Below are 41533 nucleotides of genomic sequence, written 5' to 3'. Positions count from 1 at the left end.
GCCGGCCGGTCAGGACGCGGCGACGCCGACCCGCTTCGGCACGCCCGTCACGATCGCCGCGACCGCGACGGCCAGCACGACGGCCGCGCCCACGAACACGCCAGCCGCGCCGTTCGCGTCGAACACGACGCCGCCGGCCGCCGCCCCCGTCGCGATGGCGAGCTGGATCGCCGCGACGATCAGCCCGCCCGCGCTTTCGGCTTCATCGGGCACGGTACGCGTGACCCAGGTCGACCACGCGACCGGCACGCCGCCGAAGGCCATCCCCCACAACGCGACGAGCACCGCATCGATCATCGGTGCGCGGCCGAGCGCGACGAGCGCGACGGCGAGCACGACCATCAGCGCGGGCATCGCGATCAGCATCGGCCGCAGCCGGTGTTCGAGCACGCGGCCCGCGAGCGACGTACCGACGAAGTTGGCGATACCGTAGCCGAGCAGGATCGCCGACAGGCCGTTCACGCCGACGCCCGCGACCTGTTCGAGGAACGGCCGCAGATACGTGAAGAACGCGAAGTGTCCGGTGAACACGAGGATCGTCGCGAACATCCCGAGGCCGACGGTCGGCCGGCGCAGCACGTCGATCAGCGTCCGCAGCCGCGTCGTGCCGCTCGGCGGCAGCGACGGCAGCGTGACGAGCTGCGACACGAACGCGATGCCGCCGAGCGCGCCCGCGATCAGGAACACGTTGCGCCAGCCGATCAGGTGACCGAAGTAGCTGCCCATCGGGGCGGACGCGATCGTCGCGACCGCCACGCCGCTGAAGATGATCGACAGCGCACGCGGCACCATCGCCGTCGGCACGAGCCGCATCGTGGTGGCCGTCGCCATCGTCCAGAAGCCGCCCAGCGCGACGCCGAGCACGACGCGGCCGATCAGCAGCATCGTCAGGCTGGTCGCGAACGCGACCGCGAGATTCGACGCGACGAGCAACACCGAAAACGCGAGCAGCACGCGCCGCCGGTCGATCGTACGCGTCACCGCGGAGATCAGGAGGCTCGTGACGAGCGCCACCGTCGCGGTGGCCGTGACGGCCTGCCCGGCGACGCCTTCGGTCACGCCGAGGCTCTCGGCCATCGGCGTCAGCAGGCTCGCGGGCAGGAATTCGGCCGTGACGAGCCCGAACACGCCGAGCGCCATCGCAAATACCGCGCCCCAGGCCGGTTCGCGGGGGGCCGCCGTCGCGGCGACAGAGGAAATTCCGGGATTCATGCGTCGTTCCGTGTCGTTTAGGGAAAATACCGATGACGGCGTATCGTAAGGAACCACGGCAGGACGGTCTATGACATACAATCCGCTCTTGTTGATCGATCGTCCGAATCTCGCCATGTCCGAGCCCCTGTCTTCGTCCACGTCCGACGTACACGACCTCGTCAGCGAACTGCTGCTGGGGATGCGCCTGAGCGGCGTCCAGTACCGCCGCATCCAGGTGGCGCGGCCGTTCGGGCTGAGTTTCGGCGATGCGCCGGGCCGCGCGCAGTTCCATTTCGTCGGGCGCGGGCCCGTGCTGCTGCGCGACGCGAACGGCGAGACGATGCGGCTCGAAGCCGGCGACGCGATCCTGCTGCCGCACGGCGGCATGCACGCGCTGGTCTCCGACCCCGATGCGCCGTGCCGCGAGATCAACGGCTTCGAGGTCGCGAAGATCTGCGATACGGTCGCGTCGGTGGCATCGGCGGGCGCGTCGCCGGCAAGCTGCGCGACGACCGAGCCGGGTGCCGGCGACGCGCTGATCTTCAGCGCATGCATGGAGCTCGACCTCGGCGGCATGCAGCCGCTCGTCGGCACGATGCCCGAGTTCATGCACGTCGGCACGCTGCTCGCGCGCTACCCGGAAATCCGCCCGATGCTCGATGCGATGGAGCGCGAATCCTGCTCGGCGCGCGCGGGCTTCGCCGGCATCCTCGCGCGGCTCGCGGACGTGGTCGCGGCGTTCATCGTGCGCGGCTGGGTCGAATGCGGCTGCGGCGACGCGACGGGCTGGGTGCAGGCGCTGCGCGAACCGAAGCTCGGCCGCGCGATCGTCGCGCTGCATCGCGATCCGGGCCGCAACTGGAGCGTGGCGGAACTCGCCACCGAAGCGGGCGTGTCACGTTCGGTGTTCGCCGAACGCTTTCTCGCGGCCACCGGGATGACGCCCGTGCGCTACCTGACCGAGCTGCGGATGCGGCTCGCCGCGCAATGGATCACGCGCGACCACGAGACGATCGAGGCCGTCGCGTACCGGCTCGGCTATGGCTCGCTCGCCGCGTTCAGCCGCGCGTTCAAGCGCGTGGTGGGCAAGCCGCCGGGCGCCGTGCGCGCGGACGGCGAGGCGCGCGTCGAAGCGTAACGCGCGACGTGCCACGCGCCATGTATCGCGCGTGATGCCGGCCGCGGCCGCCGGCCGTCGCCCGAATCGCCGCCACGCGTGATTGCCGCGCTCAGCCGCTGCGCGCTTCCAGCCTGTCGACCAGCGCCGTCGCGCACTGCACGGCAAGCGCCGCGCACTGTTCCGCATCCACCACCGCGCCGCCGGCAACGGTGCCTTGCACGATCCGGCCCAGCAATTCCTTCGAGAGATCGGCGATCTCGTGATCCCGTTCCGTCATGATGTCCCTCCTGCGCGTCGACCGATGGTCTCCACGCGCTCACGTCCCCTGTCCGTTCAACGTTCAGCGCCCTTTCGCCCGCACGACGATCTGCGCCTGCGTGTCGCGCTCGATGCGTTCGAGCGACGCGCGCAACGCCGTGAATTCGTCCGGCGTACACACCTGGCGGCCGAAATCCGCCGTCATCCGCCGCGAGACCTGCACGACATGCGCGGCCGAGTCGAATACGTAATGCGACGTGAAGTCGACGAAGCGGTCGTGCACGGCCGTATCGGCCGGCAGGTCGGTCACCGCGACGTCGGCCGGCAGCGCGATCTGGCCGGTCTCGTCGAACGTGCCGCCGATACAGCCCCACGGCTGCGTGCGCACGGGTTCAGCCAGCCAGCTCTCGACCTGCGTCCCGATGCCACCCGTCAGGCTCGACAGCGCGGGCAACGCGGTCGTGCCGTCGGGCCATACGAAATGATCGAGCGTGCCGGAAAGCGTCACGTCGAACGGCCCGTCGGTCACGCGCCGGTCGCTGGTCGACAGTTGCGCGCGGCCGCGCAAGCCGCTTTGCCGCAGACGGTTGTTCGCGAGCTGGACGATGGTGTCGGGTGTCGCGCGGCGAAACAGGTTGCGTTCGAGTTCGGCCGTCCAGCCGTCATCCTCGATGTACGCGTGAAACTGCGCGGCACCCGGCCCGGCCGCATCGATTTGAACCCGCGCGACGCGGCCGCGCGGCTGCGTGGCCGGCGTGCGTGACAGCACGCCCGTATCGACGAGCAGCGCGGGGCGATCCATCACGATGGGCGGCAGATAGCCGAACGCGATGCCGGCCGTCGTCGTATCCGCATAACGGGCGAGGTCGGGCAGCCACGTGATCGCATGATTGATCGCCCCGCCGCCGTAACCGGGCACCGACGGCAGCGTGTAGACGGACCCGAGATTGATCAGCACCGGTTCGCTGCGGATGCCGACCGCCGCGAGCAGCGCGCCGAACAGCGCGACATGATCCTTGCAGTCGCCGTAGCGGTTGCGCAGGATGTCGGTGACGCGATGCGGCGCGGCAGCCGTTTCGCCGAGAAACAGCCCGACGTAGCGCACGTTCGCCTGCACCCAGTCGTACAGGATGCGCGCCTTGTCGCGCGGATCGGCAGCGCCCGCGGTCAGCTTGCGCGCCAGTTGCGTCACGGCCGGGTCGTCCGTGCCCGGATCGACGGCCGCGTTGCGGTAGCGCGCGGCGAACGCCGCATAGTCGGGCAGCGTCGACACGACGAGCCGGTCGCCGTAGGTCGCGTAGCCGACCGCGCCGTTCTCGATGCGGTCGTACGGGCCGTGCCGGTAGTCGAACTCGTAGCGCGTACGGCCGTTCGCGGTGACCGGCGGCAGCGCGACGTAGCCGCGCGCATCCGCGTACAGCGGCATGTCGGCCGGCACGTCGAAGATCAGCCGCTGGTTGTCGACCGGCTCGCGCGACGGCTCCACGGTGTAGCCGAAGTAGCCGCGGTTGACGGGCTTCGTGCGGGTCTTGCGGAACGCCACGCGCGTGCTCGACCCGGCTTCGACGCCGGGAAACACGACGGTGCGCAACAGCCCGTCCTGGAACGTCGGCGCGCCGGCCGAACGCGGTTCCTGCACGTCGCGGATGCCGTCCACGCCGACCGGATGCGCGACACCGTCGCGGTCGATCGTCTCGGCCGCGAGCAGCTCCACCTTCTCGAGATTCTTGTCGAACCACACGTAGCGCTGCGCGACGGCGTCGATGCCGTTCGCGTCGTTCGCGCGCAGCGTCGAATCGTCGTGCTCGTCGAGCGAACCGTCGCGCTGGATCACGAATTCGTGGACGTCGCTGACGAGCGTGACGGGCGCCGTGCCGGCCGCGTCGGCTGTGCCGGCCGCGTCGTGCGGCGCGTCGGCGGCCACGCTCGCGCCCGGGCCCGCACCGGCCGCATGCGATGCGCCGAGCGCAACAGCACATGCCAACATCCAGCCGGCCAGGCCGACAGAAAAGCGCACCACATCGCACCTCGTCGCGGTTCGGAAAACGCGGCCGCGCGGCGGGCAAGGTCACGCGCGCGGCCCTCGTGCCGGCCAGTGTGGGCGACGCATCCGCACGCGTCAAGCCGGCGCAGGCCGACCTACAATGAGTCATCGATGTGTCATCGCGCGCGGCCGGGAGGCACCATGGAAAGCGCAATCGTGGAAGGCGTCGTCCTGCTGGCATTCGCCGCACTCGCCGCGCTGTTCTTCTTCAAGCGCCCGGGGCGCGACCGCGCGAGAGCCAGATTCCATCATCCGCTGCTGCGGCGGCCGAACCGTCCGCATCGGCATCACCGGCCCTGACGGCCGCTGCCCGGTCGCCGGCGAAGCGTGCCGCGTCCACACGGGCGTGCAACGCGGCCGCGCCCGCTCGCTAACCGACGTTCATCGGCAGCAGCACCATCTGCTTGCCCTCGACGTGCAAGCGCGCCTGCAACTCGACCGGCGTCTGGTTGTGCAGCCAGGCCGTCAGGAAATTCACGCGCCGGAAAATCAGCTTGCTCGCGAAGCACACGGCATTTGGGTACTCGTCGAGCGTCGACGACGCGAGGTTCATGAATTCGACGACGGGGTTCGTGCCGAACGCGATCCGGTAGTCGGCCGCGATGCCGCTGCGACGGCAGTGCGCGACATAGTAGTCGAGCGCTTCGGTGATCGAGTGACGCAGCCGTTCGAGATGTTCGTGACCGTCGTACGCCTTCGCGTCGACTTCGCCCACCGCGAGGAAGATCACGTTGCGGAAGTGCCCGGGAAACAGCCGGTTGACCCACAGCAGCGCGTGCATGCTCGCACCGCGATGCTTGCCGACCAGCAGCACGGCGGTCGGCTGCGTCGGGTCGGGCTTGCCCGGCGCGGTCGCCTCGTCGACTTCGGGCGCCTTGCCCGAGAACAGTTCGTCTTCCTTGGCGAGTTGCGCGCGCGTATACGCGTAGTGGCGGTTGATCATGAAGCACAGCGCGATCACCGCGCTCGTCACGAGCACCGTGAGCCAGCCGCCCGCCGTGAACTTCTCGATCAGCGTGATGCCGAGCACGGTCGCCGTCACGCTCAGCCCGAGCGCCGACAGGAAGAAGTGCTTGAGCCAGCCCGGCTCGCTGCGATGACGCCACCAGTACGTGCACAGCCCGAGCAGCGACAGGCTGAACGTGAGGAACACGTTGATGCTGTACAGCACGACGAGCACGTCGACGTTGCCGTGCGTCCACAAGAGGATCAGCAGGCTCGACAGCCCGACGACGATGATGCCGTTCTGCCGCACGAGGCGCCCCGACAGGTCGCGGAAATGGCGGGGCACCCATGAATCCGACGCCATGTTCGACAGCACGGCCGGGCCGTCGAGGAAGCCCGTCTGCGCGCCGACCAGCAGCAGCCCGGCCTCGAACGCGAGCACGGCCGCGAGCAGCGCGTGGCGCGCGAACGCCGAGCCGAGCCCGAGGTGGTCGATCACGCTGCCGAACACGACCGCGTTGAGCGTCTCGCCGTCGACGGGCTTCGCGTGCCACAGCATGTACAGCAGGATGATGCCGCCGGCCGTGAACGCGAGCGACGTCGACATGTACCACATCGTCACCTTGCCGTTCGGCACGCGCGGATCGGCAAGCATGTTCACGTTGTTCGACACGGCCTCGAGGCCCGTATAGGTACCGCCGCCGAGCGAGAACGCGCGCATCAGCAGCGCGAGCAGCACGAACAGGCCGAGCGACTGCGACATGCCGTGCGCTTCGTGCACGGCGTCGGGCACAACCATCGCGAGGCTGCTGCCGTGCACGGCGACGCCGTACACGATCAGCCCGAAGTGCAGGATCACGAAGCCGATGAAGATCGGCAGCAGCACCATGATCGATTCGCGCATCCCGCGGAAATTGAGCCCCGTCATCATCAGGATCAGCACGATCTCGGTGGTGAGCTTGAAGGCTTGCGCGCTGACCGGCAGCAGGCTGAAGAATGCGTCGACGCCGCTCGCGAGCGACGTCGCGACGGTCAGCACGTAATCGACCAGCAACGCCGCGCCCGACACGAGCCCGGGCTTCGACCCGAGCAGCGCCGTCGCGACGCGGTAGCCGCCGCCGCCCGTCGGGAACAGCTCGATCACCTGGTTGTAGCCGAGCGCGATGATGAACACGGTCGCCGCCGTCGCCAGCGCGAGAAACAGCGCGAGCGCGTGGTGCTGGCCGAGCGCGAGGAACGCCTCCTCCGGGCCGTAGCACGACGACGACAGACCGTCGGCGCCGAGCCCGACCCAGGCCAGCAGCGGCGTCACGGCGATCGCATGCCGCGTGCGCGGATCGAGGGGGTCGAGCGGCTTGCCGACGAGCAATTGCCACACTTTCTGGAATGCGGTCATGGTCCCCTCCCGGAACGTCCGGCGCCACGCGCTGCGTGATCCTTCAAAACTAATCGACGCACGGGCGCGGCGCCAGTCCGCATCTTCCATAGGGGCCGCCCGGCGGCCCGGCACCGCTTTCAGCGTGTAAACGAACGACGCCGGCAGCCACGCGCCGGATCGTCCGCCCGCACGCACTCGCGCAACACGACGAACCTGCCCCGGCGACCTTCGCGGTGATCTTCGTGGCGACCTTCACGGTGATCTTGCCGGCCGCCTTCCCGCACCCGCCGGCCCCACACGTCGTACCGCCCGATACCGGCCCACCCCGCTCGCCGCCGCCTTCCCCCCACGCCCCGGCGCGACCGGCACCTGCGCCCCGTTCGTGCGTTGTTCCCCGCAATTCGACTTTTGTGCGCGCGCAACAATGGCGATGCCTCGCGCCCGGCGCCCTGCGGGAACCCGTCTCCCGCTCGGCACCGGGCGCGACGGTCTTCAAAAACCACATCTCTCGAGGACATACCATGCAACTCCAATCCCATCCCGCGTGCCGCCCGTTTTATGAAGCCGGCGAACTCACGCAACTGACTGCCTTTTACGAAGAAGGACGTAATGTCATGTGGATGATGCTGCGATCGGAGCCGCGGCCGTGCTTCAACCAGCAACTCGTTACCGACATCATCCATCTCGCACGCGTCGCACGCGACTCGGGCCTGCCGTTCGACTTCTGGGTGACGGGCTCGCTCGTCCCCGAGCTGTTCAACGTCGGCGGCGACCTGAGCTTCTTCGTCGATGCGATCCGCAGCGGCAAGCGCGACCTGCTGATGGCCTACGCGCGCTCGTGCATCGACGGCGTGTACGAGATCTACACGGGCTTCGGCACCGGGGCGATCTCGATCGCGATGGTAGAGGGCAGCGCGCTCGGCGGCGGCTTCGAGGCCGCGCTCGCGCATCACTACGTGCTCGCGCAGAAGGGCGTGAAGCTCGGGTTCCCCGAGATCGCGTTCAACCTGTTCCCGGGCATGGGCGGCTATTCACTGGTCGCGCGCAAGGCCGATCGGGGCCTCGCGGAGCAACTGATCGCGACCGGCGAAGCGCACGCATCCGAGTGGTATGAGGATCGCGGCCTGATCGACCAGACGTTCGACGCGGGTGACGCGTATCTCGCGACGCGTACCTTCATCGACGTGACGAAGCCGAAGCTGAACGGCGTGCGCGCGATGCTGCGCGCGCGTGAGCGGGTGTTCCAGCTGTCGCGCTCCGAGCTGATGGACATCACGGAAGCATGGGTGCATGCGGCGTTCACGATCGAGCCGAAGGATCTCGCGTACATGGAACGCCTCGTGATGCTGCAGAACCGGCGCGTGTCGAAGCTGCGCACGGTGTAGTGCGACGGGCGCCGCCTGCGGGCGGCGCCCTTTCATGAACGGCGCTCAGGCGATCAGCCTGAGCTTTCTCGTTTCCGCGAGCCACGCCTCGAACGCCTGTGCCGGCATCGGGCGCGCGTAGTAGTAGCCCTGCGCGTGATCGACGTCGAGCTGCTTGAGGAACTCGGCTTCCGCATGCGTTTCGACACCTTCGGCGATCACCGCGAAATTCAGCGCCTTCGCGAGCGACACGACCGAGCGCACCAGCGCCTGCGAGCGCGGATTGCGGTCGATGGCCGTGATGAAGGTGCGGTCAAGCTTGATCGCGTCGAGCGGCAGGCGCGACAACTGCGACAGCGACGAATAACCGGTGCCGAAATCGTCGAGATGGATCTCCGCGCCGAGCTGGCGGAACTGGCGCATCAGCCCGTTGGCCGCCTCCTCGTCCTCGATGAAGCAGCTCTCGGTCAGCTCGATGTCGAGCAGGCCGGGCTTCAGGCCCGCGGCGTCGAGGATCGACGCCATCTGGTGCACGATGTTCATGTCCTGCAACTGCCGCGCGGACACGTTCACCGCGATCCGGATACCGAGCCCCTTCGCCTTCCACGCGGCGGCCTGCGCGGCCGCGGTGCGCATCACCCAGCGCCCGAGCGGCGCGATCAGGCCCGACTCCTCCGCGAAGCGGATGAACTCGATCGGCGCGACGAGCCCGCGATCGGGCGACTGCCAGCGGATCAGCGCCTCGACGCCATGCACGTCGCCGGTCGCGATATCGACGACCGGCTGGTAGTGCAGCACGAACTGCTCTTCTTCGAGCGCCTTGCGCAGGTTCGTGTCGAGCCACATGTACTTCGCGACCTTCTGGTTCATCTCCAGCGAGAACACGCGGTACGTATGCTTGCCCTCTTCCTTCGCGACGTACATCGCGGTATCCGCGCTGCGGATCAGCGTCTCGAGCGAGTCGCCGTGCTGCGGATGCATCGCGATGCCGATCGAGCAGCTCGTGTAGACCTCCATCAGCCCGAGATGGATCGGCGTGCGCAGCCGCTCGAGGATGATCTGCGCGGTCGCTTCGAGCAGCGGCCGCGTGCCGTGCTCGAACAGCACGAGGAATTCGTCGCCGCCGAGCCGCGCGAGCGTCGCGCCGGACGGCAGGCAGCCGCTGATGATCGCCGACACGTCCTGCAGCAGCCGGTCGCCGGTGATGTGCCCGTAGTGATCGTTGACGCGCTTGAAGTTGTCGAGATCGAGGAACAGGATGCCGACCTGCCCGCGCGTCGCGGCGGTTTCGGCGGCGATCGCCGCGTGGATGCGCTCGCTGATCGCATGGCGGTTCGGCAGCCCGGTGAGCACGTCGGTGTTCGCGAGTTCGGTGAGCCGCTGCTGCGCGCTGCGCTCCTCGGTGATGTCGATGCCCGAGCAGATCAGGAACTGCTCGTCGACCCCGCTGCCGCTCTGGACGAACTTGTTGCGGAACTGGAACAGGCGCGGCCCGTTGACCGTATTGATGTAGCGCTCGACCGCGAACGAGTGGTTGCTCGCGAAAAAGCCGGTGATGTTGCTGCGCGACTGCGCGCCCTGCTCCGGGCTCATGAACAGCTCGAACGCACTGCGGCCGATCACGTCGACCTCGCGCTTGCCCGTCACTTCCTCGCACAGGCGGTTGAAGCGCTGCACCATCCCGTTGCGGTCGAGGATCACGACGAGCAAGTTCACCTCCGACACGACCTGCTCGGCGAACGCGAGCCCGTGCGCGAGATCGACCGCGACGGACTCGGCATCGGAATAGGCGGAGGCCGTGCCGGCCCAGTTGGTCGTGTCGACCTTCCGGCCGACGAGATGGAGCCTGACCGGTTCGCCGAACAGCGCGATGTCGAGCACGAGGTGCGACGTGACGCCGGTCAGCGCGCGGATGCTCGCGGCCTGTTCGGCCGTCAGCGCGACGGCGACGTTGGTCAGGCCGCGGACGGCCGCCAGTTCGAGTGCATTGCTGTCGCTGCCGAGACGCCAGCAGGGGCTGCGCGTACCGACGTGCGCCTCGAGCACCGCGCTATCGTTTTCGTCATCCATGGAGACGCCCCGATCCAGAAAAAACGCACAGTGTAGACGGAGGCGAGTCGGCCGACCGCCCTTCCGGGGCGCGCAGCGCGCTCCCGGAAAGGCAACCGTGGTTGCCGTGATGATGGGCCTCGTCCCGTACTTGTTTCCAGCTAATGCGACCCGGCGTTCGCGCGTGATGCGCGCAGGTTGTGCCTAACGAATGATGAGAGCCATCTTATCAAATGACGATCGAGAATGGCACTCACATTTAGAGCAGAGTGTCAAGGAATTGGGACTCGATTGGCAAGCCGGATTTTTCATGATTGGCAGCCCGTCTGAACGCGGGTGCGGCGGTGCGCAACGCGCCTGGCGCGACAGGCTGAACGCCCCGCCGGGCGGGCGTTTGCGGCCGATTCCGGAGTACGGGGGCAACGCTGCGGCGGGCTCGTGGCGACAGGGTCGGATCGCGTTCCTGCGACCCGGTTTTCCGTATTTTTTGATTCCGTTCGGGCATTAATGCACGGCTTTATTCCACAGTCCGTTGCAATGTTATCCGCGTGCCGGCGCGGGTCGCCCACGCCGGTCGCCCACGCCGGTCGCCCACGCCGGTCGCCCGCGCCGGTCGCCCGGCTCAGCCCGCCGCGCCGTATCCGCCGCCGCCCGGGGTTTCGACGACGAACACGTCGCCCGGCGCCATCTGCGCACGGCCGATATGCTCGAGCGGCTCGATCGTGCCGTCCGCGCGCTCGATCGAGTTGCGGCCGAGGGCGCCGGCCTCGCCGCCCGCCGCGCCGAACGGCGCGTGGATCCGGTTGTTCGACAGGATCGACGCGGTCATCGGCTCGAGGAAGCGGATCCGCCGCACCGCGCCGTCGCCGCCGCGCCAGCGGCCGCCGCCGCCCGACCCGGCGCGGATCCGGTGCGAATCGAGCCGCACCGGGTAGCGCCATTCCAGCACCTCCGGATCGGTGAGCCGCGAGTTCGTCATGTGCGTCTGCACCGCGCCGACGCCCGCGAAGCCGTCGCCGGCACCGCTGCCGCCCGCAATCGTCTCGTAGTACTGGTAGCGATCGTTGCCGAATGTGAAGTTATTCATCGTTCCCTGGCTCGACGCAACGCAGCCGAGCGCGCCGTACAGCGCGTTGGTGATGGCCGACGACGTCTCGACGTTGCCCGATACGACCGCCGCCGGATACTCGGGATTCAGCATCGAGCGGGCCGGCACGATCACCGTGAGCGGCTTCAGGCAGCCGGCATTCAGCGGGATGTCGTCGCCGACCAGCGTCCGGAACACATACAGAACGGCGGCCATGCACACGGCCTTCGGCGCGTTGAAGTTGTTGTCGAGCTGCGCGGACGTGCCCGTGAAGTCGATTTCCGCGCGCCGCGCGGCCCGGTCGACGCGGATCGCGACGCGAATCTCCGCGCCGTTGTCGAGCGGGTAGCGGTACGCGCCGTCCTGCAGCGCGCCGATCACGCGCCGCACCGCGTCTTCCGCGTTGTCCTGCACGTGCCCCATGAACGCGAGCACGACGTCGCGGCCGAACTGCGCGACCATCCGGCGCAGCTCGTCGACGCCCTTCTGGTTCGCGGCGACCTGCGCGCGCAGGTCGGCCATGTTCTGCTCGACGTTGCGCGCCGGGTAACGGCCCGACGCGAGCAGCGCGCGGGTTTCCGCATCGCGCAGCGTGCCGGCCGACACGAGCTGCCAGTTGTCGATCAGCACGCCTTCCTCGTCGATATGCGTCGAATCGGGCGGCATCGAGCCCGGTGTCGTGCCGCCGATGTCCGCGTGGTGGCCGCGCGAGCCGACGTAGAACAGCGGCGCGTCCGAACCGTCCGCGAACACCGGCGTGATGACGGTCACGTCCGGCAGGTGCGTGCCGCCGTGATACGGATCGTTCAGCATGAACACGTCGCCGTCGCGCATGCGGCCGCGGTTGCGCTCGATCACCGTGCGGATGCTCTCGCCCATCGAGCCCAGGTGCACCGGCATGTGCGGCGCGTTCGCGATCAGGTTGCCGTCGCCGTCGAAGATCGCGCACGAGAAGTCGAGCCGCTCCTTGATGTTCACCGAGTACGCGGTGTTCTGCAGCCGCAGCCCCATCTGCTCGGCGATCGACATGAACAGGTTGTTGAAGATCTCGAGCCGCACCGGGTCGGCGTCGGTGCCGAGCGAGCGGCGCGTCGGCAGCGGCGTCGTGCGTGTCAGCACGAGGTTGCCCTGCGCGGTCATCTGCGCGCGCCAGCCGGGCTCGACGACGGTCGTGCCGTTCTGTTCCGCGACGATCGCCGGGCCGTCGATCGCGTCGCCGGCCATCAGCGTGTCGCGCACGTAGAGCGCCGCGTCGTGCCATTGGCCGCCGGAATAAAAGCGCACCGCGGAATGCGCGCGCAGCGCGTCAGCGCCGCCGTCGCTGCCGTCGCCGCGCGGCGCGAGCGGGGCGATCTCCACCGGCGCGTCGGAGCGGCCGATCGCCTCGACCGACGCGAGTTCGGCCACCAGCGGCGTGCCGGGCATCAGGAACGCGTAGCGCTGCCGGTACGCGGCCTCGAACGCCTGCTGCATCGCGGCGACGCTGCCGGCCGGCACGTCGAGCGTCGAATCGGTGCCCTGGTAGCGCAGGTGCACGCGGCGCTCGATCGCGATCCGCGCCTGCGGCACGCCCTGTTCGAGCAACGCGCCGACGGCCTCGTCGGCCAGCCGGTCGAGCGCCGCGTTCAGCGCCGGCAGCGACGCGTCGGACAACACCGCCTCGACCGCACGCTCGCGTATCGCGGTCTGGTCGGCGAGGCCCATCCCGTATGCGGACAGCACGCCCGCGAGCGGGTGCGCGAACACCTGCGTCATCCCGAGCGCGTCGGCCACGCCGCACGCATGCTGGCCGCCCGCGCCGCCGAACGTCGTCAGCACGTAGCGCGACACGTCGTGGCCGCGCTGCACCGAGATCTTCTTGATCGCGTTCGCCATGCTGCCGATCGCGATTTCCAGGAAACCTTCGGCGAGCGCCTCGGGCGTCTCGCGCCGCCCGGTCGCCGCGTGGATCTCGTCGGCGAGCGCGGCGAACTTCGCGACCACGCCGTCGCGGTCGAGCGGTTCGTCCGCATGCGGGCCGAACACGCGCGGGAAATGATCGGGCTGGATCTTGCCGAGCATCACGTTGCAGTCGGTCACCGTCAGCGGGCCGCCGCGCCGGTACGCGGCCGGCCCCGGGTTCGCGCCGGCCGACTCGGGCCCGACGCGCAGCCGCGCGCCGTCGAAGCCGAGCACCGAGCCGCCGCCGGCGGCCACCGTGTGGATGCTCATCATCGGCGCGCGCATCCGCACGCCGGCCACCTGCGTCTCGAACACGCGCTCGAACTCGCCGTGGTAGTGCGACACGTCCGTCGACGTGCCGCCCATGTCGAAGCCGATCACGCGCTCGAAGCCGGCCGCCTGCGCGGCGCGCACCATCCCGACGATGCCGCCGGCCGGGCCCGACAGGATCGCGTCCTTGCCCTGGAACGCGTCGGCACGCGTGAGGCCGCCGCTGCTCTGCATGAACTGCAGGTTCACGCCCGGCATCTCGTGCGCGACCTGCTCGACATAACGACGCAGGATCGGCGACAGGTACGCGTCGACGACGGTCGTGTCGCCGCGCGACACCATCTTCATCAGCGGCGACACCTCGTGCGACACCGATACCTGCGTGAAGCCGATGCGGCGCGCCAGTTCCGCCACCATCCGCTCGTGCGCGGTGTAGCGATAGCCGTGGATCAGCACGATCGCGAGCGCGCGCACGCCCGAGTCGTACACGCGGCGCAGCGACGCTTCGGCCTGCTCCGCGTCGAGCGGCACGACGACGTCGCCGTGCGCGCCGATGCGCTCGTCGATCTCGACGACGGTTTCGTACAGCGCGTCGGGCAGCACGATGTCGAGATCGAACAGGCGCGGCCGGTTCTGGTACGCGATGCGCAGCACGTCGCGAAAACCGCGCGTCGTCGCGAGCGCGGTGCGTTCGCCCTTGCGTTCGAGCAGCGCGTTGGTCGCGACCGTCGTGCCCATCTTCACCATGTCGACGCGCTCGGGCGTGATCGGCTCGCCGGCCGCGAGGCCCAGCAGGTGGCGAATCCCGGCCACGGCCGCGTCGCGATACTGCTCGGGGTTCTCCGACAGCAGCTTGTGCGTGACGAGCGTGCCGTCGGGCCGGCGCGCGACGATGTCGGTGAACGTGCCGCCGCGGTCGATCCAGAATTGCCAGCGCGCGGCGTCGGAAGAAACGGGGATGTTGTGTCGGTCAGTCATGATGTCGGGTCGATGCGTCGTGAAATCGAGGGACGAGCGCCGCCGCACGGCGCGCGCGGCGCGCCATGTCACGGGGGCGATGAAAGGGGGAGGACAACGCGGGGCGGACCGCCCCGCCGGTTCAGGCGGCGTCGAGTTCGCGGCCGCGTGTCTCGGGCAGCGTCAGCGCGGCGACGATCACCACGCCGTATGCGGCGACCGCGAAGATGCCGATGCTCATGCCGAGCCCGTATTGCTTCGAAAGCGCGCCGATCAGGAACGGGAACAGCGCACCGATCGCGCGGCCCACGTTGTAGCAGAAGCCCTGGCCGGAGCCGCGCACGCGGGTCGGGAACAGTTCGGTGAGGAATGCGCCCATCCCCGAGAAGATGCCCGATGCGAAGAAACCGAGCGGGAAACCGAGCCACAGCATCGACGCGTTGGTCAGGTTCAGCGACGTGTACGCGAACGCGATCACCATCGAGCCGAGCGCGAACAGGATGAAGTTCGGCTTGCGGCCGAGGCGGTCGGTCAGGTACGCGCTCGTCAGGTAGCCTACCCACGAGCCGAAGATGATCATCGCCAGATAACCGCCGGTGCCCATCACCGTGAGGTGGCGCTCGGTCTTCAGGAAGGTCGGCAGCCACGTCGTGATCGCATAGTAGCCGCCCTGCGCGCCGGTCGTCAGCAGCGCCGCGCGCAGCGTCGTCGTGATCAGCTTCGGCGCGAAGATCTCGGTGAGGCGCGGCGCGTCGGCCACTTTCGCCTGCGCGGCCTTCTCCTTCTCGTAGACGTCCGGCTCCTTCACGTAGCGGCGGATCGCGACGACCAGCAGCGCCGGTGCGAGCCCGACGAGGAACAGCGCGCGCCACGCCTGCTCGGCGGGCAGCACCGAGAACAGCAGCGCATACAGCAGCGCGCACAGCCCCCAGCCGATCGCCCAGCCCGACTGCACGAGGCCGACCGCCTTGCCGCGGTCGCGCGCGCGGATCACTTCGCCGATCAGCACGGCGCCGGCCGTCCATTCGCCGCCGAAGCCGAAACCCATCAGCGCGCGCGCGGCGAGCAGCTGATGGTAGTTCTGCGCGAGCCCGCACAACGCGGTGAACACGGCGAACCACAGCACCGTGAGCTGCAGTGTGCGCACGCGGCCGATCCGGTCGGACAGGATGCCGGCGATCCAGCCGCCGGCCGCCGACGCGAGCAGCGTGACCGTGCCGATGAAGCCCGCATCCGCGAACGAGATGCCCCAGGTCGCGACGAGCGTCGGGATCACGAACGACAGCATCTGCGTGTCCATCCCGTCGAGCATGTAGCCGACCTTGCAGCTCCAGAACGCGCGACGCTCGCGCGGCTGCGCGTCGCCGTACCACGAGAACAGGCCGTTGCGCTCGGGGCTCGCGGGCTCCGCGGCGCTCGCCGCGAGGGTCTTGCTTTCCATGGTGATGCTCCTGTCGTGATGCGCCGTCAAACGGCGGTCGTGCGTGCGTTATGTGGTGCGGTATGTCGTGCGGGCCGTCGTCGCCCCGGATCAGAATACGGCCAGCGACGCGTTCGTGATGTCGGTCATCAGCATGTGGCCGGGCGTGTGCGCGATCGCGATCGGCAGCTTCGCGTCCATCAGCGCGGTTTGCGGCGTCACACCGCACGCCCAGAACACCGGCAGCTCGCCGTCGCGGATCGTCACCGCGTCGCCGAATTCGGGCGCGTTCAGGTCGGCGATGCCCAGTTCGCGCGGATCGCCGAGATGGATCGGCGCGCCGTGCACGCCCGGAAACCGGCTCGTGACCTGCACCGCGCGGATCGCGTCGGCGCCGCGCATCGGCCGCATCGACACGACGAGCTGGCCACCGAAGATCCCCGCCCGGCGGTTCGGGATCGACGTGCGGTACATCGGCACGTTGCGCCCCTCCTCGACGTGGCGCAGGCCGATCCCTTCGCGGGCCAGCATGTCCTCGAACGAGAACGAGCAGCCGATCGCGAACACGACGAAATCGTCGCGCCACAGCGCTTCCAGCGATTCGACGCGCTCGGTCAGGCGGCCGTCGCGGTAGACGTTGTAGCTCGGCACGTCGGTGCGGATGTCGAGATCCTCGCCGAGCGCGTCGACCCGGAACGCGCCCGGTTCGCCGACGCCCAGCAGCGGGCAGGCTTTCGGGTTCGCCTGACAGAAGCGCAGGAAATCGTGCGCGTACGCATCGGGCAGGATCGCGAGGTTCGCTTGCGCGTACGGACCGCAATGGCCCGCGGTCGGGCCGCGGAATGCGCCGCGGCGCACGGACTGGCGGAATTCGGAAGGCGTCATGAGGTTCTGTCGCTTGTCGGTGTGTCGTCGGGATGACGGTGCCGTGTCATCGGATACGGCGAAGAATAGAAAAGAAAAAATTTTGTCGCCAACGAGTTTTTTTGCGCTTCGTGTATAGAATTTCTTAACAGATCTTCGGGTTTTCCCCGGCTCCGTTCACTTTTCCTCACCGGCAAAGTGCGCATCCACGCTCCGTCCGACCGCCATGAACACGCGTTTTCTCGAAACCTTCGTCACGCTCGCGAAGCTGCGCAACTTCCGCACGACGGCCGCCGCGCTGCATGCGACGCCGGCCGCGATCTCGCAGCGCCTGAAGGCGCTCGAGGACGAATTGCAGACGGTACTCGTCGACCGCGACAGCCGCGAGTTCCGGCTCACGCCGAACGGCGAATACCTGCTCGGCTACGCGAAAGCCGTGGTCGAGGCGACGCAGGAACTGCTGGCCGCCGCGTCCGGCGAAAGTGCGCTGCGCGGGAAGCTGCGGCTCGGCGTGATCGAGACCGTCGTGCACAGCTGGCTGCCGCACTACATGCGGCGGCTGGCGGCCGACTATCCGCAGCTGGAAATCGACCTGACCGTCGACGTCAGCGTCGTGCTGCAGCGCCGGCTGATGGCCGGCGAGCTCGACCTGATCATCCGCGTGGAAGGCAGCGACGAAGCGTCGGTCGTGTGCGACGCGCTCGCGAACTATCCGGTGCGCTGGATCGCGCGGGCGGGGCTGCTGCCGAATACGCGCTCGGGCCTCGCGAGGCAGGTGCTGCGCCAGCCGATTCTCACGTATGGGCGCGGTACGGCGCCCCACCGCGCGCTCGAGGATATCGTCCGTACCCTTGCGCATGCGCACGGCGTGCCGCTGTCGGACACGCGCATCACCGGGTCGCCTTCCATCTCCGTGATCGTTCAGCTCGTGCGCGACGGTTTCGGCGTCGCGGCGATTCCGGTGCTGTTCGTCGATGCGCTGATCGAGAGCGGCGAAGTCGTCGAACTGCCGCTGCAGCCGTCACCGCCGTCGATCGTCGTGTCGATGTCGCGGCGGGCGGATGCGCCGAGGTTCGTGCACGGCGCGTCGATTGCGGCGCGGGTCGCGTGTCATGAGTATTGCGAGAAGAGTACGCGGCGGTTGGTTGAAGCGCTTTGAGGCGTGGGTCGCGCAAATCTGTGTTTTTCGGGTTCCTGAGCGTATAGCCCAGCCACCTTGGCCATGCTTGATGAAGAATTGATTGCACGCGATACCACGGAAATCCGCGTTCAAGCGCGAGCTTCCAGGCGCGGCACGTCGTTACTTGTCTGCAATGCGAAATAAATGATTCAGACAGCTATTCACGCGGATAACCCTCCGTGCGGCTGCATCAGCTTGCCGTCGCCGTACTCGCGCAGCACCTTCGAAATCACGACGCGATAGCCGTCCAGCCAGCGCGCCTGCTTCGCCTTTGCCTCGCGATGCGCCGGATGCTGCATCAACTGCTGCAGCGCCGCCTCCGACTCCCAGTAGTAGACGTTCTGGATCAACCCCGATTCGGCGTTCTCCCACGTCTCCTCGCCGAGATAACCGGGGGTCGCGCGCGCCATGTCGGCGATCTGCCGGTCGAGCCGGTGGAACTCGTCGTCGTATTGACCGGCACGGAAAATGAAGGTCGACGCGTACATGCCTGCTCCAGCGATAGCGATTGAAAGAGCGGCGATTGTAAGGCACGCGCAGCGTGCCGCGATCGTCACGCGGACAGCGGATCGGCACCGGCATGGCCGGCGAGCCACGCGTCGATGCGCGGCGCGTCTTCACGCATGCCGGCCGTGGGCGCCGGCATCGCGGCCAGCGCGTGCCGTGCACGTTCGAGCGCCTCGCCGAAGCCGCGCAACTCGCGCGTCGCGGGGCGGTCGCCGGCATGCCGGCGTGCGAGTGCCGCGTCGATGTTCGCGGCGATCAATGCACGCTGAGCGTCGATGAAGTCGATGCACAGCGTGCGGCAATGCGCGGATACCGACGCAACGGCGAGCAGGACGGGCACGATCGACACGGTCAGGTAGCCGCCGGGTGCAAGCCGCGAGAGCGCACGATGTCCCTCCTGCCCGCCGCCGGTCAACGATGCGAACACCGCGTCGCGCCACACCGCGCGCTCGAACACGAGCGCATCGCGATATGCATCGAGCGCCGCGCGGTCTGCGACCTGGCCGGCCGTCACCAGCGGAATCGGGAACGAAGCCGCGACGGAAGATTGCGTGCTCGTCGTTTCGACAACGCAGTCCGCGCCAAGCCACGCCGCATCGTCGCGCCGCGCGGCCAGCACTCGGGACTGCAACCGGTCGGGCAGCATCGGATCGAGCGGCACCGCGCCGCAGATCGACGGCTTGTCCGCATGCACGCTGCAGCGGCCGTCGTCGGCCAGTGCCGCGCAACGGCCGAGCGACGGATAGTCGTAGCCCTGCAGCGTCAGCGCGATCCATTCGCTCCCCGCGCCGCCGGTGCGGTGAAACAACTGCCCGGCCAGCGCATCGAAAGCCGCGACATCGTCGGCATCGAACGCGTGCTCGCGGCCGCCCGCGCGCCAGCGCTCGCCGATCCGCCGCTTCGGCACGCGACCGATCGTCAGCGCACCGACGAAGCGATGCCGATGCCGGAACAGTTCGCGCAACGACAGCGTCGGCGCGCTGTTGCAGCAGCGTCCGCATGCGTTGCACGCGAGCAGGTAGGTGTCTACCACGGCCGTCGCACCGAATCCTGGTAGCGCGTGAGAATGAAGCGCGCGACGTCGTCCGAGTGATAGGCGGCGACGAGTTGCGTGACCCACGGCTTCGCGCGATCGGCATCGCGCACCGTCAGCACGTTCGCATACGGCGAGCGCGCGTCCTCGAGGCTGATGCTGTCGCGCGCGGGTTGCAGCCCGGCACGCGCGGCATCGTCGCTGTCGATTGCAACGAACGCGGCCTTGTCGAGCGCCGCGTAAAGGCGTTCGCGGCGCAGCGCGACGAGCTTCAGCCCGAGCCGGTTGCCGGTCACGTCGCGCAGCGTCGCATGCAGGCCGGCCTGCTCGCGCAGCGTCACCAGCGTGTCGTTCTGCAGCAGCACGAGCGCACGCGCCATCCCGCGCGGATCGGCGGGAATCGCGACCGTCGCACCGGGTTGCAGTTCGTTCAGGTTCTTGAGCTTGCGCGAATAAAGCGCCATCGGCAGCGTGACGGTCGGCGCGATCCCGGTCAGGGCGTAGCGTTTCTGCGCGCGCGTCGCGGCAAGCTGTTGCGCATCCTCAAAGCTGGCCGCGTCGATCCGGCCATCGGCCAGCGCCGCGTCGATGCGCGACGCATCGTCGAATTCGACGACGTCGATGCCGAATCCTCGTGACGCGGCGACCCGCTTCACTTCGTCGAGGATCTGCGCATGCACGCCGCGCGTCACGCCGACGCGGACGGCCGCCGCAGTCGCTGCAGTCGGTGCAGTCGCAGCAGTCGATTCAGCGGCAATGGACAAGGCCGGATGAGCGCCCCCGCACGCGACCATCAGCCACGCGCCCAGGTAGTGCACGACGCGCTTCATGACGCATCCCTCAGAATCGTGCGAAACCCGATATGCGACGCGCCGAGATCGGCTTCCTGCTGTTCACGCGACGACGCGCGATAGCGCACGCAGTAATCGCGCGAGCACAGGAACGAGCCGCCCTTGATGACCATCGGTGTATCGTGCCGACGCGTCGGCGGCGCGACGGCCGCCGTGTCGCCGTTGGTATGCGACTGGTGCGGGCCCGTATAGGCGTCCTTCGTCCACTCCCACGCATTGCCGATCATGTCGTAGAGCCGGAACCCGTTCGCCGCGTAGCAGCCGACGGGCGCGAGCCCCGCGTGGCCGTCCTCGGCCGTGTCGAGCACCGGGAACGCGCCCTGCCAGTAGTTCGCGGCCGGCTTGCCCTGCGCGTCGCGCGGCGCCGCGTCGAGCGACGCGTCGTCGCGGCCCGCCTTGCCCGCGTATTCCCATTCGGCCTCGGTCGGCAAGTCGCGGCCGAGCCAGCGCGCATACGCGAGCGCATCGCGCTGCGTGACGAGCGTGACGGGCAGGTTGCCGATCCCGTCGACGCCGCTGCCCGGCCCGCGCGGATGGCGCCACGACGCGCCCTTCACCCACGACCACCACGCGAGGTCACGCGCGTTCATCTCGTCGCGCGTCGGCACATGGAACACGGCCGCCCCGCCCTGCTGCTCGGCCTCGGTAACGTAGCCGGTAGCCTGCACGAACGCGGCGAACTGCGCGATCGTCACGTCTGTCTGGTCGATCCAGAAGCCGCCGACGCGCGTGCGGCCGTCGCCCACCGGGCGCTCGTCCGCATAGCCGCGCGTGCTGCCGAACACGAACGCGCCGCCGCGCAGGTGCACCATCCCGGCCTTCGGGTCGTCGCGCCACTTTGCCGGCAGCCCCGAGTAACGCTCGCACTGCCGCTCCGAGCCGAGCGGCGCGAGCGCGCGGCCGCGATTCGCGTCGTCGAATGCGTCGCCCCCCGGCGCGACGGGATTCGCATAACCGGCCGCGAACGCGGCGGCGAACAACGTGGCGGCCAGCGCCGCGCCGATCGTCCAGAACCGGAACCGCATCGTGTCGCCCCGGTATCAGTAGTAGCCGCGCGGACGCAGCGGTTCGACGCCGCCGACGTTGCTCATGTAGGTCTTCCACTGGTCGACGAGCGTGCCGATCACCGACGGGTTCTGCGCCGACACGTCGGTCGTCTCGCCGCGATCCGACGCGAGGTCGTAAAGCTGCCAGTGTCCGTCGAGCGGCCCGAGCGGCGGTTCGGTCCACAGTGCCTTCCAGCGGCCGTCGGCGCTGCGCAGGTAGGCGCGGCCGTAGGCTTCGTCGCCGAACGGCGTCGTATGCACCTCGCCCGTCGCCGACCCCGTGAGCACCGGCAGCAGCGACTGGCCGGTGACCGGATACACGTAGCGGTTGTTGTAGACCACCTTGCCCTTGTTCTGGTCGACGCCCGTCAGCGTGTTGACGAGCGGCGGCGCCGGCTGCGAAGGCGGCGTAACGCCCGCGATCGCGAGGAACGTCGCCGTGTTGTCGGTCACGTGCGTGAACGCGCGCAGCGTCGGCAACTGCTGCGTCTGGCCCGGCAGGCGCACGATCGTCGGCGTCGATACGCCGCCTTCGGCCGAATACCCCTTCGTGAGCCGGAACGGCGACGCGCTCACCTCGGCCCAGCGCAGCCCGTACTGCAGGCGCTGCGCGTTCTGCTTGCCGTTGTCGGTGCCGAGGGTCGAGTAGACCGGATCCTGCCCGTTCGCGGTGTCGGTCGCCGTCGGGTCCGCGCCCGAGTCGATCGGCCAGCCTTCCGCGCCGTTGTCCGACTGGAACATGATGAACGTGTTGTCGTATTCGCCGATGTCCTTCAGGTGCTGGATCAGGAGTCCGATGTTGTAGTCGAGGTTCTCGACCATCCCCGCATAGATCTCCATGTAGCGTGCCTGCGCCCGGCGCTCGGCCGGCGACAGGCTCGACCACAGCTTGTCGACCTTGCCGGGGCCGTAGTCGCTGTAGCCGTCGGCGGCCGAATGCACCGCGCTGACGTATTTCGCATTCGCGGTGCCGTTGTTCGCGGTCGCGGGCGACGCCGCCGTCGTTTCGGGCAGGCCGTCGAACGGCTTGAAGTCGGCGGGGATCAGGCCGAGCGCCTTCTGCCGTGCGATCCGCGCATTGCGGATCGCGTCGTAGCCGGCGTCGTACACGCCCGCGTACTTGTGCAGCCATGGTTCGGGCACCTGCAGCGGCCAGTGCGGCGATGTATACGCCGCGTACGCGAAGAACGGCTTGCCGTCGCGCTTGTTCGAATCGATGTACGAGATCAGCTTCTGCGTATAGAAATCGGTCGAATAGAACACGGCCGGGCTGCCGCCCGCACCGCCCGGCTGCCCGGGCTGGCCAGGCTGCACGTAACGGCCGTCTTCCGTGTAGTTCGACGAGCCGGCCGGCTCGTGCGCGAAGTGGTTGGTCGCCGCACCGCCGAGCAGCACGTAGCTGCGCTCGAAGCCCCACTGGTCCGGCGTCTGCCCGCTGCCCGTCGCGCTGCCGACGATCCCCGAACCGATATGCCACTTGCCCGCGATGTACGTGTGGTAACCGGCATCCTTCAATAGTTGTGCGAACGACAGCGCACGATCGTTCAGGTAGCCCTCGTAGCCGGGCAACCCGCGCCGTTCGTCGGTCGGTACCCCCATCGTGCCTTCGCCGACCAGATGGTGATCGGTGCCGGACACCAGCATCGCGCGCGTGATCGCGCAGACGGTGCCCGTGTGATGGTTCGACAGGATGCGGCCCGACGCGACGAGCGCGTCGAGGTTCGGCGTGTTGATCTCGCCGCCGAATGCATGGATGTCGGAATAGCCGAGATCGTCGGCCATGATGTACAGGATGTTCGGGCGTTTCACCGCCAGCGGTGGCGCGGGGTTCGTCGATGACGACGGCGGATCGCTGTCGACGCCGCCGCACGATGCGAGCGACAACGCGCCGGCAATCGCGGCGCAGACGACACGGAAACGAACAGCATGCAACGGCGAAGCGGACTTTTTCATCGTTCTGGAACGCGCGATCTACGGGATCGGCGATCTTAGCGTCGCGCGCGCGGCCCCCAAAGTCCGATTCGTCACATGCTAACGGGGCGGCGGAATATGCGCGCAAACCGAATACCGGCCATCAGCACGCGCGTATGCATGCGCCCGCCCCGCGCGCCGAAGCCGGCCGCCGCCGGGCCGCGCGCGACGGCTCGGCTGCGCGGCGGCGCGTCGTACTTCAGCTGCGTCCGCCGAGACTACCGCCGCCGTCCACGGCCAGCACCTGCCCCGTGACGAAGCCGGCCTCGTCCGACAGGAAAAACGCGATCGCGGCCGCCACGTCGTCGGGCGTGCCGAGCCGGCGCGCGGGAATCGTCGCGAGCACCTTGCGTTCGGCTTCGCTGCCGACGGGCCGCGTCAGCCGGAACAGTTCCGTCTCGATCGGCCCCGGCGCCACCGCGTTGACGGTCACGCCATGCTCGGCCAGTTCGAGCGCCCACGTGCGCGTGCAGCCGACGAGCGCGCTCTTCGCGGCGGAATACGCGGTGCGATCGAGACTGCCGAAAATCGCCCGGCTGCAGATATTGACGATGCGCCCGTGGCCGCGCGCCTTCATCGCGTCCGCAAAGTGCTGCGTGACCTGGATCGCGGCCCGCACGTTGAGATCGAACACGGTCTGCAGCGACCGGAAATCGATCTGCCCGAGCGGTTGCGGCATCACGATGCCCGCGTTGTTCACGATACCGTCGACAACGTGCTGCTCGCCGATACGGGCAAGCGTTGCGGCCGTCTGTTCGATGTCGGCGAGATCGCACGCGCGCAATTCGCCGGGAAAGTCGATGCCCTGCACATTTCGCGCGAGGCCGATGACGTGATGACCGTGCCGTGCGAGCAAGGTACTGACCGCGAGGCCGATGCCGCGCGTTGCGCCGGTGACGAGATAGGTGCGAGATGACATGCGTGCTCCCGAAGTCCGTTCACATGAAGAGCGTGGAGAGAGGTTGCCGGGGTGGAGACTCGGAACCTGCGCTTTGGTCGGACGATTCTACGTGCGTAACGGACGTTACGTCGTGTCGTTACGAGCGTGTCCGTAGCAACACGTTACGTTTACCGCGCATCAGCTGCGCAAGGAATTTCCAAATCACGATTGGCACGATTTATCGTCTGATTTAATCGCAATACGCCGAATGAAAAAGAAAGATTGTTAATGAGATATCACATCCGCAAACGTTTTACGCGAATGAAATGCACATCAGAAAAATTAGACGAATAACGACTTTAAAATAAATTCCGTTTGAAACAGCGACAGGCATGCCTCTTGCTGACTCCCCCCACCATGTGCCGCGTTCGACCAGGAACGAATAACCCGAAAATCGGGCGCCGCCATATTTCGTACAAGTGAATCCGGGGTCGGGGAAATGGAATCGAGCGCAAGCAGGCGATTTGCCTGGGGGGCCGTGACGTGCCTGTCGCTGTTCGCGACGGCACGCGCGCAGGCCCAGGACACCGTCGTCGCGCCGCCTTCCGCCGCGGCGAACGGCGGACATCCGATCGCGCCGCCTTCGACGCTGCTGAACGCCGAGCGGGTCCTCGACGCACCGAAGCCCGCGCCCGGCGCGGGCCCGGCCGTTGCGCAGCCGGCGGCGGGCGCCACGGCGGCCGGCGCACGGGCGGCCGCCCGCCACGCCCTTCCGGAAGATCAGCTCGGCGGCACGGTGACCACCGATGCCGTGACGCTCGCCGGCCGCGATTTCTATACCTACTTCTCGCAGACGTGGTCGGAAATCCCGCTGAGCGAGCGCTACATGGTCGCCATTCACGAACGCCCGTCCGGGCGTTACGGCAGCCTGATCTGGGTCGAGTTCCAGCAGAAGCGCGTATTCCAGACCTTCCTGCCGATTGCGCGGGCCAACGTCAAGGCCGTGGCCGAAAGCGCCGCCAATATTTCCTTTCAAACCGTCATTCAGGACGATCTGTCGAATTTGCTGTTCCCCGATTCGGATCTGGCGAAAGACGAGATTTAGTCGATTAATCGAAAACAAGGGGTTAGGAAAAATGAATCGAAACGGATTGAGCTTGATCGCCCTGGTCGCGATGACCGCGGTTTCGCCTTGCACATGGTCGTCGACACTGGTTTATCAGCCGAACAACCCGAACTTCGGCGGCAACCCGGCAAACGGCCCCAACCTGCTCAACGAGGCGAATGCGCAGAACAAGCACACGGATCCGTCGCTGTCCGCGTACTCGTCACCGACTTCCACGTCGTCCCTCGACCAGTTCAATGCGCAGTTGCAGCAGGCGATCCTGTCGCGCGTCGCCAGCTCGGTGACGAACTCGATCGTCGGCACCAACGGCGACCTCAAGCCGGGAACGATCAGCACGGGCAATTTCACGATCGTCGTGAGTGCGGCCGGCAACGGCAACCTGCAAGTGACGACCACCGACAAGACGACGGGCGCGACGTCGACCTTCATCGTCAGCAACGGACAATGAATCGAAAAAAACGACTGGGCGAATCATGAGAAAAAACGCTGAACGGGCACGCTTCGACACGGGGATGACACGGATCGCAACGATTGCAGCGCTGCTGCTGTCGCTGGCCGGCTGCGTCACGCGGCCGATGCCCGCGCTGAGCAATGCCACGCTGACACCGCCGACGCGCACCACGCGCGACCTCACGCATCTCCCGCCGCCGAAGGGCAAGATCGTCGCGGCCGTCTACGGCTTTCGCGACCTGACCGGGCAGTACAAGGCGTCGCCGGACAGCTCGTTTTCGTCGCAGGTCACGCAGGGCGGCGCGTCGTTCCTGGTCAAGGCGATGCGCGACTCCGGCTGGTTCACGCCGGTGGAACGCGAAAACCTGCAGGACCTCCTGACCGAACGCAAGATCATGCGCGCCACCGACGGCGCGGATGCGAAGAAGGCGCAGAACGATGCGATGGCGCCGCTCATGCCGGCAAACATCGTGCTCGAAGGCGGCATCGTCGGCTACGACACGAACGTCCGGACCGGCGGGGCCGGTGTCGCCTACCTCGGCATCAGCGGATCGATGCAATACCGGGTCGACCAGGTCACCGTCAACCTGCGCGCGATCGACATCCGCACGGGCCAGGTGCTCAACAGCGTCTCGACGACCAAGACCGTCTACTCGTATCAGGTCGACACGGGCGTCTATCGCTTCGTCGGCTTCAAGGACCTGCTGCAGGCGGAAGTCGGGTTGACCCGCAACGAACCCGCGCAGATCTGCGTCAACGAAGCGATCGAATCGGCGCTCACGCACCTGATCGTCCAGGGTGTCGCGAACCAGACCTGGGCGCTGAAGAACGACCAGGACTGGTACGACCCGACGATGCAGCGGTATCTGCAGGAAGACCGGCAATACGCGCAGGACATGGAGGACGCCAACACCGCGTACGACCCGCAGAAGATCGATCGTCCGGGCGCGTCCACTCATTAACCGGCATCAGGCCGGCCAGCGCAGAAAACATGATGAATCGACAGCGTGAGCGGAACGGGCGTGCCCGCGTGATGCGGCGGGTGCTCGCGACCGTGGCGGCAGCGGCGGCCATGCAGGCCGCGTCGGGCGCACCCGTGCCGCTCAGCGATCTCGGCCCGCCCGAACCTGCATTCGACTACAGCGGCAACATCGTCGCGGTCCGGCAGGACGGCGGCGGCAACGGCGCGTCGCTGGACCAGGCGGGCCACAACGGTGCGCTGATCCGGCAGGCCGGCGACGGCAACTCGATCATCGCGCGGCAGACCGGTGCGCAGAACTGGGTCGCGGCTTCGCAGGCCGGCTTCGGCAACACGTTGAAGGCGACGCAGCGCGGCAACGGCAACACGTTGCAGGTGCAGCAGAACGGCGCCGGCAATTCGGTCGATTCGACGCAGGTCGGCACGTCGCTGTCGGCGCGCGTCACGCAGAACGGCAGCAACAACGCGGTGAACATCGTGCAAGGCGGCTCGAACACCGGCATCCAGGTGATTCAGACCGGCCACGGTGCGCGCGCCACGGTGCTGACGCGGTAACGGTTACGCAGGTCGCAGGTGCTGTGCTTGAAGTGCAGAGGAGTGAGGCGTGAGAGCGTCCTCGAATGGCGGGGGTGCCGGTAAAGACCGACTTTTCCGGCAAATTTTCTTTCGAATCAGGAGCAACAAATGAAGGTGACCAAGTCTGCAATCGCAATCGCCGTGCTGATGCTCGCATCGGCCGCCGCACAGGCCGATTCATCGGGCAACACCGTGAACATCGGACAAACCGGCAACTACAACTCGGCAACCGTCGAACAGACGGCGACGACCGGGGATTCGGTGGCGATTACCCAGTCGGCGTCCGGTAACGATCCCCGCTACGGTTTCGTCGCCAACGTGACGACCCAGGGCGGTACCGACGATACGACCGTGATCAACCAGAACTCCTGGTGGGCGCAGCCGTACTCGAGCGTGAACGTGTCGCAAACGGGCTCGTCGCACGAGAAGAACTACGTGACGCAATCCGGCGGCGGCGATTTCTCGGCGACCATCACGCAGACGACGTCGGCGTACACGGGCGGCCCGCAATACGACGTCAACACGATCAACCAGTACAGCTACATCGACACCGCGTCGATCTCGCAGCAGGGCGGCGGCTGGAACACCGTGACGATCAACCAGGGCACGCCGAGCCAGATGGCGGTCGGCAACAACGCGAGCGTGACGCAGACGGACACCATCGGCAACACCGTCGGCATCACGCAGACCGGCAACAACGGCACCGCGTCTGTCCAGACCTCCTGGGGCGGCGCGAACACGACGTCGATCACGCAAACGGGCGGCGCGACCAACGCCAACGTGACGCAGTTCGCGGAAGGTGGCGACAATGTCACGACGACCCAGAGCGGCACCGCAACCGCCAACGTCAATTCGTGGTTCGGCGGCGCCAACCTGACGACGATTTCGCAATCGGGTGGCGTGGCCGGCAGCACCGCGACGGTCAACCAGATCCTGGCGAGCAGCAATACCACCTCGATCACGCAGACGGCGGACGGCAACAACGCCACGGTCAACCAGACGCTCGAGTTCGGCGACGCCGCGACGATCAACCAGTCGGCCGCCCAGAACACCGCGGCGATCTCGCAGCAGTTCGGCTTCGGCAACAGCGCGACCATCACGCAAACCGCCGCGAACAACCTGGCAACGATCACGCAAACCAGTTCGGCAGGCTCGACGGCATCCATCGCGCAGAGCTCGGCGAACAACCAGGCGTACGTGGCGCAATCGGCGGCATCGGGGTCGCTGACGACGGTGAACCAGACGCTCGACATCGGCAACTACGCCAATGCGTCGCAGACGGGTGCGGATGACGTGCTGAGCCTTTCGCAGGCCGGCGGCTTCAACGTCATCAACGCGTCGCAAGTGTCCGGCACGGGTAACCTGGGCTACGTGACGCAGACCGGCTACAACAACAACGCCACGCTGGTGCAACAAGGCAACGCCAACTACGCGAGCATCAACCAGAACGGCTTCAACAACACCGTTTCGGTCAAGCAGCACTAAGCGCCGCCGGCGTAACGGAAAGGCCGGACGGATGCCCGTTCGGCCTTTTTTTCATTCGACAGGGGACGATCATGGTTGGCATTCACGATCTCAGCGCCTATTTCGACGTCGCCGCCAGCGCCGGCGGCGTGAATATCGTGCCGCACGTGCGCGCGGCCGCACCGGTCGACGTGTCGTACAGCCTGCGCATCACCCGCACCGGCGGCGCGGGTTCGGCCTCGCTGACGCGCTCCGGCGAATCGCGGCTGGCGGGCGGCGAGGATCAGCCGCTCGCGACACTTCGGCTGAGCGTCGATTCGAGCGATATCTGCAAGGCGACGCTGGTTCTGCACGTCAACGGCGAGCATGCGGAGTATTCGGTGGACTGCAATCCGCGTGGTGCGTCGAGTTGAGATCTTGCGGCGACCGCATGGCCGACCGCGTACGCCTCACCCATCCGACGCGAGCATCTTCGGTATCTCGTCGACGGGCGCATCGATGACGACACGCACCTTCGACGGCACGTGGCGCGATGCCGGCCGCACCGCGAACACTTCGGCGCCCGACACGCTGTTGCTGTCCAGCACGAGCGCGAGGCGGCCGTCGCGCAGGTAAGGCGCCATCAGCCAGCAGGGGAGCCACGCGAGGCCCGCGCCGGCGGCGGCCGCATCCGCAATGGCCTGCAGGTCGTCGAGCCGCAGGCGCCCGGCCGGACGATGGTCGTGCACCGCGCCGTTCGCGCCGACTATCGGCCACGGCGTCGGCTGCCCGCCGCGCGAATACGCGATGCCGACGTGCGACGCGAGTTCGTCGAGCCCCGCCGGCCGGCCATGACGTTCGAGATACGCGGGCGATGCGCAGATGCCCATGCGCTGCACGCCGAGCTTGCGGCCGACGAGCGCGCTCGTATCGGCGAGCTCGCCGATGCGCACCGCGATGTCGAAGCCGTCGTTGACGAGGTCGGCCACGCGATCGCTGAACGACACGTCGATTTCGAGCCGCGGATGGCGCTCCACAAGGCGCCGCATGAGGGGCGCCACGCACTGCCGCCCGAACAGCACGGGCACGCTGACGCGCAACCGCCCCGCCGGCTCGCGCTGGCCCGCGTCGAGCGCGGCCTCCGTCTCGCCGAGTTCGGCGAGCAGCCGCCGGCACTGTTCGTAATAGACGAGCCCCTCGTCGGTCAGGCCGAGCTGGCGTGTCGTGCGCTGCAGCAGCCGGGTGCCGAGACGGCGTTCGAGCCGCGCGACGACCTTCGCGACCGCCGAGCGCGTGACGCCGAGCCGCAGCGCGGCCGCCGCGAAGCTGCCCGAATCCACCACGTCGACAAATTCGGCAACGCCTCTGAGCCGCTCGTCCATGCCATTTCGCTCCGGTTGGGTAACACGTTTGTGTCCATGCAGGCGACAGTCGTCGGCCGAATTATCGTCAATGCGTCCCTGCGCGCAACACTATGATAGTCCGCACTATCTCGAAAAAGGAGTCGACATGCACGCATGGCAAGTGAAACCGGGCGACGGTGTGGCCGGGCTTCGGCGCATCGACGCGACACGCCGCGCGGTCGGGCCGACCGACGTCGTCGTGAAGATCCATTCGGCCGGCCTGAACTATCGCGACCTGATGTTCGCGCGCGGCGACTATCTCGGCATCGGCAACGAAGCGCTGATTCCGGTTGCCGACGGCGCCGGCGAAGTCATCGAAACGGGCCGCGACGTCACGCGCTTCAAGCCCGGCGATCGCGTGATCAACACCTACTTCCCGAGCTGGATCGAAGGGCCGCCGACGCCGCAGAAAACCGCGGGATCGCCCGGCTCGCATTTCGACGGCGTGCTGGCCGAGCACTTCGTGTCCGACGAAGCGGCGCTGGTCGCGATTCCCGCGCATCTGGACTACGACGAGGCGGCGACGCTGTCGTGCGCGGGCATCACTGCATGGAACGCGCTGTTCGCCGACGGCGGCCTGGGGCCCGGCGCGACCGTCGTGCTGCTCGGCACGGGCGGCGTGTCGATCGTCGCGCTGCAGCTCGCGCATGCCGCGGGGCTGCGCACCATCGTCACGTCGTCGAGCGACGCGAAGCTCGAACGCGCCCGCGCGCTCGGTGCGGACGCAACCATCAACTATCGCGCCACGCCCGAATGGCAACACGACGTGCTGCGGCTCACCGGCGGCGCGGGTGCGGATCTGGTCGTCGAAGTCGGCGGCAAGGATACGCTGCCGCGCTCGGTCGCCGCGACGAAGATGGGCGGCACCGTGTCGGTGATCGGCGGCCTCAGCAGCTTCGGCGGCCCCGAGCTCGGGCTGCTGTCGCTGATCGGCGGGATCCGGCGGCTGCAGGGGATCATGGTCGGCAGCCGCGCGATGCTCGACGACGTCGTGCGCCTCGTCGACGCGAAGCGGATCAAGCCGGTGGTCGATCGCGTGTTCGGCTTCGACGAAGCGCCGCAGGCGTATGCGTACCTGCAGTCGGGGCAGCACTTCGGCAAGGTCGTGATCCGCGTCGCGCGGTAAGCGCATCGGGGTGACGGGCAGCGGGCGGCTTCGCCCGCCGCATCCGGCGTCAGAACCGGTGACGAATCCCCGCGTGAATCATCAGTTGCTTCGAGGTCGACGACAGGTCCGCCGCGCCGGGAACATAGGCCTGGTCGAGCGACGAGCCCGTCGCGTCGCCCGCGATCCGCTGGCAGGCGCCCGTCAGGTATACGTCCGTGCGCTTCGACAGCGTGTAGTCGCCCATCAGCCCGAGCGAATGGATCTTCGGCTTCGCGGTGCCCGTCGTCGCGTCGTAGCGCACCGTCGTGTACACGTACTGCGCCCCGACGAACAGCGCGGGCGTGAACTGGTACTTGCCGTTCACTTCGAAGTTCCGGTACTTGATCGACGTCACCGTGCCGCCTGCGAGCGCGCCGGTCACGGGCTCGATCGTTTCGTCGCCGAACAGGTAACCGACGTTCGCGGTGGGCCGCGTGACGTTGCTGTTCGTGTACGCGAACCCGACCGTCGCGGGCCCGGCCGTGTAGTTGATGCCCGCACCGAAGATCCGCAGCCGCGCCGACGCGAAGTTCGCATCGGCGCCGACCGATCCCGAGCCCGCGATCGCGCCGCCCGGCGTCGCACCCGGGTTGTCCGCATTCAGGAAGGCCGCGCCGACGAGCCACCCGCCCTGCTCGTACTGCGCGCCGACGCTCCACTGCCGGTTGTTCGCAAAGCCCGTGTCGTTACTGAAGCTGTACGTGCCGCCGAACGAGAACCCGGCGAAATCCGGGCTCGCATACTTGACCGTGTTGTTGACCCGAAACGTATTGCCGGTGTTGTCGTTGTCGAGCGGATGCGAGAACGGATAGACGCCCCAACTGCCGTTCGCGGTGGTCGGTGCGAGATAGTCGACCACCGCATCGTATTGCCGGCCGAGCGTCAGCGTGCCGAAACGCGCGCTGCCGAGGCCGACGTACGCCTGCCGCCCGAACATGCGGCCGCCCTGCGCGAGCGTGCCGCTGTTCACGTTGAAGCCGTTCTCGACCTGGAACAGCGCGCTGTAGCCGCCCCCCAGGTCCTCGCTGCCCTTCAGCCCCCAGCGGCTGCCCTGCGCGAAGCCGCTCGCCATCTGCCACGCGCCATGGCCGCCGACATTGTTCGTGTAGTCGATGCCCGCATCGACGAGGCCGTACAGCGTGACGCTGCCTTGTGCGAACGCGGGCGCGGCGCACAGTGCCGGCATCGCGACGAAAATCAGTCTCCAGTTCATCCGTCATCCTTATTTGTTTTGTCGTTACCGCGCCAGGCATGGCGCCACCGCTTACTTCGTGCCGTAGATGTCGAAGTCGAAATACTTCCGGTTGATCCGCTGGTACGTGCCATTCGCGAGGATCGTCGCGAGCGCGCGGTTGAAGGCGTCGCGCAGGTCGTTGTCCTGCTTGCGCAGCCCGAGCCCGTCGCCCTGCCCGAAATACTTCACGTCGTCGATCGCCGCTCCGACGAACGCGAAATCCTTGCCCTGCGGCTTCTTCAGGAAACCGTCGCTCGCCGCGATCGATGCCTGGAACGCCGCGTCGAGCCGGCCCGTCACGAGATCGGCATAGACCTGGTCCTGGTTCGGGTACGACACGATCTGCGCGCCGGCCGGCTGCCAGTTCGCGATCGCATAGTCGGCCTGCGTGGAGCCCTGCTCGACGCCCACACGCTTGCCCTTCAGCGCGCCAGCCGTCGGCAGCAGCGGCGAACCCTTGCGCGCGACGAGGCGCGCCGGCGCATTCGAGATCCGGTTCGTGAAGGCGATCTGCTGCTGCCGCTTCGGTGTAATCGTCATCGACGACGCGATGACGTCGAACTTGCGCGCGAGCAGCCCCGGAATCATCCCGTCGAAACTCGATTCGACCCACACGCACCGCGCATGCAGCTCCGCAGACAACGCATTCGTGATGTCGATCCCGAAGCCCGTCAGCGTGCCGTCGGGCAGCTTGTACTCGAGCGGCGGGTAAGTCGGATCGACCGCGAGGCGAATCTCCCTGCCCGCCCAGTCACCCGCATGCGCCGCCCCCGCCGCCAGCGCCGCCGCGAGCGCCGCCACCCGTTTCCATTGCTTCCACTGCTTCATTGCCAGTCTCCTTCCTCGTGTGAATCGTCAGTCAAGATCATGCGGTTGCGTCACGCCAGATAACGCTCCGCCAACGCAATCCAGTAGCTCGCGCCGGTGGCGAGGCACGTGTCGTTGAAGTCGTAGCCGGGATGGTGCAGCCCGCATCCGGCGCTGCCTTCGCCATTGCCTTCGCCGTTGCCGATCGACAGGTAGCTGCCGGGACAAGCGTTCAGCATGAACGCGAAGTCCTCGCTTGCCGCGATCGGCCGCAGATGGGGGATCAGCGCGCCGTCACCGCCCCATTCGCGGGCGACGTCGCGCGCAAAGGCGGTTTCCGCCGCGTGATTGACGAGCACCGGATAGTCGTGGCGGTAATCGATCTCGGCCGTCGCGCCGTAGCTCGCGGCCTGCCCGTGCACGATCTCGCAAATGCGCCGTTCGAGCAGCGCGCGCACGTCCGGCGACAGTGCGCGCACGCTCAGCGCCAGATCCGCGTGCGGCGGGATCACGTTCGACGCGGTGCCCGCATGGATCGAGCCGGCCGTCACGATCGCCAGGTCCTGCGGGTTCACGTTGCGCGACACGACGGTCTGCAGCGCCATCACGATCGACGCGCAGATGACCACCGGGTCGATCGTCGTATGCGGCGCCGCGCCATGCCCGCCGCGCCCGGTCACGCGCACGCGCACCTCGTCGGCCGATGCCATCGCCGGGCCGTCGCAAAAGCCGAGCACGCCGGCCGGCAGGCCCGGCACGTTGTGCATCGCGAACACCGCATCGCACGGAAACTGCTCGAACAGCCCGTCGTCGATCATCCGCTTCGCGCCGCCGAGCCCTTCCTCGGCCGGCTGGAAGATCAGGTTCAGCGTGCCCGTGAAGCGGGTGCGCTCGGCCAGGCACCGCGCCGCCGCCAGCAGCATCGCCGTATGGCCATCGTGGCCGCATGCGTGCATCACGCCGTCGCACCGGCTCGCATGCGGCAACCCGGTCGCCTCGCGGATCGGCAGCGCGTCCATGTCGGCGCGCAGCCCGAGCCGCTTCCCGGTGCCTCGCGTCAACGTGCCGACCACGCCCGTGCCGCCGAGCCCGCGCGTCACCCGATAACCCCACGTTGTCAGGAGGCCGGCCACGAGGTCGCTCGTCGCATGTTCCTCGAATCCGAGCTCCGGATGCGCGTGCAGCCGTCGGCGCAGCGCGATCATCTCCGTCTCGATGGCCGCCAATTCCGGCTGGATTGGTGTGTGGTTCAACCCCGATTCTCCTCGATGTACACCGGTTGCCGATCGCCCGAATGACCGATCGTGGCCGCATCGTAGGCAGCGAAAATCCCGGCGAACAGCCGCGGTTTCGTTATGATGACAACCTTTCGTTGTCGGGTATCACGCCATGGGTACGATCAGGCTGCATCAGCTTCAGGCGCTCGTCGCGAGCGCGGAGGCCGGGAGCATCCGCGGCGCGGCGCGCACGCTCGGGCTGTCGCAGGCGGCCGTCACGCGCGCGCTGCGCGAACTGGAGGCAGGTGAGCGCCTGCCGCTGCTCGTGCGCGCGCCGGAGGGGATCGGTTTCACGGAATACGGCAAGACGCTGCTCACGCACGCGAAGCTCGTGCTGAAGCAGCTCGAACATGCGCAGAGCGATCTCGAACGCATGCGCGGCCGCATCGAGGGCCGGCTGAGCATCGGCGTGACGCCGTGGCTCACGAAGACGTTCCTGGCGGAAACGGTGCTGCGCTTTCGCGAGCGGATGCCCGACGTGCGCCTCGAACTCTACGAGGCGCTGATGGCCGTCGCGCAGCCGCTGTTGCGTGACGGCAGCATGGATTTCGCGCTCGGGCACGTGCAACCGGGCGGCACGCAGGAATTCGCGTTCGAGCCGATGCTGCGCTACGAGACATCGGTGATGGTGCGCGCCGGCCATCCGCGCGAACACGCGCGATCGATCCATGACCTGCTCGAGAACGACTGGGTGCTGAATTTCGCGGCCGACGGGCAGGCCGCGCTCGTCGACTACCTGTTCACGCGCCACGGTGCCGACATCGACGAACGGCGCATCGTCCGCGCGCAGTCGGCGGCGATGCTGCAGACGATGCTCGAACAGGCCGACATGTGCACGTGGTGCCCGACGATTCTCGCCGCGGTGCCGCCGTTCGGCGAACGGATGCGCGCGTTGCAGCTGAAGGAGACTTTCGAGCCGCGCGACCTCGGGATCGTCACGCGGCGCAGCAGCACGCTGAGCGACGCGGCGCGCTGCTTCATCGAGTGCCTGCTGCACGTGATCCGCCGCCATGCGCGGTCGGCACGCAAGGCGGATCTCGCGCTGTTCAGGACGCTGTCGCTGCTGGTCTGACGCGCGGCGAACACGGGCGGGCCGCCGCGTCGCCGCATGCGCGGCGTGGCCGTGCCCGTGCCCGTCCCGCCCGTCAGATTTTCGCGGTCAGTGTGATCCCGACCGTGCGCGGATCGCCGTACAGCACCGGATACGCGCCATACGACGGCAGCAGCTCGAGCTTCTTGTAGACCTTGTTGGTCAGGTTCGTCACGTAACCCGTCACGATGTACTTCTGGTTCGGCGTCGTGTAGGAAACGTGCGCGTTCAGCACCGTGTAGCCGCCCTGCCAGAGCTGCGGCATCGTCTGCCGGGTCGCGCTGAAGTATTCGCGGCTGCGGTAGTTCACGTCACCGCCGGCCGTCAGCGTGCCGAACGACACCGGTACGCGATAGTCGAAGCCCGCATTGATCGTCGTATGCGGCGAGCGCGCGAACGAGTTGCCGACGGCGGTCGGCACGTAGCGGAACTCCGTGTAGCGCGTGTTCAGCATCCCGAGGTTCGCGAACAGGTAGAGGCTGTTGACCGGCTGTGCCTTCAGCTCCAGTTCGAAGCCGTCCGCGCGCCCCTGCCCCGCATTCGACAGCGTCGACACCGGCGGGCCGCCGAACGGGTTCGGCGCGAGCGCGAACACCTGGATGTCGCGATAGTCGTAGTGGAACACGCTCGCGTTGACGATCAGCCGCTTGTCGAACCACTCGCTCTTGATGCCGACTTCATAGTCGGTCAGGTACTCCGGCGACACGGTCGACACCGTGCTCTGCGTATACGCGTTGCCGTTGTAGCCGCCCGAACGGAAGCCGCGCGCATAGCGGAAGTACGCACGCACGTTGTTGCTGAGCGCGTATTCGGGCGTGAGGTCCCAGGTCGGCGCGCGCCACGTGTTCGTCTGGTTCTGCCGCGCGCTGACCGCCAGCGGCGACGACACCGACGACGGCTCCCACCAGCTGCCCGGATTGCCGAACGTCACGTTGCCGGTGCCCTGCAGCCCGGTCAGGTTGATGTTCTTGCGCTCGATCGTGTAACGCAGCCCGCCCGTCACGTTGAAGCGGTCGGTAAACCGGTACTTCACGCTGCCGAAGATCGCCGCGCTCTGCGTGTGCTGCGTGAGGTCGGTCAGGTGGTAGAACGCGGGTGACGGCGAACCCGGCAAGCCGCCGCCGGCGCCCTGCTCGGCCAGCTGCTCGGTGAACAGGTGCGTGCCGACGAGCCAGCTCAGCCGGTCGGTCTGCGGCGATTCGAGCCGGAATTCCTGCGAGAACTGGCGGCTCGACAGGCGGTCGTGCGAGCGTGCGGCGTCGAACGCCGAATAATCCTCGTCGTCCTGATACCAGCGGTGCAGCCCTTCGAACGCGGTGATCGACGTGAGCGTGACCGCCGGGTTGATGCGCCAGTGCGCGGTGAGCGACGTGCCCCAGGTCGAGATGTGATCGCTCGACGGCGCGTTGAGCGACACCGTGTACGGATCGCTCGAGCCGACGAAGCCGAACTGGTTCGCACCGCCCGGCCCCGCGCCTTGCGCGTGCCACGCATTGCCGCCGCCCGTGTAGTTGCGGCCGTGGATGTTGAACAGGAAGTTGGTGTCCGACGTGGGCACGGCGAGCACCTGGAAGCGCACCGCGTTGTCGTGGAAGCCGCCGAAGCGCCCTTGCTGAACCGTATTCGTGTAGAAGCTGTCGGCGTTCTCGTGATACACCGACACGCGCGCGGCCAGCACGTCGTTCTTGCCGATCGGCCCGCCGATCGCGGCCTCCGCGAGCCGGCTGTTGTACTGGCCGAGCCCGATCTTGCCGTAGCCGCTCACGTCGAAGGTCGGCTTCTGCGACGTGATGCTGAGCGCGCCGCCGACCGTGTTCTTGCCCCACAGCGTGCCTTGCGGGCCGCGCAGCACTTCGATGCGATCGAGGTCGAACAGCGGGAAGCCCTGCCCGAACACGCTGTTGATGTACACGTCGTCGAAGTACACGCCGATCGGGCTCAGCGACAGGTCCGACGGATCGTTGCTGCCGACGCCGCGCAGGAACCAGCGCGGCCGCTCGCGGCCCTCGGTCGATTGCCCGGTAAAGTTCGGCACGTACTTCGTCACGTCGTTGACCACGCGCAGCTCGTTATTCCTGATCGCGTCGCCGCTCAGCGCGCTCACCGCGACCGGCACGTCCTGGATGCTCTCCTTGCGCCGGCGCGCGGTCACGGTGACCGTGCCGAGGTTCGTTTCGCGGATGGCCGTGCCGCGGGTCGCACGGGCCGCCGTCGGTGCAGCCGCGGCGGCATCGTCCGTGCCCGGTTGTGCCGGCTTCGCGTCCGGTGCCGCCGTCACCGCACCCTCTTCCGCCCACGCGGGCAACGATACGGCTCCGCCCGTCAGCAGTCCCCCCAGCGCGGTGACGATTAGTTTTTTCCTGAACATCGATGAGTCATCCTGTTTGATCGGTTGAACGCACGTGCGTGCGCGACGCACGGGTTCCCTGTTGCAATTCGGATGCCAGCCTCGAGAGGCCCGTCGTATCGGGCTTCCGGCAGGTATGCGGTGTGCGCGTTGCTGCATGCGCATCTGTGAACGGAAGCAAACTGCTTGTCACGCAACACTGCCGGATCGCGCGACACGCGCTCCGACGGTCGTCAGGAGAGCTTTGCAGTCACGGGCTGCGACGCATCGCGCCTCGCATGTGCGACGCGCAACGCGCACGCCACCAGCACGACGACGGGCAGCCAGCACAGAAACACGGCCTGCAACCCGACGGCCGGCACGAGCGCACTGCCGGCCAGCGGGCCGCAGAACGCGCCCGTCATCGACGCGAGGTTGTAGAGGCTCGACACCTGGCTCTTGTCCGCCGGGTGACGGCCGAGGCGCTGCATGTTGACGAGATGCAGCAGCGACGAACCGGCGCACAGCACGGCGAGCCCCGCGCCGACGATCCACGCGTCACGGGCGAGCCCGAGCGCGAGCAGGCCGGCCACGGCGCCGGCCAGGCTGAGCCCGTGGCAACGGCGGGCGCCCAGCCGCTGCGCGGCATGGCCGAGCCCGAACAGTGCGATCACCGAGACCACGCCCTGCAACGTCAGCAGCGCGACGGCGTGCGCCTGGGACAACCCGAGCGACTGGATCGCGAGCACGACCGTATACGCGCCGGCAAGCGAACGCGTCGCACTGTTCACGGCCTCCAGCACGAGTTGCTCGCGCACGTCGTGATTCCATGCGAGCGCCAGCAATGCGCGCAGGCCGCCGGTTTCCGGTCGGGCGCCGCGCGGCGCGGCCTCGGCGTCGCCGAGCAGCGTCCGGCTGAACAGCGCCATGCCCGCGAAGCTCGCCGACGCCGCGCAGAACGTCGCGACCGCGCCATGCGCGCCGATCAGCCAGCTCGCGAGCCACGGCCCGACCATGCCGGTTCCGACCGACATCGCCGCGCGGTACCAGCCGGCGCGCGCGAGGCCGATCTGCGCGAGACGCGCGAGAAACACGCCGTTGATGGACACGATCCGGAACGGGATGCACAGCCCGATCAGCACTTGCGTGAGCGCGATCAGCGGCCATGCGCCGGTATACGGCACGACGAGGTTGAGCAGCATCGGCCCCATGCTCGCGGCGAAGTACACGCGCCGCGCGCCGTAGCGTGCGACGAGCAGCCCGGCCGGCAGCGTCATCAGCGCGATGCCGAGCGGCTCCATCGCGGCGATGATGCCGAGCCGCGCGCTGTCGACGCCGAGCGCGAGCGCATACAGCATCGTCGCGAGCTGCGCCATGCTGATCGTCGTGCCGCTCGCGAGCGCCAGCAGCATGAAGCCGCCGGTGAAGCGCTCGCGCCGCCATGCGTCGGCGACGCGTGCCGGCGCGCTCACCGCGCGGCGTCGCGAGACAACGGTGCGATGCCGTCGAGCGCGCGCCGGTCGATCCACGCGCGCACGTCGAAATCCGCAGGCAGGAACCGCCATTCGACGAGGAAGCGCTTGAAATCGTCGAGCGCGGCAATCGACGCTTCGTCGAGATCCGTGCGCAGCCGCCGGTGCACGTCGGTGCCGTACGCGAGCCGCAGCCAGTCATGGCCCGATCCCGTCTCGCGGCCGAGATAGCCGAGCACTTCCTGCTCGTGCTCGCGCGCCCAGCCTTCGACGTCGGTCACGCGCGCGAGGAAGCGGCGAACGATGTCGGGATGGCGTTCGAGCGTCGACGCATTGACGGTCAGCGGCCGAGGCGAGCCGTTGTTGATGCGGATCTGCGGATCGGGATGAAAGCCGATGTCGACGACCGGCTGCGCGCCGATCAGGTGTGCGGTCTCGAGCCCGAGCGAACCCTTCACGTAGATCGCATCGACCTCGCCGCGCACGAGCGCGGCCGCTTCGGCCGCATAAAGGCGCCGGCTGGACAGGCTCGACGGATGGCTGAATGCCGCGTCGCGCGTCAGCGGCGTCGACACGGGCGCGCGCAGGTTCGACGCGGGCACGTCGACCCATTCGACGTCGGCGGGGCCGAGCCCGTCGAGCGACAGCGCGCTGACGAAGCCGCGCAGCGCCGCCGCGCGGAAGATGTCGATACGTTCGCCGTCGCGGCGCGGCAGCCCGATGCGGCGCCCGCGCAGGTCCCTTGGCCGCTTCAGGCCGGTTTCCGGCAACGCGACGATCGCCTGCGCCTCGTCGACCCAGGTCAGCGCGACCACCCGGGTATCGGCGCCGGAGGCGCGTGCCCACAGCGCGGGAATGCTGCCGCCCTGCCGGAACGTGTTGTCGAGCGAATGATCGACGTGCGCGCGATGCAGCGCCGCGTGCTGGTTCTCCTGCAGCGCGCGGACGGTGATGCCGTCGCCGGCGAACTCGCTGTCGAGCCAGCCGAGATGCGCGGCGATGCCGAGCGGCGTCGGCACCGGACAGCGCGTGTACCAGATCGACTGGACGTGATGGGAAGCCGTGATGCTCATGGATGCGTTCGGAAAAGGAGTCGTGAACCGCGCATCAGCCGCGCGGCGCGGTGAGCACCGACAGCCGCGTGATGCCCGCATGCTCGATCGCGGCCATCAGCTTCGCGACGGTGCCGTACGGCACGTGCTCGTCGGCCTGCAGGTCGAGCGCGACGTCGGGCCGGCCGGCCTTCAGCGCGGCGAGCTCGGCCGGCACCGCGGCGAGCGCGACCGCGCGCTTGTCGAGATACACGACGCCCTTGTCGTCGACGCTCACGGTGACGTTCGGCTTGCGGTCGGCCGGCGCCGTGGCGACGGTGTTCGGCAGGTTCACGTGCACCGCGTTGTTGAGCAGCGGCGCCGTGACGATGAACGCGACGAGCAGCACGAGCATCACGTCGACGAGCGGCGTGATGTTGATTTCACTGAGCACGTCGTCGTTGTCGGAAGAGGACGAGAAGGCCATTATGCGAACGCCTCCTGACGAGCGCCGTCGGCACGGCGTGCGGGCGCGGTGGCGGCGGCCGGCACGCGGAAACCGGCCTTCTGTGCGAGCGTGACGAAATCGGTTGCGAACGCATCGAGATCGGCCGACGCGGCCTTCACGCGGCGCACGAAGAAGTTGTACGCAAGCACGGCCGGCACCGCGACCGCGATGCCGATCCCGGTCGCGACCAGCGCCTCGCCGATCGGCCCGGCGACCACATCGATGCTCGCCGACGCACTGTGCGTGATCGCGGTCAGCGCGTGGATGATGCCGAACACGGTGCCGAACAGGCCGACGAACGGCGC

At 68.0% G+C, this 41533-nt stretch carries 35 protein-coding genes; 12 read left to right on the top strand and 23 right to left on the bottom strand.

Features of this window, described 5'->3' with window-relative positions; genetic code table 11:
* Positions 1–9 precede the first annotated feature (9 nt).
* Positions 10–1212, bottom strand: a complete 1203-nt coding sequence (locus L810_RS28060) for an MFS transporter (protein WP_021161683.1) — start codon at positions 1210–1212, stop codon at positions 10–12.
* Positions 1213–1282: 70 nt separating this feature from the next.
* Between L810_RS28060 and L810_RS28055 the strand changes: the two genes are divergently transcribed.
* Complete coding sequence (locus L810_RS28055; protein WP_021161682.1) at positions 1283–2332, top strand: AraC family transcriptional regulator; 1050 nt, start codon at positions 1283–1285, stop codon at positions 2330–2332.
* Positions 2333–2423: 91 nt separating this feature from the next.
* On the opposite strand, the gene L810_RS48535 is transcribed toward L810_RS28055, so the two are convergent.
* Positions 2424–2591 carry a hypothetical protein gene (locus L810_RS48535; protein WP_021161681.1) on the bottom strand — a complete coding sequence of 56 codons (168 nt, stop codon included), beginning with the start codon at positions 2589–2591 and terminating at the stop codon, positions 2424–2426.
* Between the two features lie 63 nt (positions 2592–2654).
* Positions 2655–4559: a DUF3857 domain-containing transglutaminase family protein gene (locus tag L810_RS28050; protein WP_155836391.1), complete on the bottom strand. Its 1905-nt coding sequence runs from the start codon at positions 4557–4559 to the stop codon at positions 2655–2657.
* Between the two features lie 198 nt (positions 4560–4757).
* Here L810_RS28050 and L810_RS48530 point away from each other — a divergent pair, with 198 nt between their 5' ends.
* Positions 4758–4916: a hypothetical protein gene (locus L810_RS48530; RefSeq protein WP_021161679.1), complete on the top strand. Its 159-nt coding sequence runs from the start codon at positions 4758–4760 to the stop codon at positions 4914–4916.
* Positions 4917–4986: 70 nt separating this feature from the next.
* On the opposite strand, the gene L810_RS28045 is transcribed toward L810_RS48530, so the two are convergent.
* Complete coding sequence (locus L810_RS28045; protein ID WP_042976491.1) at positions 4987–6957, bottom strand: APC family permease; 1971 nt, start codon at positions 6955–6957, stop codon at positions 4987–4989.
* A 503-nt stretch (positions 6958–7460) separates the two neighbouring features.
* Between L810_RS28045 and L810_RS28040 the strand changes: the two genes are divergently transcribed.
* Positions 7461–8324, top strand: a complete 864-nt coding sequence (locus tag L810_RS28040; RefSeq protein ID WP_021161677.1) for a crotonase/enoyl-CoA hydratase family protein — start codon at positions 7461–7463, stop codon at positions 8322–8324.
* A gap of 45 nt (positions 8325–8369) precedes the next feature.
* Here the strand turns inward: L810_RS28040 and pdeR are convergent, their stop codons facing one another.
* From pdeR to L810_RS28020, 4 genes are all read right to left on the bottom strand, one after another.
* The gene (gene pdeR, locus L810_RS28035; RefSeq protein WP_021161676.1) at positions 8370–10373 is read right to left on the bottom strand and encodes a cyclic di-GMP phosphodiesterase; all 2004 of its coding nucleotides are present in this window, start codon (positions 10371–10373) and stop codon (positions 8370–8372) included.
* Positions 10374–10974: 601 nt separating this feature from the next.
* A complete protein-coding gene (locus tag L810_RS28030) occupies positions 10975–14628 on the bottom strand; it encodes a hydantoinase B/oxoprolinase family protein (RefSeq protein WP_042976499.1) in 3654 nt (1217 codons plus the stop codon).
* A 121-nt stretch (positions 14629–14749) separates the two neighbouring features.
* The gene (locus L810_RS28025; protein ID WP_021161674.1) at positions 14750–16048 is read right to left on the bottom strand and encodes an MFS transporter; all 1299 of its coding nucleotides are present in this window, start codon (positions 16046–16048) and stop codon (positions 14750–14752) included.
* 90 nt (positions 16049–16138) lie between these two features.
* Positions 16139–16912 carry a putative hydro-lyase gene (locus L810_RS28020; RefSeq protein WP_021161673.1) on the bottom strand — a complete coding sequence of 258 codons (774 nt, stop codon included), beginning with the start codon at positions 16910–16912 and terminating at the stop codon, positions 16139–16141.
* Positions 16913–17117: 205 nt separating this feature from the next.
* Between L810_RS28020 and L810_RS28015 the strand changes: the two genes are divergently transcribed.
* Positions 17118–18050: a LysR family transcriptional regulator gene (locus L810_RS28015; protein ID WP_021161672.1), complete on the top strand. Its 933-nt coding sequence runs from the start codon at positions 17118–17120 to the stop codon at positions 18048–18050.
* Between the two features lie 182 nt (positions 18051–18232).
* Here L810_RS28015 and L810_RS28010 read toward each other — a convergent pair whose 3' ends face one another.
* From L810_RS28010 to L810_RS27985, 6 genes are all read right to left on the bottom strand, one after another.
* On the bottom strand, positions 18233–18559 hold the full coding sequence (locus tag L810_RS28010; RefSeq protein ID WP_021161671.1) for an antibiotic biosynthesis monooxygenase family protein: 327 nt from the start codon (positions 18557–18559) through the stop codon (positions 18233–18235).
* Positions 18560–18624: 65 nt separating this feature from the next.
* Positions 18625–19611, bottom strand: coding sequence for a YkgJ family cysteine cluster protein (locus L810_RS28005; protein WP_021161670.1), 987 nt, complete (start codon positions 19609–19611; stop codon positions 18625–18627).
* A complete protein-coding gene (locus tag L810_RS28000; protein WP_021161669.1) occupies positions 19605–20441 on the bottom strand; it encodes a MetQ/NlpA family lipoprotein in 837 nt (278 codons plus the stop codon). The genes L810_RS28005 and L810_RS28000 overlap by 7 nt, the downstream gene beginning before the upstream one ends.
* Entirely contained in the window at positions 20438–21487 is a 1050-nt protein-coding gene (locus L810_RS27995) for a formylglycine-generating enzyme family protein (protein WP_021161668.1), read from the bottom strand. The genes L810_RS28000 and L810_RS27995 overlap by 4 nt, the downstream gene beginning before the upstream one ends.
* 15 nt (positions 21488–21502) lie before the next feature.
* Positions 21503–23461 (bottom strand): arylsulfatase, encoded by a 1959-nt coding sequence (locus L810_RS27990; protein WP_042976489.1) that lies wholly within the window; start codon positions 23459–23461, stop codon positions 21503–21505.
* 217 nt (positions 23462–23678) lie between these two features.
* Positions 23679–24398 carry an SDR family oxidoreductase gene (locus L810_RS27985; RefSeq protein WP_021161665.1) on the bottom strand — a complete coding sequence of 240 codons (720 nt, stop codon included), beginning with the start codon at positions 24396–24398 and terminating at the stop codon, positions 23679–23681.
* Positions 24399–24858: 460 nt separating this feature from the next.
* On the opposite strand from L810_RS27985, the gene L810_RS44150 reads away from it, so the two are divergent.
* The 6 genes from L810_RS44150 (at position 24859) to csgH (ending at position 29367) form a co-directional block, all read left to right on the top strand.
* Positions 24859–25464, top strand: coding sequence for a CsgE family curli-type amyloid fiber assembly protein (locus L810_RS44150; RefSeq protein WP_081065080.1), 606 nt, complete (start codon positions 24859–24861; stop codon positions 25462–25464).
* Between the two features lie 46 nt (positions 25465–25510).
* The gene (locus tag L810_RS27975) at positions 25511–25933 is read left to right on the top strand and encodes a curli assembly protein CsgF (RefSeq protein WP_225723295.1); all 423 of its coding nucleotides are present in this window, start codon (positions 25511–25513) and stop codon (positions 25931–25933) included.
* A 64-nt stretch (positions 25934–25997) separates the two neighbouring features.
* Complete coding sequence (locus L810_RS27970; RefSeq protein ID WP_042976486.1) at positions 25998–26897, top strand: CsgG/HfaB family protein; 900 nt, start codon at positions 25998–26000, stop codon at positions 26895–26897.
* Between the two features lie 29 nt (positions 26898–26926).
* Positions 26927–27469 carry a Minor curlin subunit CsgB gene (locus L810_RS27965; RefSeq protein WP_021161661.1) on the top strand — a complete coding sequence of 181 codons (543 nt, stop codon included), beginning with the start codon at positions 26927–26929 and terminating at the stop codon, positions 27467–27469.
* A 129-nt stretch (positions 27470–27598) separates the two neighbouring features.
* Positions 27599–28975 (top strand): beta strand repeat-containing protein, encoded by a 1377-nt coding sequence (locus L810_RS27960; protein WP_021161660.1) that lies wholly within the window; start codon positions 27599–27601, stop codon positions 28973–28975.
* A gap of 71 nt (positions 28976–29046) precedes the next feature.
* Entirely contained in the window at positions 29047–29367 is a 321-nt protein-coding gene (csgH, locus tag L810_RS27955) for a curli-like amyloid fiber formation chaperone CsgH (RefSeq protein ID WP_021161659.1), read from the top strand.
* 36 nt (positions 29368–29403) lie between these two features.
* On the opposite strand, the gene L810_RS27950 is transcribed toward csgH, so the two are convergent.
* Positions 29404–30315 (bottom strand): LysR family transcriptional regulator, encoded by a 912-nt coding sequence (locus L810_RS27950; RefSeq protein ID WP_021161658.1) that lies wholly within the window; start codon positions 30313–30315, stop codon positions 29404–29406.
* A 127-nt stretch (positions 30316–30442) separates the two neighbouring features.
* Here L810_RS27950 and L810_RS27945 point away from each other — a divergent pair, with 127 nt between their 5' ends.
* Positions 30443–31462 (top strand): zinc-dependent alcohol dehydrogenase family protein, encoded by a 1020-nt coding sequence (locus L810_RS27945; protein ID WP_021161657.1) that lies wholly within the window; start codon positions 30443–30445, stop codon positions 31460–31462.
* A gap of 49 nt (positions 31463–31511) precedes the next feature.
* Here the strand turns inward: L810_RS27945 and L810_RS27940 are convergent, their stop codons facing one another.
* Genes L810_RS27940 through L810_RS27930 form a run of 3 tightly spaced genes read right to left on the bottom strand, consistent with a single transcriptional unit; the run spans position 31512 to position 34729 of the window.
* Positions 31512–32696, bottom strand: coding sequence for a porin (locus L810_RS27940; RefSeq protein ID WP_021161656.1), 1185 nt, complete (start codon positions 32694–32696; stop codon positions 31512–31514).
* A 51-nt stretch (positions 32697–32747) separates the two neighbouring features.
* The gene (locus L810_RS27935) at positions 32748–33545 is read right to left on the bottom strand and encodes an ABC transporter substrate-binding protein (RefSeq protein ID WP_021161655.1); all 798 of its coding nucleotides are present in this window, start codon (positions 33543–33545) and stop codon (positions 32748–32750) included.
* Between the two features lie 50 nt (positions 33546–33595).
* Positions 33596–34729 (bottom strand): M20 aminoacylase family protein, encoded by a 1134-nt coding sequence (locus L810_RS27930; RefSeq protein WP_155630092.1) that lies wholly within the window; start codon positions 34727–34729, stop codon positions 33596–33598.
* A gap of 184 nt (positions 34730–34913) precedes the next feature.
* Between L810_RS27930 and L810_RS27925 the strand changes: the two genes are divergently transcribed.
* Complete coding sequence (locus L810_RS27925; RefSeq protein WP_021161653.1) at positions 34914–35873, top strand: LysR substrate-binding domain-containing protein; 960 nt, start codon at positions 34914–34916, stop codon at positions 35871–35873.
* 73 nt (positions 35874–35946) lie between these two features.
* Here L810_RS27925 and L810_RS27920 read toward each other — a convergent pair whose 3' ends face one another.
* The 5 genes from L810_RS27920 to L810_RS27900 all read right to left on the bottom strand — a co-directional run.
* A complete protein-coding gene (locus L810_RS27920; protein WP_021161652.1) occupies positions 35947–38259 on the bottom strand; it encodes a TonB-dependent receptor in 2313 nt (770 codons plus the stop codon).
* 212 nt (positions 38260–38471) lie between these two features.
* Complete coding sequence (locus L810_RS27915; protein WP_021161651.1) at positions 38472–39689, bottom strand: MFS transporter; 1218 nt, start codon at positions 39687–39689, stop codon at positions 38472–38474.
* A complete protein-coding gene (locus L810_RS27910) occupies positions 39686–40762 on the bottom strand; it encodes an ABC transporter substrate-binding protein (RefSeq protein ID WP_021161650.1) in 1077 nt (358 codons plus the stop codon). The genes L810_RS27915 and L810_RS27910 overlap by 4 nt, the downstream gene beginning before the upstream one ends.
* A 34-nt stretch (positions 40763–40796) precedes the next feature.
* A complete protein-coding gene (locus L810_RS27905) occupies positions 40797–41207 on the bottom strand; it encodes an ExbD/TolR family protein (RefSeq protein WP_009694203.1) in 411 nt (136 codons plus the stop codon).
* The coding region (locus L810_RS27900; protein ID WP_042976481.1) for a MotA/TolQ/ExbB proton channel family protein at positions 41207–41533 on the bottom strand (327 nt) is incomplete at its 5' end. The genes L810_RS27900 and L810_RS27905, both read right to left, overlap by 1 nt.

The sequence above is a fragment of the Burkholderia sp. AU4i genome (assembly GCF_000466765.1).
GTDB classification, from domain to species: Bacteria; Pseudomonadota; Gammaproteobacteria; order Burkholderiales; family Burkholderiaceae; genus Burkholderia; species Burkholderia cepacia.
The sequence above is the reverse complement of the archived record's forward strand: the minus strand, read 5'-3'. Positions and strand labels throughout refer to the sequence as shown.

Excerpts from the sequence above, each read along its gene's own strand:
- L810_RS27910 (WP_021161650.1), bottom strand. The coding sequence starts at position 40,762 with ATGAGCATCACGGCTTCCCATCACGTCCAGTCGATCTGGTACACGCGC.
- L810_RS27945 (WP_021161657.1), top strand. The coding sequence starts at position 30,443 with ATGCACGCATGGCAAGTGAAACCGGGCGACGGTGTGGCCGGGCTTCGG.
- L810_RS28060 (WP_021161683.1), bottom strand. The coding sequence starts at position 1,212 with ATGAATCCCGGAATTTCCTCTGTCGCCGCGACGGCGGCCCCCCGCGAA.
- L810_RS48535 (WP_021161681.1), bottom strand. The coding sequence starts at position 2,591 with ATGACGGAACGGGATCACGAGATCGCCGATCTCTCGAAGGAATTGCTG.
- L810_RS27970 (WP_042976486.1), top strand. The coding sequence starts at position 25,998 with ATGACACGGATCGCAACGATTGCAGCGCTGCTGCTGTCGCTGGCCGGC.
- L810_RS27995 (WP_021161668.1), bottom strand. The coding sequence starts at position 21,487 with ATGCGGTTCCGGTTCTGGACGATCGGCGCGGCGCTGGCCGCCACGTTG.
- L810_RS28010 (WP_021161671.1), bottom strand. The coding sequence starts at position 18,559 with ATGTACGCGTCGACCTTCATTTTCCGTGCCGGTCAATACGACGACGAG.
- L810_RS27985 (WP_021161665.1), bottom strand. The coding sequence starts at position 24,398 with ATGTCATCTCGCACCTATCTCGTCACCGGCGCAACGCGCGGCATCGGC.
- L810_RS27930 (WP_155630092.1), bottom strand. The coding sequence starts at position 34,729 with ATGATCGCGCTGCGCCGACGGCTGCACGCGCATCCGGAGCTCGGATTC.
- L810_RS27925 (WP_021161653.1), top strand. The coding sequence starts at position 34,914 with ATGGGTACGATCAGGCTGCATCAGCTTCAGGCGCTCGTCGCGAGCGCG.
- L810_RS27920 (WP_021161652.1), bottom strand. The coding sequence starts at position 38,259 with ATGTTCAGGAAAAAACTAATCGTCACCGCGCTGGGGGGACTGCTGACG.
- csgH (WP_021161659.1), top strand. The coding sequence starts at position 29,047 with ATGGTTGGCATTCACGATCTCAGCGCCTATTTCGACGTCGCCGCCAGC.
- L810_RS27935 (WP_021161655.1), bottom strand. The coding sequence starts at position 33,545 with ATGAAGCAGTGGAAGCAATGGAAACGGGTGGCGGCGCTCGCGGCGGCG.
- L810_RS28015 (WP_021161672.1), top strand. The coding sequence starts at position 17,118 with ATGAACACGCGTTTTCTCGAAACCTTCGTCACGCTCGCGAAGCTGCGC.
- L810_RS28030 (WP_042976499.1), bottom strand. The coding sequence starts at position 14,628 with ATGACTGACCGACACAACATCCCCGTTTCTTCCGACGCCGCGCGCTGG.
- L810_RS27990 (WP_042976489.1), bottom strand. The coding sequence starts at position 23,461 with ATGAAAAAGTCCGCTTCGCCGTTGCATGCTGTTCGTTTCCGTGTCGTC.
- L810_RS27905 (WP_009694203.1), bottom strand. The coding sequence starts at position 41,207 with ATGGCCTTCTCGTCCTCTTCCGACAACGACGACGTGCTCAGTGAAATC.
- L810_RS27965 (WP_021161661.1), top strand. The coding sequence starts at position 26,927 with ATGATGAATCGACAGCGTGAGCGGAACGGGCGTGCCCGCGTGATGCGG.
- L810_RS27950 (WP_021161658.1), bottom strand. The coding sequence starts at position 30,315 with ATGGACGAGCGGCTCAGAGGCGTTGCCGAATTTGTCGACGTGGTGGAT.
- L810_RS44150 (WP_081065080.1), top strand. The coding sequence starts at position 24,859 with ATGGAATCGAGCGCAAGCAGGCGATTTGCCTGGGGGGCCGTGACGTGC.
- L810_RS27940 (WP_021161656.1), bottom strand. The coding sequence starts at position 32,696 with ATGAACTGGAGACTGATTTTCGTCGCGATGCCGGCACTGTGCGCCGCG.
- L810_RS28020 (WP_021161673.1), bottom strand. The coding sequence starts at position 16,912 with ATGACGCCTTCCGAATTCCGCCAGTCCGTGCGCCGCGGCGCATTCCGC.
- L810_RS28040 (WP_021161677.1), top strand. The coding sequence starts at position 7,461 with ATGCAACTCCAATCCCATCCCGCGTGCCGCCCGTTTTATGAAGCCGGC.
- L810_RS48530 (WP_021161679.1), top strand. The coding sequence starts at position 4,758 with ATGGAAAGCGCAATCGTGGAAGGCGTCGTCCTGCTGGCATTCGCCGCA.
- L810_RS28055 (WP_021161682.1), top strand. The coding sequence starts at position 1,283 with ATGACATACAATCCGCTCTTGTTGATCGATCGTCCGAATCTCGCCATG.
- L810_RS28000 (WP_021161669.1), bottom strand. The coding sequence starts at position 20,441 with ATGAAGCGCGTCGTGCACTACCTGGGCGCGTGGCTGATGGTCGCGTGC.
- L810_RS28050 (WP_155836391.1), bottom strand. The coding sequence starts at position 4,559 with ATGTTGGCATGTGCTGTTGCGCTCGGCGCATCGCATGCGGCCGGTGCG.
- L810_RS28025 (WP_021161674.1), bottom strand. The coding sequence starts at position 16,048 with ATGGAAAGCAAGACCCTCGCGGCGAGCGCCGCGGAGCCCGCGAGCCCC.
- L810_RS28045 (WP_042976491.1), bottom strand. The coding sequence starts at position 6,957 with ATGACCGCATTCCAGAAAGTGTGGCAATTGCTCGTCGGCAAGCCGCTC.
- L810_RS27960 (WP_021161660.1), top strand. The coding sequence starts at position 27,599 with ATGAAGGTGACCAAGTCTGCAATCGCAATCGCCGTGCTGATGCTCGCA.
- pdeR (WP_021161676.1), bottom strand. The coding sequence starts at position 10,373 with ATGGATGACGAAAACGATAGCGCGGTGCTCGAGGCGCACGTCGGTACG.